The organism is Bacillus sp. FSL K6-2971, assembly GCF_038006405.1.
GTDB classification, from domain to species: domain Bacteria; phylum Bacillota; class Bacilli; order Bacillales; family Bacillaceae; genus Bacillus; species Bacillus pumilus.
Genome location: NZ_JBBOVD010000001.1, coordinates 3,845,891 through 3,903,561, shown reverse-complemented (window position 1 = coordinate 3,903,561; position 57,671 = coordinate 3,845,891). Strand labels below are relative to the sequence as shown.

Here is a 57,671-nt window from a genome sequence, read left to right as displayed (position 1 = left end):
AACTAGATGAAGTCTCCCAAGCTGTCGAAGCATTAACGATGAAAAAAGCAGCAGATAAAGCAGGTGAAAACAGCCTTGAATTTGTGACCAAGTGGACGACACGCGAAGCAGAGGTGAACGAAATGGTTTCAAGTTTTAAAGAAGCCTTAACTACAAATGTCCAAGACACACGCTCGAATGTGAATACCTTAAAAGAACAGGATGAAGCGATTGCCGCAAAATAATGGCAATCGTTTTCTTATGGATTTCACAGAAATATATATCTAAAGACTCATATATAATTCAGGATGTACGACCTTGTATTATTCCGTTTTTCTTCCAAACACGTCACTAAAAGGACACCTTTTCCCTATTTAAGACTGAGGCTTTTCACCTTATACTATACTTAATGAAAGCAAAACGATAGAAATGTCAGGTTTGGAGAAATCAAGTGAGTTGATCGTTTCCAAGGCTCTGATGCTGTGCTTTCGTATGAGGTCCGATAGAGGTGGATGACATGAGTTTATCCGAGATGCTACACCATCTGCATATGGGAATTGAAAACAGACGTGCAGAATTTGATGACATGATCTCTCGGTTAAAGACAGCCAAAAGCAATATTCGAACAGAACAAGATCTTGCGCAGTCAGACATAAAGGAAATCAAGAAACCTGCTCTAGATTCGTCATGGAAAGGTGAGAGAGGAACCGACTTTCATCGCCACCGAAAAGATGCCTATCATGTAATGCATGACATCGTGAACAATGAGTATGAAAAATATATCACAGAGATTGATCAAAAAATCTTGCACTTTGAATTAAAAAAAATGGAGCTGGCTGTTGCCAGTAACTTTGCCGGAAGAGCCCAGGACGTGATGGAAAAGGGTGAGGATTTTGCACTCGATGTTAAACATCTGATTGAACGGGGCTGGAAGGCTCTTTAAAATAATAAAAACAGCCGTCTCATCAGTGAGCGGCTGTTTTTTTATTTAGTCACATCCACCGCCACTATCCCCGGAATCTCCCCCGCAGGAGGCATCAGAAGCGTGATGAGTATAAGAATCAGTATATGTACTTGTTGTTGAACTGTGATGTGAAGAACGCTTAGCAGACGTACGCTTATCCTTTGATGTGAATAAATGGGCAATGATTGCTCCTAAAGAAGCCAATATGATCATAACAACAAACATAAAAGAACCCATGATGCATCCCTCCTCTTGTTTCCTATTCATACGAATGAGCCATATCGTGGTTCCCGATTTGAAAGAAAAACTGGGCAAAGAGTTCTATTTTCGTTTATGATGATAGGCAAAAGTAAATGCCAAGGGAGGAGAGCCTATGCTATCTCTACGTCAGGAGGAGCTGCTGAAACGACTGATGCAAGCGGAACAGGAACTGACTAGTGAAGAAATTGCCCGCATGATTGGCGTCACATCAAGAACCATCCGAACAGATATGAAAGCGCTTAAATATATTTTGGATGAACATGGAGCCGTACTACATATCAAACGCGGGGCAGGGTATACATTGACCGTAGAGGATTATGGGTCTTTTCGTACATTTTTGAAAAAGTCATTGGGAGAAAGAAACGAAAAAAAGGAGCAGACCATACCCAATCAGCCTGAGGACCGTGTAGCCTATCTATTGAAAAGGCTGCTTCTGTCAGAAGACTATATCAAGTTAGACGCGCTGGCAGAGGAATTATTTGTAAGTGAATCGACAGTGAAAAATGATTTGAAAGCGGTCAGACATTTGTTTTCATTACATGGACTTTCTGTGTCACATCGTCCTAAATATGGACTGCGGCTGACAGGGGATGAAATGAAATTAAGATATTGTATGGCTGAGCATGTGTTTCAGCAAGCGCATGCGAACCCTGCGCTGTTACCTGAAGAAACGTATCAATTGATTCAGGATATCGTGCGTTCACGTACAAAAGCTAGCGGACTTCATCTATCAGAAATCGGTTTAAGTAACTTAGTCACCCACATCGCCATTGCATGCAAACGAATCGAAGAGAAAAAACTGGTCATGATGCCAGAAACGGAATTAAAAGAGATTCAAGTGCAGCCTGTTTTCCAAGTAGCTCAACAAATGGCAGAGGATATTCGGCATGTTCTAGCGATTGATTTTCCATTATCTGAAATGGCGTATATTGCGATTCACTTGATGGGAGCGAAGATGATGGCATACGGAGATACCGGTCATATGCTATTTCATCTTCTAGACGAAGATCACTTTCGCTTCATCCACCAACTGCTTGCTTATGTAGAGGAGCACATGTCACTTGATATTCAATTTGATAAAGAGTTAATCGTTGGATTAAGTCTTCATTTACGTTCCGCTATTCATCGTTTTAGGTACGGTATGAACATTCGTAACCCTTATTTAACGGACATTAAAAGGCATTATCCCATTGCATTTGAAGCTGGCGTCTATATGGGTAGATGGCTGAGAGAAAAAGAGGGAATTGAGATTCATGAGGATGAGATTGGGTATTTGGCGCTTCATATCGGTGCTGCAATCGAGCGGACAAAATCACAGCATGTGAGAAAGAGATGTCTTATTGTATGTGCGACGGGTGTCGCCAGCAGTCAGCTCCTTCTTCATAAGCTGACAGCGGCTTTTAGCGAAAGGCTGGAGATCGCTGGCACTGCAAGTGTTGGGGAAATTCTTTCGTATGATTTGAGAAGCATTGATTTTATTATTAGTACCATTCCGCTTCAGAACACGTTGCCGGTGCCAGTGATTGATGTACATACCATTCTAAGTGACGATGATATTGTGCGGCTGAAACGGTTTGTGCAGGGCGCGCAGGATACAGGGGTTTTGCGGTATGTGAGTCCGGCGCTGACATTTTTTCAGCAAGACCTTCAATCAAGGGAAGAGGTACTGCAATTTTTCGTAAACGTGCTCAAGGAACAGGATCGCATCCCGGAAGAGTTTGAACAATTATTGCTTGAAAGAGAGCAAGTGTCACCGACATCGTTCGGTCATTTGGTTGCGATTCCCCATCCGATGAAGCCGGCAACAGATGACACGTTTTGTGCGATCTGTACGTTGAAAAAACCGGTGCTGTGGGGTGAAAATCGGGTACAAGTCGTTTGTTTGTTGAGTATCCAGAAGACGTATCAAAAAGAATTACAGTCACTTTATCAATTTCTTGTACGGCTGACAGAGCGCAAGGAAGTGGTGGAGCAACTCATCAAGGCCGCTTCATTTGAGGAACTGACGGCGGCGCTTCAAGTATTGGAGCATCAGAATGAAAAAACAGGACACCCATTTCCGCATCTGTGAGGAAAAAGATTAGATGTTAATGAAAGCGCTTTTAAAATAACATCAAAAAGGAGGATGATCACGAGTTTTTGTAAAGGGGAGACAGATCATGAGCTTCAAGGAGAAAGCGGCAGACGTCATGGGGAATGTGGCTTATCGCATCACGAATCAGAAGTATATTATGGCGATTAAACAGGCATTTGTCACACTGATGCCAATCATCATTACAGGGGCTTTTGCTGTATTGGTGGCAAATATGATCATGAGCCCGGAAACAGGGCTTGCTCATTTTGAGATGTTCAGATTTTTAGCGGCGCTTCAACCAATTATGAAGGCAATCAATTATGCGACGCTGAACTTTTTAACGATTGGGGCTGTGTTCCTCATCGGGATAGAGCTTGGGAAAATCAACGGGCACAAGTCCCTGTTCCCAGGGTTGATGGCATTGATTTCATTTATATCTGTTATTCCAACGACACTTCTTCTTGAAGTGGATGGATCGATGCGTGAAGTTGTAGATGTACTGGCAAGGCAATTTTCCGATCCAAAAAGTTTATTTTTAGGGATGATCATTGCGATCGTATCTGTGGAAATCTTTTGTAAGCTGACCGAGGTGAAATGGCTGCAAATCAAGATGCCAGATTCTGTTCCATCGAATGTGGCAACATCTTTTTCATCACTTTTTCCTTCGATCATTACGATTACGATCATTAGTTCATTCGGCTTTGCATTTCATCGTTTGACAGGCATTTATTTGCATGAAGCAGTGTATAACGTGGTGCAACGCCCGCTAGAAAGTGTTGTACAGGGTCTACCAGGGATTTTAACGTTGATGTTTGTGGCACAATTCTTCTGGGTGATCGGCATCCATGGCAACCAGATGATCAAACCGATCCGGGAGCCGCTCTTATTAGGATCGATTGCAGTGAATATGACAGCATTTCAAGAAGGAAAAGAGATTCCGAATATCATCACGATGCCATTTTGGGATGTGTATATGAGCATCGGTGGTTCAGGTGTGACCATTGGGCTTTTGATTGCGATTTTTATTGCTGGAAGAAGGGAAGAGATGCGAAGTATTGCCAAGCTCTCATCTGGTCCGGGTCTCTTCAACATCAATGAACCCGTTATTTTTGGCTTACCTGTCATGTTAAACCCTGTGATGGCAATTCCATTTATCGTCACACCACTTGTGACAGGAACGATTGGTTACATTGCGACGGCTACAGGGTTTGCTGGAAAAGCCGTCGTGATGGTGCCGTGGACGACACCACCGATTGTGAATGCATGGCTGTCCACCGCTGGCAGCATGGGGGCTGTCATCACACAGCTCATCTGTATTGTGGTCGCAGTCTTCATCTATTTGCCATTTGTTCTCTTGTCTAACCGTAAACCAGAAGTGGCACCAGATTCAGAATAAAAGGAGAGGCATGAATGAACATGCAATTCAGGTGGTACGGGGAGGATGATCCCATTTCACTTGACCGTAAATATACGAAAAAAAGGCAGAAAGTCTCAATATGGGGACAATTGTGAAGGCTTTGTATGAAGAGGGCTTTGCTGGCTACGTCCGGCCTGATCATGGGCGTATGATCTTTGGCGAGACAGGCAGGCCTGGCTACGGTTTATATGATCGGGCGCTTGGGGCTATGTATTTGCAAGGAATTTGGGAAGGACTTCACGTTCAAACGAGGAAAGGGAAGGTGGCGACATGAACAGAATCGAGATTCCAAGAGATTTTATCCTAGGTGCTGCGGCCTCTGCTTGGCAAACGGAGGGATGGAAGGGAAAGCAAGCGCATCAGGACTCGTACATCGATTTATGGTATAAGAATGGGTATCACGTTTGGCACCAAGGATATGGCCCGGCTGGTGCGACGAACTTTTACGAGCGCTATCCAGAAGATGTAGCCCTTATGAAAGAAATCGGTCTGACTCATTATAGGACATCGATCAATTGGTCGAGGTTTCTCATCGATTACGAGAAGGGGATTGTGGATGAGGCATATGCCCGTTACATTGATGATTTGATCAATGAATTAATCGCAGCAGGTGTAGAGCCGATGTTTTGCTTAGAACATTATGAGCTTCCAGCCGTGCTGCTTGAAAAGTACGGCGGATGGTCATCAAAGCATGTCGTCGAACTGTTTGTTCTCTATGCGGAAAAGGTGTTTGAGCGATATGGAGACAGGGTCAAACATTGGTTTAGCTTTAATGAACCGATTGTTGTCCAAACACGCGTTTATCTTGATGCTAACCGGTATCCCTTTGAGCAAAATACGAAGAAATGGATGCAGTGGAACTATCATAAAGCGCTGGCAACAGCAAAAGTGGTGAAGCTGTTTCGGGAGATGGGATTGAAGGAATCAACAGGTGCAAAGATCGGGGTGATTCTCAATCCAGAAGTGACGTATGCAAGATCCTCTGCTCCGCATGATCAAGAAGCGGCACGGATGTATGATTTGTTTTTCAATCGAGTGTTCTTAGATCCCTCCATCAAAGGGGAGTATCCAGAGGAATTGCTCGATGTGTTGAAAAAGCATGAGATTCATTTCGATGCGACAGAGGAAGAGCTTCAGGTCATCAAGAATCATACGGTTGATGTCATTGGGCTCAACTTATACTATCCGCATCGTGTCAAAGCACCGAGTAAGGCGTGGAATGAGATGACGCCATTTCATCCGTCTTATTATTACGATATGTTTGAGCTTCCAGGAAGAAAAATGAATCCATTCAGAGGCTGGGAAATCTACCCGGACATTGTCTATGATATGGGCATGAGAATAAAAGAAGAATACGGAAATGTTGAGTGGTTTGTGGCCGAAAACGGCATGGGCGTAGAAAAGGAAGAACGGTTTAAAAAAGAAGACGGTATCATTGATGACCAGTATCGCATTTCCTTTATCAGCCAGCATCTGAAACGGGCACTTCAAGCGAAAGCAGAAGGCTCAAATTGTACGGGCTATATGCTGTGGGCTTTTACGGATAATGTATCGCCGATGAATGCCTTTAAAAACCGCTACGGATTAGTCGAAATTCAGCTGGAAAATGAACGGAATCGCCAGTTGAAGGCATCAGCGTATTGGTACCAGACATTAATTAAAACAAGGGAACTGAAGGCCCAAACAGAAGTCAACTATCGATAGGAGTGTTGGGATATGAAACGAATCATTCTCGCTTGTGCCGCAGGAATGTCGACATCCATTGTAGTGTCCAAAATGAAGGCAGCCGCAGAAGCGAAGGGGCTGGATTATGATATATACGCCATACCTGAAGGGGCTATTGCGGATGAATTAGAAGAGCATGGAGAAGATGTGCAGGTGATTTTACTTGGACCGCAAGTAAGCTTTATGAAAAAGGCAGCAGAAAAAACAGCGGCACCTTACCAAATACCTGTTGATGTCATCAATGTGAGATTATACGGAACAGCGAACGGAGAAAAAATACTAGAGCATGCTCTGAAACTAGCAAATGAATCTTAAGTAATTGGAGGAGAAGCAGATGACGGTATTAGAGGAAATGCAGGGAGCAGCCTTTCAAATTATTGCTCATGCAGGCGAGGCAAGAAGTCATTATGTTGAAGCCATTCGTCTAGCAAGAGCTGATGATTTTGAAAAAGCACAGCAGTTGATTGAAAAAGGGGAAGAAGCGTTTCGAAGCATCCACAACCTGCACTTGTCGCTGATCCAAAAAGAGGCGGCAGGAGAGCAGCTTCCCTTTTCTTTACTGCTGATACACGCAGAAGATCAAATGCTCACAACAGAGACCATTCATCTGCTTGCCATTGAAATGATTGAAATGTGTAAAAAAATGAACACCCTGTCAAAATAGATATCAGCTAGTAACCAATTTCTGTTATAATCATTCGATAGATAGAGAGAAAGCAGGATTGGTGAATGAAAAAAACATGTATGTGGATGACGGTTGGTCTTTTGGCGCTGCTCATTTCGGGCTGTATGGGAACGAAGGAGCAAACGGAAGGAAACCAGCAAGTGGTCAAAGAGGAAAAGGGTCCATTACGATTAAAAGAAACAGAAGAGATTCAGCAGACAGAAGCGGAAGTGATTGATACACAAAGCTGGATTGAGCAAAAGGAGCCGGTAGAGCTTCCGATTTTGATGTATCACAGCATCTCCAGCGGTAACTCGCTTCGTGTACCAAAGAGCGAGTTTGCGGCTCATATGAAATGGCTGAAGGACAACGACTATGTCACGCTGTCGCCAGAAGAAGCGTACCGCGTCTTCACAACAAATACGAAGCCAAGTGAAAAGTGTGTCCTCATTACATTCGATGATGGATATACCGATAACTATACAAAGGCATTTCCGATTTTAAAGCAGTATGGAATGAAAGCAACGATTTTCATGATTGAGCAATCCATTGGGCGCCCGAACCACTTAACGGATGAACAAATGGATGAAATGATGGCAAATGGGCTATCGATTGAGAGTCATACCATTCATCATTTAGAGCTTAATCGTTTATCAAGAGAGCAGCAGAAAGAGGAATTAAAAGGGTCAAAGGCATTCTTTGATCAACGTTTTTCTCAGCGTACGAGAATGGTCAGCTATCCTGTCGGGCGCTATAACGAAGACACGCTAAAGCTAGCGAAGGAAGCCGGTTATCAAATGGCTGTCACCACTGAACCAGGACATGCGAAGAAGGAACAGGGCATGATGTCCTTGCACCGTGTTCGCATTTCACCGGGACTTTCACCCGAAAGCTTTGGCAGGCTGGTAGAAGGGAATGGACGATAAATGTTTCACATGAAACATTTTACGACAAGTTTCACCAAAATGAATCACTACACATGATATGTCTTGGTTTCAAATGTCATTACAAGAGACACTTAGATGGACAGAACTTTCATTACAATGGGAGTTCTGTTTTTGAAAAAAATTTTGCACTGTCATTTAGATGAAATCAATCAAACTCTACATCGTATGAAACACCTCACTGGAAGACTCCAAGTATCAAGCCCACCAATGAAGCAAAGAACAAAAATACCCAAGCAAATTTGCTCAGTATCACAAAAACTTAAGAAACACTTCATAGAAAAACCAATTGAGAAAAGAAAGGAAGAGAGGATTATGTCAAATTTTGTTGGAATCGATCATGTTCAATTAGCTGCTCCAAAAGGTAGTGAAGAGAAAGCACGTTTGTTTTTTGGCGGAATTTTAGGAATGGAGGAAATACCCAAGCCTAGTAATCTAGCTAAACGTGGAGGTGTCTGGTTTCAATGCGGTCACCATCAGCTTCACATTGGAATTCAGGATCATTTCCAAGCTGCAAAGAAAGCCCATCCAGCTTTTCTTGTAAAGAGTCTATCGGAATTAAAAAAGGCATTATTGAAGCACCACATTAGCATCAGAGAAGATGAGCCATTGGAAGGAGCCAGCCGGTTCTATGTAGAAGATCCCTTTGGGAATCGAATTGAATTTTTAGAGAGAACAGACTAAAAAAACTAGATTTTTAAAAACAAGGCGGCTGTTGAGGGGATCTAAACAGCCGCCTTATTTTTGTTATTGATAAACGGGGTAACCCGTTATTTTGATATCTTTCCCTAGTGTTTCTACTGAGAGTTGATCCAGTTCAATGGCATCACTCATGAGACGTATGCCTTCGCCTCCAAAAAAGGAAGGAGACAGCCTTCCGCCAATGAGTTTAGGTGCCATATAAATGACCAATTTATCTACAAGCTGCTGTTCTAAAAATGAAGCATTGATCTGGCCGCCGCCTTCAATCATGAGGGAGGAGACATTTCTTTCTCCCAGCATTTGAAGCACTTCTTGCAGGGGCACCCGCGTCTCGCTGTCTGTTACAAAGACGCTGACGCCGGCTGCTTCTAAAGCGGCTCGTTTTTCCTCATCGGCTTGCTTTGTTGTAAAGATCCATGTTGGTGCCATCTGATCAGTGACGATCTTTGCTGTCAGCGGTGTTGAGAGCTTAGAGTCTAAAACAATTCGAATCGGATGATGCCCATTTGGAATCCGTGCAGTTAGTGAAGGGTCGTCATGAATAACAGTTTGAGCACCGACCAAAATCGCATCATTGATACTGCGGATATGATGAGCATCATAACGGGATGTCTCAGATGTAATCCATTTGCTGTCAGACGTAGCAGACGCAATTTTTCCGTCTAAGGTAATACCTGCCTTGAGCGTCACGAAAGGTGTTTTTTTCGTAATAAAATGATTAAACACTTCATTCATGAGAATGGATTCCTGCTCAAGTACGCCTGTAATCACTTGGATGCCAGCATCTTGTAAAATGGCGATTCCGCGGCCAGCGACAAGCGGGTTCGGGTCAAGTGCTGCCACGACAACGGTTTCGACGCCTGCTTTCACAAGTGCCTCCGCACAAGGACCTGTACGGCCATGGTGAGAGCAAGGCTCGAGGGTCACATAAATGGTGGCTCCTTTTGCCTTGTCTCCAGCCATTTTAAGTGCATGAATTTCAGCATGTGGTTCACCGGCTTTCATGTGAGCACCGACTCCAACAATTTCATTATCGCGCACAATCACAGCCCCGACGAGCGGGTTCGGTGATGTCTGTCCTTTCATTGCACGTGCATTTTCTAGGGCTAGATTCATATATCGCTCATGATGTGGCAATCGTATGCACCTCTTGCTCCGCCTTCATATGACCTGAGCGGTTGATTTTTGTCTGCAAGTATTTTTCATTAAACTCTGAGACATCACCCCAAAGCGGAATACGTCCAGAAAGAGATAAACCTGCATGGCTGATGGCATCTGTCTTTTTCGGATTATTGGTAATGAGTCTGACTGGCTTTGTACGAAGTGTTTGAAGAACCGCGATGGCTTCTTCATATTGACGCGTGTCATCTTCAAAGCCGAGTGCTTCGTTCGCTTCTACTGTATCGTAGCCGTTTTCTTGGAGGATATAAGCCATGGCTTTCGTGAAAAGTCCAATACCGCGGCCTTCATGGTTGGCTAAATAAAACAGGGCACCTGCACCATTGTCCTCAATCATTCGCATGGACTGCTTCAATTGGAATCCGCAGTCGCAGCGCTTGCTTCCGAAAATATCACCAGTGTGACAAATGGAATGCATGCGGATAAGGGCTTCGTCAGCGTGCTCGAAATCTCCATACACTAGCACGCTTGACTGCTGATGATCGGCAAGCTGGCGGGACGAGAGGCTTTCGATTAAAGCTTCATCTGACAATGGCTCTAACCCGTCGTCTTTTAACCATGAATACCAGTTGAACATCACCGTTCTGCCGTCTAAATTCACTGGCAATTTAATGGGTCCAGTGATATATATATACCCGTCCTCCTGCTGTACTCGTTTGATTTTATCTTTTAAAATGGCTGTTTTAAGATCTGTGTGTTTGTCCATATTCTGCACCTTCTTTTTTGTCTGTTTCTTCAATCTGTAAACGAACGAGAACGCCAAATGGATCAACAAATTCGTTACTTTTTCCTATTGTTTTCACTTGAGTGCCTGCTTTTGTTAGGCGCTCAACGACGGACTGTCTGTCTGCTTCTTGTGGGAATACGAGTGTATAGCTTCTAATTCCTGAAAAACGTGGATCAATGGCTCCTTTTCGTCCGCGTCCCCATGCATTAAAGGCAAGGTGATGGTGGTACACACCAGCGGCGATAAATACGCTTGCTGGTGGAGCCATTCGGATATGAAAACCGAGCGTATTGACATAAAAGGAATCAGCTTCTTCTGGGTTCAGATGGAAATGTAAGTGTCCCATCACTGTGCCAGCCGGAAGTCCTTCCCACGTCGTATCAGCGGCTTCTTGCAGGAGACCATCTCCATCAAGAGGTGCATTTCCGCCACCTTTCAGTTCTCCATGCTCACCTACCCAAACGTCCTCAGGGCGATCAGCATATATTTCTACGCCAATGCCGTCAGGGTCACTTAAATAAATGGCTTCACTGAAAAAGTGATCGCTTGCTCCAATTAAAGGATAGCCTTTTTTCATCACATGTGCCAGCCATGTGCCCAGGTTTTTTCTGGTAGGTAATAAAACAGCAAAATGATAAAGTCCTGGCTCATGATCAGGCTTCTCCTTGAGTTGTGCATCTTCTTTTAACAAAAGAATGGGTTCCTTTGCATTGCTTCCAAGAGTTGTGGTGGATTCCGTCTGTTCTAATATGGTAAATCCTAAAATGTCTGTATAAAAAGGTAAAGAACGCTCAAATCTGGATACATGTAACTCTGTTACACCCAATCTTAGCTTCTCAATTGTCTTCAAGCTCGGTCATCTCCTTCATGATATATGCATCGGCATGTTCAAATGTTTTTGAAAATATATAAAAATGAATACCTTGTTACTTAAAGTAACTAAACTATATAATAGTTAGTTGCTTATTTCAAGTAATTAATTATGTTATAATGAAAAAAAGAGAGAAAAGCGGGAGGGAGTAAGATATGGCTCAAGTAGATGGCTGTCCAATCACAGATGCCATGGAGATTCTAGGCAAGAAGTGGGTCATTCTCATCATCAATCAGCTTCTGACAGGCCCTAAGCGTTTCTGTCAGCTTGAAAATGAAATGAACATCAGCGGACGATTATTATCAGAAAGGCTGAAGGATTTAGAAGCTGAAGGACTCGTTGAGAAAAACGTATACCCTGACATTCCAGTACGGATTGATTACGAATTAACAGCGCAAGGGAAGAAAATTGAGCCGATTATTCGTGAAATGTATGATTGGTCTTTAGAACGTAAAAACAGCAAAAAAGGGGAACATGTTCCTTCCTAATCGATTTCGATCAGTCTGTCTGATCGAAATTTTTTTGTGCGATTTTCCAGAAATCTAAGTCAATAGTATGAAAAATGATGTTGACAATAAATTCACTCATCATATAAGATCAAGAAGAAGAGGGTTCTTTTCCCTGTAATGGAATGGAGGTCATGCCATGGTATCATGAATGGGACAGATTGCCTAAAACACGTGTCAAATCATCATTTAGAAACAGACATCTTTGGCTTTTAGGAAGCAAAGATTTATTTTTTCAACTCAATTGATAATGATTATCATAATCATCTATAAGCGTGATCCAGCGCTTATGAAGGTTATTTTTTTTATTATCCATTGAGAATAATTATCAATATCATTTAGGAGGGTTCACATGAAAGCCATTCGTTCAACATCACACGTATTATTATTGTTTAGTTTTGTTCTATTATTTGCTCTAGCCCCGATTAGCTCAGCCTCAGCAGCAGGCTTAGCAGATGGTCAACATTCAGTACAATATGTGGTATGGAAGGCAGATAGCGATTCGACTTCAACAGCGAATACGTATTTTGAAAAACCAGCCAAGCTTGTCGTGAAGGAAGGAAAAATCAAAGCACAAGTCACGTTAACGAATAGCTCTTGGATCACAAGCTTTAAAACACTTGATCAAGGTGTCTACAAAGATGCGAAGGTGATTAATACAAACACAGCTGCGAATAAGAGAACAGTAGAATTCAACGTGAACAGCCTGACAGAAGTCGTACCAGCAAAAGTGAGCGTGACTGTACCGGTCATCGGATATACAGGCAATTATGACGTCCGTCTCAAGTTTGATGCAGCATCTGTTCAATAAAAAGGGAGGAAATTCGCTTGATGAAAAAAATGATGAGGCTATCAGTCTTCATGACCGCTTTATTATTGGCACTCATGCTGCCTTTTTCAAACGCACAGGCTGCCACGTTAAAGGATGGTACATACTCCGTCAACTATACTGTGCTGAAGGCTGAAGGAAATGCGGTCTCCATGGCAAATGATTACTGGCTGAAGCCAGCAAAAGTGATTGCAAAAAATGGGAAGCTGACAGTACAAATGACCATTAAAAATAGCAGCTGGGTGACGGAATTTAAAGTCCCCGAAAATGGCGGCTATGTCGATACAACGGTTCTCTCAACCAATAAAAAAGCCAACACAAGGATTGTTCAGTTCCAAGCTCAGAGCTTGTCTAAACCAATCAAGTCAAAAATTCATGTCACTGTAAAATCTGCTGATTATGATCATGATTATACCATTCAGCTGAAATTTGATGAGAGCAGTATCAAGTCACTTTCTTCTAACAGCTCAAACGAAACAGCGGGTGCAGCAGAAAATCATCAATCATCAAAGGAATCAACCAAAAAATCTGATTCATCCACTCATACGAAACAAGAAGAGAATCCTCAAACTGGTGATACAAACCAGACAGGGTGGCTCCTTGTGCTTGCTCTATGCTCAGGCGGATTTTTAGCAAGAAAGTGGATCATCAAGCATTAAGGAAGGAAGTGTCACCATTTGAAACGTCTTTTTCACCTAAAGGCAGCCATTCTGCTCGTTTTATTCAGTTTATTGACTGCATTTCAGATTCCTCAAGGAACGGCTCAAGCTGCATCATTTGTTGATGGTGAATACACGGTCGGATTCACTGTTTTAAAAAATGGCAGCACAGAAGCGTCCATGATGGATACGTATACAGAAAAGCCAGCTAAGCTGATTGTGGAAAATGGCAAGACGACTGCCTATGTCACACTGAAGCAAAGCAAAGAGATTACAGATTTCAAGGTCGAACAAAATGGCGCTCTTGTCACCACTGAAACCGTCAGTGAAGATGAAACTGCCAATACACGTGTGATCAAGTTTGATGTTGCCGACTTATCAGCCAAATTAAACGGCTGGGTGAAAATTTACTGGGATTTAGGCGGCCTTATTTATGACGAAGCTTATGACGTACAGCTTGCATTCGATCAAAGCAGCCTAACGCTCGTTACACCTGCAAAGCCAGACGATAACGAAACAAAACCAGATGACCAAACTGGCACAAAGCCAGACGATAACGAAACAAAACCAGATGACCAAACTGGCACAAAGCCAGACGATAACGAAACAAAGCCAGATGATCAAAACGGTACAAAGCCAGATGATAGCGAAACAAAACCAGATGATCAAAATGGTACAAAGCCAGATGATTCTGCGCAAAATCAATTAAAAGATGGTGTGTATCGTGTCAATTACAGTGTGCTAAAAGGGGATGAGGACGAGGCATCTCGGATGAACCAATACTTCTCACATCCTGCATCCTTAACCGTCAAAAACGGAAAGCAAACCATTTCCTTTACGGTGAAGGACAATACGTCGGTTGCTTCTTTGAAAACAGAGAAAAATGGCTCTTATCAAGAAGTGAAAACCGTCAGCACAGATCAAGCAAAGAACACAAGAATCGTCTCATTTGATGTAGCTGATTTGAAAAAAGCTGTCAAAGGAAAAGTACACATTGTGGTGGCAGCTGCTCACTATGACCAAACCTACGATATTCGTTTTCAATTTGATTCAAAGAGTATCTCTCCACTTAAGGACGGTCAGGTAGAGGAAGAAACACCAGCCACTCCAGAAACACCAAAACCAAATACACCAGCACCAGAAACAAATAACGGTGGAGCTGGTCAAGAGACAGCTCAGCTAAAAGATGGTGTATACAAGCTTCCTTTTTCAATGAAGAAAGCAGACAAGGATGAGCCTTCTCGAATGAACGATTACGTCGTGAGCCCTGCGACATTGGTGGTGAAAAATGGCCGCCATTTCGTTTCATATACAGTGAAGAACAGCTCAGCCATCACGTCCTTCCAAGTAGGGACAGGCGGGAAATATGAAGAGACTCTTGTCGCAAAAACAGATCAAAAAGCAGATACAAGAGTGATTCAATATGAAGCAAAAAGTTTAAGCAATGACCAGGCAGCACGCGTGAAAATTGACATTCCAGCTGCGAATTACCATGAGCAGTACGATGTCAAACTTGTTTATGACACAAAAGGCATCGCACTTGGTGAAGGAAGCGGAATTGCGACGGTTATTGGAGACGATGAGAGTATCGGCTTTGTCAAAAATCCAAATGATCGCGATTCTCAACCAAATCAACTTGAGAATTTAGCGCCAGAGGAAACAGGCGCAGAGCAGCTGACATTTACGCCATCAGATGACCAAACCACGTCTGAGACTGGACAGCTGAATCCAAAAACAGGAGATACCTCTCTTCTCTGGATGTATATTCTTTTATTCGGCGGGTCGTTATTCGTGCTCGTGAGAAAGTATCAAACTAAGGCAAAATAGATTGTTTATTTTAAGTGAGATGCGCCATTCAACTCGGCGCATCCACTCTCTTTTTTCGAAAGGAGGCTTCTGTTTTTGAAGCATCGAATGTTACGTTCCCTGATCGCTGCTTTAAGTGTGTGCGTGATCTTGTCAGGGTGCTCACAGTCGGCTGAAAGCTCAGCGAAAGGCAAGAAAAGCGCGGAATCAAGTGCGCGCATTGTGGCAACGACTGTAGCTGCTGTGGAGATCATGGATGCTTTAGAGGTGGATCTTGTCGGGGTGCCAACAAGTCAAAAATCCTTGCCAGCTCGTTACAAAGGACTGCCAGAAGTCGGCAACCCAATGAGCCCGGACATGGAAATCATCCAATCACTTCAACCGACAGATGTCCTGTCTGTCACGACCCTTCAATATGATTTAGAGACACCCTTTCAACAAGCAGGTGTCCCTGCCACATACTTAAATCTCGAGAGCATGGCTAACATGGAGAAGGCGATTAAGAAGCTCGGAGATCAGTATGACAGAAAGAAACAAGCCGAGCGCATTGTGTCTGACTTTGAGCAAAAAAAGAAAGACATACAAGAGAAGACGAAGGGAAAACGAAAGCCATCCGTTCTGATTTTGCTTGGTGTACCAGGCAGTTATTTGGTGGCGACAGAGCATTCATATATTGGTGATCTTGTGCGTATCGCAGGTGGAAAGAACATTGTCAAAGGTGAGAAAATGGAGTATTTGGCTTCCAATACGGAGTATTTACAAAAAGCCAATCCAGATATCATCCTCCGGGCCGCACATGGGATGCCAGATGAAGTCGTCCAGATGTTTGATCAAGAATTTAAAACAAATGACATTTGGAAGCATTTTCATGCAGTCAAGCAAGACCGGGTGTATGACCTCGAAGAAAGCTTATTCGGGACAACGGGCAATTTAAAGGCAGCAGAAGCATTAGATGAACTAACGCGTATGCTGTACCCGTCATAAGCGGCGAATCTGAATGATAAAAGGACGTTTAAGATGAAAAAAACAGGGATTTTATTTCTGACAGTCAGTGTCTTACTAGTGTGCGTGTTTATTTATTCCGCCATTACTGGGAGCATTCATGTCACCCCGATTGAATTATTGGAAGGGCTCATCACCGGTCAACATGCACAGGTAGAAATCATTAAAGATCTCAGAATTCCTCGCATGCTCATTGCCATGTTTACAGGGGCCGCCTTATCAGTCTCCGGTGTACTGCTGCAGTCGGTCATGAGGAATCCATTAGCTGATGCCGGCGTCATTGGGATTTCATCAGGAGCCAGCTTCTTTTCTTTAATGGCAATAACAGCACTTCCTCAATTTTATTTCTACTCTCCTTTATTTTCGGTGTTAGGTGGAGCCATTGCGTGTTTCCTCGTGTATGTTCTGTCTTGGAAGGGTGGATTAAGCCCCATCCGTATGATTTTGGTTGGGATCGCCATCAATGCCATGTTTACTGGAATGGCAGAAGCGTTCGTGACCATTTGCAGCTATTTCAATATCACGATCAATCAGTCAGGACAGTCGAATCTTACGATGAAAACGTGGGGAGATGTCCGTTTAATCGGAGTCTATGGCGTCGTCGGCCTTGTCGTAGCCCTTTTCTTCAGCAGATGGTGTAACCTCTTGGCTCTTCAGGACAAGACAGCGAAAAATTTAGGATTGCGTGTGACCAGAATGCGCCTTTTGATTTCCATCACAGCTGTATTGCTTGCGGCGGTGACAGCAGCGGTAGCAGGCGTGATCGCCTTTGTCGGTTTGCTTATCCCACACATTTCAAGAAGACTTGTCGGCTCGGATCACCGGGTACTCATTCCATTTTCTGCGTTAAGCGGGGCTTTGCTGATTCTGACGGCTGATACGCTCGGCAGGACGCTTGTCGCGCCAAATGAAATTCCTGCTTCTACGATCATGGCCGTGATTGGCGGGCCATTTCTGATCTTTTTACTAAGAAGGGGGGACCGTCTCCATGGACATTCGTGAGGTGTCATTCTCATATGACCAGCAGAAGGACATCGTTCAATCGGTCACAACACACATTGAAAAGGGAAAAATCACAACCATTATCGGTCCGAATGGCTCAGGGAAATCCACACTACTTTCATTGATGGCGCATAACCATGCTCCAAACAAAGGGCAAATTCACTTAGACGGCCAAGCACTGAATGCGTTTAAGCCAAAGGAGCTGGCAAAAAAGCTGGCTGTCGTCCATCAGCAAAATGAAGCGCCGCTTGATTTAACGATCGAGAGGATCGTGGCATTCGGCAGAACGCCGTACCAGACGATGCGCGGAGGAGACAAGGAAGAGGATGAGAGAGCGATAGAGTGGGCGCTTTCCAGTACAAAGCTAACGGAAAAACGAAAGGTGCCGCTCGCCTCACTGTCAGGCGGTGAGCGGCAGCGAGTATGGATTGCGATGGCACTTGCGCAAAAAACGCCGATCCTTTTCTTAGATGAACCGACAACCTATTTGGATATCTATTATCAATTTGACATTCTTGAGCTGATTCGAGAGCTTAATGTTGTGCATGGGTTAACGATTGTCATGGTGCTGCACGATATGAATCAGGCTGTTCGATACAGCGATGTCATCATTGCGATGAAGGATGGACAGATCATTAGTGAAGGACAGCCAAACGATGTGTTAACTGAAGAGATGGTGCGGCACATTTATCATGTGTCCGTCACGATTAGACAGGATGCAGAAACAGGGATGTACATCGTGCCTGTTGGTATATAAGCTGTGCAAAAAGCAGGTGAGACAGTGTGAAAAGAGGAAAACGGGTCTGGCAGCGGATGCTGACGATCGTCTGTTTAGGTGTATTCATTTATAGCGGGTCGGCCATTGGCTTAGAGCTGTTCGGCTATTATCAAAATCGTCAGGTGCTTGCAAAGGCTCAGACGATGTATGGTCATGAGAAAGGAATGAATGAAAACCGGGAGCCGGGAACCATTCGTACGTCATTTGATGAACTGCGGAAGGTAAACGACGACATTGTCGGCTGGATCAATATGAAGGACACGATGATCCAGTACCCAATCGTCCAATCTAGCGATAATGCGTTCTACTTAACCCGTAATTACTTAAAAAATGACACCCGAGCAGGCAGTATTTTTATGGATTATCGCAATGACGTCTTGCAAGAAAGTCCGAATACTGTGGTGTACGGGCATCGGATGAGAGATGGGTCCATGTTCGCTGGACTCACAAACTATTTAAAAAAGGATTTCTTCGATGAGCATCGGACATTTCAGTACGATACGCTGTATCAAAGCTATGAAGCGGAGATTTTTGCCGTGTATGAAACAACGGTGGACTTCGATTATATTCAAACCGATTTTCAAGATCTTGGCGAATATGCGCACTACTTGCAAGCTGTGCGAAAAAAATCAATCTACCAAACGAAGACAGACGTGTCCACTGATGACCTCATTCTCACTCTATCGACCTGTGATCATGTGCTTGCACCGAAAAACGGGCGTCTCGTGGTACAGGCAAAGCTAAAGAAAGTTTACTAGAAAAGGAGAGACAGGCGGTTGAAATTTTCACATGTGATCTTCGTGGGACTTGTCTTGATGCTTCTCCTCGGCGGATGCAGTCAGGCAGCACCTGTAGAGAAAGGGAGCGGACAAGGTGCATTGAAGATAAAGGATTTTAGCGGCAGAACGCTGTCGTTTGAAGACTCCCCTCAGCGTATTGTCTCATTATCGACTGGAGACATGAGCATCCTATATGCCTTAGGCGGTGAGGTGGTCGGTCGTCCGGCCGCCGAATTACCAGAGAGCTTACAACAGGCTACATCAGTCCAAACAATTGGTACCACACATCAATTTGATGTAGAGCTCATCACAAGCTTAAAGCCCGATGTCGTACTTGGGAATGAACAATTAAACAGCAAGGACATCTCTATAATAGAAGGAATTGGTTCACAGCTTCTTTTGACAAGTGCCAATTCAGTGAAGGACATCCAGCGCCAAATTACGTTATTCGGAGATTTGCTAGGGAAGCAGCAAAAGGCAAAAGCGCTTAACAAGCAAATCGATCAGCGGAAAAAGCAGGTCAAACAGCCTCAGAAAAAAGTGAAGACACTCGTTGTATACGGGGCACCTGGCACATATATGGCGGCACTTCCTCAATCCTTAAGCGGAGATTTACTGCACATCGCTGGAGGGACGAACATTGCCGAGAATGAACCGGCACTCGAGAAATTCCCTCAATACGCTCAAATCAATGCAGAAAAGGTCATTGAAGCTGATCCTGATCTTATCCTGCTTATGACCCACAGCAATCCTGAAGATGTGAAAGCGGGCTTTATGAGTGAAATGAAACAGAATGCCGCATGGCACGATGTGTCAGCCGTCAAACATGGACACGTCGAGATTCTGCCTAGTGATCTATTTGGGACGAATCCAGGCGCAGACGTGATGAGAGCGATTGATGAGCTAGAGAAAAGATTGAAGCGATTGTCATCATGAAAATGAAGGCAGAATTAGATTTTCAAAAAAGACAGTCGAGGCGAAGATGGCTGATACCCGGGCTATTCATCTCGTTAGTTGTAGGCGCATGCCTAGGGCTTGCATTAGGTTCTGTTCAATTATCACTGCAAGACTTACTCTCTGCTTTGACGGGATCAGGTCAGCCTGTTCATGAAAAAATTGTGATGGATTTACGCCTGCCGCGCGTTCTCATCGGTTTCATCGTTGGGGCCTGTCTCGCAGCATCAGGGGCGATTTTACAAGGAGTCGTCCGAAATCCACTCGCTGACCCTGGCATCATCGGTGTGACGGCTGGCGGCGGATTGGCTGCTGTGCTCAGCATGATTGTGTTTCCACAATTCACATATTTGCTGCCAGCCGCTGCTTTCCTTGGCGCTTTATTAGCGGCACTTGTGGTGTATATGCTCTCATTTGATCAAGGGGTTTCACCGCTGAAGCTGATTTTGGCGGGAGTGGCAGTCAATGCCCTGCTTGGGGCGGTGATGAATGGGTTTATGGTGCTTTATAGTGAGCGTGTGCAGGCTGTCCTGCCCTTTTTATCAGGAGGATTAAATGGACGGAGCTGGCATCATCTAACCTTCGTGTCGCCCTATGCGCTCGCTGGGTTGTGCCTTTGTTTTTTTGCCATCAAGCCGGCAAATCTTCTTTTGCTTGGCGATGAATCGGCTCAGCTGCTCGGTCTCAGAGTAGAGCGCACCCGGTTTTTCTTAATTGCACTGGCGGCACTTTTAGCTGGTGCAGCAGTAAGTGTGAGCGGCTTAATTGGATTTGTCGGACTGGTCGTTCCTCATTTTATCCGTCTTTTAATTGGCGATGACTACCGGTACCTGCTGCCGATCTCGATGCTGGGCGGAGGCGTGCTTGTGGTTTTTGCAGATACAGCGGCACGGGTATGGTTTACACCGGTTGAACTGCCTGTCGGTATCCTGCTTGCCTGCATCGGTGCACCTTTCTTCCTCTATTTATTAAAAAAGAAAGGGAGGGGTTAAGTTGGATGTGATAGCTATGGATGACGTGAGTCTCAGTCAAGGAGGCTTTCAGCTGTCATCTATATCAGCAGCTGTTCCTAAAGGAAGCGTGACAGGAATTATTGGACCGAATGGATCAGGGAAGTCGACTTTTATTAAAGCAGCCGCACGTCTTACGTCAATCGAAAGCGGCACGATATACATTCACGATATACCGCAAAAAGAGATGACCGCTCAGGAGATCGCAAAGGAAATCGCCGTTCTCATGCAGTCGAGAACAGCCATTCCATCTATGACCGTACGGGAGCTGGTCGCACTTGGACGCAGTCCGCATCGTTCGATCTGGAAAAAAAGCTCGAAGACAGATCAAGAAGCGATTGAGTGGGCGCTTAATGTGACCAATAGCCGTATCAATGAAAACAGAATGTTGCATACATTGTCTGGCGGAGAAAGGCAAAAAGCGTATATTGCGATGGCGCTCGCTCAGAAGACAGAGACGATTATTCTGGATGAGCCGACAACTTACTTAGATATTGCGCATCAGCTTGATTTACTAGAGCTGCTCAAACAGCTGAATAAGACGCATGGAATCACCATTTTAATGGTTCTTCACGACCTGCAGCAGGCAGCAAAATATTGTGACCGCCTTATTGCGATGAAGCGTGGTCAGATTGATCAAATAGGGACACCAAAAGAAGTATTAACAGAAAGCTTTTTCAAAGAGGTCTTTGGGATTCAGGCTGAAGTTCACTTAGATGGTGAGCATCCGCTTATTATTCCAATCGCTTCGATCCAACAACAAAAGGGAGATGAACAAAACATGATCATTGTCAACAACCAGGTAAGAGTAGAAAAAGGCAGTGCGGACCACCTCGTCAAACGTTTTAACAAGCAAGGACAAGTAGAATTCATGGAAGGATTTTTAGGCATGGAAGTATGGGTCACACAGCAGACAACCGATTACGATGAAGTGACCATTCATACACGCTGGAATCGAAAAGAAGACTTTGTGAATTGGACAAAATCTCAGGCATTTGGTGATGCGCACGCTCATGGGAAAGCGAAACCTGAAGGCCTATTAAAAAACAAAATTACGTACTATGAAGTGCAAGTCACTAGACCAGCTTTACAGAAAAAAGCCTAAAAAAGAAACACAGCGCTGCAGCTCACGTGCAGCGCTATTTTTTTTGCTTTTTACTTTCTGTCACATATCTTTGACAAAGTATTCAAATAACTGACACAATACCATCCAATTTTTAGGTAAAATTTACTTTATTTTTGAAGCGTATGGGTGTAAAGTACAGGTATAAATAACTAACCGAATGAAAAGCAAGAGTAAAATTTCACCGAGCAAACCATTTCAAACAGGCTATCATTTGTGAATCATTGAACAAATATTGAATATTTTGTGAAGTGGTGAGCATAGATGTTTCGAATCATTCGGCATGTGAAAGTAAGGGAGGATGTAAGGCTGTGAGTGAGCTGTTTTTAGCAAGATTTCAATTTGCTTCAACGACATTATTTCATTTTATTTTTGTTCCTATGTCAATAGGTTTAGTGTTTATCGTTGCTTTGATGCAGACCCTTTATGTCGTCAAGAAAAAAGAGATTTATAAAAAGATGGCGAAGTTTTGGGGTCATCTATTCTTACTCAATTTTGCAGTAGGTGTGGTGACAGGGATTCTCCAGGAATTCCAGTTTGGGATGAATTGGTCAGATTATTCAAGGTTTGTCGGTGATGTCTTTGGTGCACCACTTGCCATCGAGGCACTATTGGCCTTTTTCCTTGAATCTACATTTATTGGCCTTTGGATTTTCGGCTGGTATCGTTTGCCTAAGAAAATTCATTTATTGTGTATTTGGATTGTTTCCATTGGTACGATTTTCTCAGCATTTTGGATTTTAGTAGCCAACTCATTCATGCAGGAGCCAGTCGGATTTGTGATAAAAAATGGCCGTGCAGAAATGAATGATTTTGGGGCTCTTATCACGAATCCGCAGCTCTGGGTAGAGTTCCCACACGTTCTGTTTGGTGCACTTGCAACAGGTGCTTTCTTTATTGCAGGTGTTAGTGCCTATAAAATGATCAAAAAACAAGAAGTAGCTTTCTTTAAAAAATCTTTCCAAATTACTATGATACTTGCTTTAATTGCTGGCTTAGGTGTGGCGTTCTCTGGACATGACCAAGCAAAGCATTTAATGAAAGCACAGCCGATGAAGATGGCAGCAAGTGAAGCCCTTTGGAAGGATAGTGGAGATCCAGCGGCTTGGACACTATTTGCCAATATTGATACAGATAAAAAAGAAAACTCTGCGGAGATCAATATTCCGTTTGCTTTAAGTTACTTGGCTTATTCGAAGTTTAGTGGAGATGTGCCAGGCATGCTGACTCTTCAAAAAGAATATGAAGCAAAGTTTGGTCCTGGAGACTACATTCCGCCAGTAAAAACAACCTTCTGGAGCTTTAGAATCATGGTTGGTGCCGGCATGCTGATGATTTTTGCCAGTATGATTGGCTTGTACTTGAGCTTTAGAAAGAAACTCGAAACGAACAAATGGTTTTTACGCTTCATGGTAGGGATGATTGCATTCCCGTTTATTGCGAACTCAGCTGGCTGGATCATGACTGAAATTGGGCGTCAGCCGTGGACGGTCTTTGGGATGATGACGACGGCTCAATCGATTTCGCCAAACGTATCGTACGGCATGCTGTTATTCTCAGTCATTAGCTTTACGACGATGTATCTGATCCTTGCCATCTTGCTTGCCTACCTATTCATTCGAGAAATTAAAAAAGGTGCACATTCGGAAGAGGATAAAGATCAAAAGGATGAAACGGACCTGTCTACAGATCCATTTGATGGAGGCGCATATCATGGCATATCTTAACGAGATTTGGTTTATTCTTGTCGCAGTATTGTTTGTTGGATTTTTCTTCTTAGAAGGATTTGATTTTGGTGTTGGGATGTCCATGCAGTTGCTTGGAAAGGATGCGCACGAACGCCGCATATTAATTAACACGATTGGTCCTTTCTGGGATGCGAATGAGGTCTGGCTGATTACAGCTGGGGGCGCTATTTTCGCTGCTTTCCCTCACTGGTATGCCACGATGTTCAGTGGATACTATATACCGTTTGCGGTTCTCCTTTTAGCGCTCATCGGGCGCGGGGTCGCCTTTGAATTCCGAGGGAAGGTTGAGAAAGCCTCTTGGATCAAAGCATGGGATTGGGTCATCTTCTTTGGCAGTCTGCTGCCGCCGTTTCTACTCGGTGTGCTATTCACAAGTATTTTACGCGGGATGCCAATTGATCAAGACATGAACATGTACGCTGGCTTTACGGATTTTGTGAACCTTTATTCAGTGATTGGCGGGTTAGCTGTAACGGTTCTTTGCCTTTTGCACGGATTGATTTTCGTCACACTTCGTACAGAGGGTGATTTAAGAGATCGTGCGAGAAAGCTTGGCAAGCGTGTCCTGCTGATTGTGCTGCCAGTTCTTGTCCTATTTGTTGGTGTATCTATCATGGAAACTGACATTTATACGGTACGCCCAATCATCACCATTCCGTTAACTGTCCTCATTGTGGTTTGTTACGTAGCAGCTCTATTCTTTATGAAAAAAGAACGTGATGGCTGGACATTCCTATTCACAGGTGCGGGCATCATGGTGACAGTGACGATGCTTTTCACTGCATTGTTCCCGCGCGTCATGATTAGCTCAATCAACCATACGTTTGATCTGACCATTCAAAACGCTGCATCTGGATCTTATTCACTGACAGTCATGACGATTGTTGCCATTTCTTTGCTGCCCTTTGTGCTTGGGTATCAAATTTGGAGCTATTACGTCTTCCGTAAACGTGTAAGCGGTAAGGAGCCAATGACCTACTAATGGATAAACGTTTGCTTCAATTAAAAGGAATGAGAGGGCTTCTTGCCCTCTTAGGTATTGTGTCACTCATCCAAGGAGCAAGTATTATTTTCCAAGCACAGTGGCTGGCACATGCCATTACTACGCTGTTTGACGGGAAAAGCCTTTCGCAGGCAACGCCTTATGTCCTGCTGTTTCTTGCTGCCTTTCTGGTGCGGCACGGTCTCACCTTGATTCGGGAGAAGGTCATGTTTACCTACTCTTCCCGAATTGGAGCAGACGTCAGAAAACAGCTATTAGACCAACTCTTTCGTTTAGGTCCAGCTTTCACAAAGAAAAAGGGTACAGGAAAGCTTGTCACTTTAGCGATGGAGGGAATTGCTCAATATCGTCAGTATTTACAGCTATTTTTACCGAAAATGGTGAACATGGCTGTGATACCGGCAATGGTCCTCATCTATGTTTGGACATTAGACGAAACATCTGCCGTCATTTTAATCGTGACGCTGCCGATTTTAATGATCTTTATGATTTTGCTAGGTCTTGTCGCTCAGCGTAAAGCGGCCAAACAATGGAAATCGTATGAGAAATTATCCAATCATTTTACTGATTCTCTCCGCGGCCTTGAAACGCTTCGTTACTTAGGCATTAGCAAAAAACATTCCCGCAATATCGGGGAAGTGTCAAAGCGATATCGAAAGGCGACCATGAGCACGCTGAAGGTCGCATTTCTTTCATCATTTGCGCTTGATTTCTTTTCCATGCTTTCGATTGCAACCGTCGCTGTCTTTCTTGGCTTGCGATTAATTGAAGGGGAGCTTCTGTTATTGCCGGCTTTGACGGCGCTCATGCTAGCACCGGAATATTTCCTGCCAGTACGTGAAGTGGGAAATGATTATCATGCCACGCTAAATGGAAAAGAAGCGAATGAAGCGATGCAGGTCATTTTAGAAGAAAAGGGCTTTCGCACGCAGGAGACACAATCAGTGCAGTTGAACGAGTGGAATGAACAGTCTGCGCTCACCCTGCAAAATGTAAGTGTCCAGCATGACGAACATGCCCCTTATTCGATTCAGGATGTAGATCTCACTGTCAAAGGGAAGAAGAAAATCGGAATCATTGGTGCCAGTGGTTCAGGGAAATCGACGTTAACCGATGTGCTCGGCGGCTTTGTTGAACCGACCTCAGGTCAAATCACGCTAAACGGCCAGCCGCTTGTTCATTTACAGATGAAGGAATGGCAAAAGGAAGTCGTCTATATGCCGCAGCACCCTTATTTATTTCACATGACATTAAGAGAAAACATTCGTTTTTATGAACCACATGCAACAGATGAAGATGTGGAAAGAGCTGTCTGTGAAGCTGGCTTATCTCAGCTCGTGGCGCAGCTGCCAAATGGTATTGATGAGGTCATTGGAGAACAGGGAAGAGGGCTAAGCGGCGGACAGGCACAAAGAATTGCGCTTGCGCGAACGGTGCTGGGCAAGCGGTCCATTATGCTGTTAGATGAACCAACGGCGCATCTCGATATTGAGACAGAGTATGAATTGAAGAAAACAATGCTTCCACTGTTCGAAGATAAACTTGTGTTCTTAGCGACACATAGGCTTCATTGGATGCCAGACATGGATGAGATCATTGTCATGGATCAAGGAACGATTGCGGAAATGGGTACACATGAATCATTAATGCGAAGAAAAGGCGTGTATTATCAATTGGTACAGGAGCAAATGGGGGCGGTCACACATGGTAAGTAAAGGCTGGTTTATACCTTATATCAAGGAGAATCAAAAGCTGTTTGCGCTGGTTTTATTTCTAGGGGCAATTGCAGTATTCTCTGCTTCTATGCTGATGTATACGTCAGGATTTCTCATTTCAAAAGCTGCCACAAGACCTGAGAATATACTGATGGTCTACGTCCCAATTGTAGCTGTCCGTACCTTTGGTATTTCACGCTCAGCTGCCCGCTATGCAGAAAGATTGGCGAGCCACCAGCTCATTTTGACCATGATTGAAAAAATGCGTGTCCGCCTATATGACATGGCTGAACGAAGTGCGAAACAGACAAAGCTGGGTACAGGTGAAATGCTGGGGCTCTTGTCAGATGATGTTGAGAGACTGCAGGATGCCTATTTAAAAACCATCTTTCCATCTATCGGTGCGCTGCTTTTATATGCCGCATCCATTGGGGCACTTGGTCTATTCTCGTGGCCTTTTGCTGGCTTGATGCTGCTTTATATGGCACTTCTCGTATTTGTTTTTCCATACGTCACCGTGCTAGTGAACCGGGCGAGACAAATTCAAATGAAAAAAGGCAGAAATGAACTGTACAGCCATTTAACAGATGCCGTCATGGGCGTGAGTGACTGGTTGTTTAGCGGCAGGCAGAAAGATTTTGTTGATGAATATGAACAGAAAGAAGCGCAGCTGTTAGCGCTTGAAGCAGCTAAGCACCGGTTTATCCGTCTGCGCCAGTTTTTTGCACAGCTTATCATTGGAGGAGCGGTCGTGCTTGTCGTGTATTGGAGCGGTTCAGTTGTTCAGTCAGGATCGATGTCACACACCCTGATTGCAGCCTTCGTGCTTGTGCTTTTTCCGTTAACAGAAGCCTTTCTTCCACTCTCAGATGCAGCAGGTGATATTCCAGTCTATCAGCATGCTGTCAGCAGATTACATCATTATGAAAAACTTTCGTATGAAGGAGAATCTGAGCGCAAGACAGTTGACCAGCCGGTTGTTTCTCAAGGTGAAGCTGTTTCTTTTGATCAAGTGTCCTTTGGGTATGATTCGCATCAACACGTGCTAAAGCATCTGTCATTTTCATTGAAGCAAGGAGAATCGCTTGCTCTCTTAGGAAAAAGTGGTGCAGGAAAATCGACTATTTTGAAATTGTTAGAAGGAGCTGTCGTGCCAAATCAAGGAGCTGTCAGTATCCAGGGGCAACCGGTCGAAAGCATTCGAGAGAACGTATCCACCTATGTGTCAGTGCTCAATCAACAGCCGTATTTATTCGATACCACTGTTTTAAACAATATTCGCTTAGGCTCTCCAGATGCGACAGAAGAGCAAGTAAAAGAAGCAGCGAGACAAGTGCAGCTGCACGATACCATCGAATCTTTGCCAGAGGGTTATCACACCGGTGTTCAGGAGACAGGTATTCGTTTCTCAGGTGGAGAAAGACAACGGATGGCGTTAGCACGGATTTTGCTGCAAAACACTCCGGTTGTTGTATTAGATGAGCCCACCGTCGGACTTGATCCACGCACAGAGCGTGAGCTGCTTGAAACCATTTTCCGTGTGTTAAAAGGAAAAACGGTCATTTGGATTACCCATCATCTCACTGGCTGTGAGGCATGTGACCGCATTATGTTTATTGAAGATGGACAAATTGAGATGCAGGGGGAGCATCAGGATTTACTGAAAGAAAACCCACGCTATCAAAAATTGTATGAGATGGATCGTCCGTTTTCTACAATTTAAATAGATGAAATGACAAGAACGTTCGGACAGAGATTTCTGCCCGAACGTTTTGTGGTTTTAAGGGTTTACTTTTCCAACACCAGCATTTGATACCACTTCTGATTTGACATTGTTCACGTTAAGCAAGGAGTAGTTATAAGGAGGGTTGTACGTACCTGTAGAAGACGTTGGCAGACTGCCTGAGCTGTTAATATATGAGTTGTTGATGACATGCCATGTACCGACTTGACGGCTATCCCAGCTGCCGATCGCATTTTTTGTATTTTCAAATACGTTGTGCTCAATTCTCATTTTTGCGCCCATACGAGAATTGATCGCTGTCGTATGGATACCTTTATAGTAGTTGTTATACACATGACCTTCCCCATAGCGCATAGATGGTACACGGGAATTCAGGTTTTCAAAACGGTTGTTGTGGAATGTTATTTTTCTGTTGTAGTTGTCGTTATCAGAGTTGCCCATGAGCATCGTTTTCCAGCTGTCATGAACATAGTTCCATGAGAAGGTAATATAGTCGGAGTCATTTTTCACATCAAATAATCCATCATAATCATCTTTACCAGAGTTTAATGTATTGTACAGTTCATTATGGTCGACCCATACGTTTTTAGAAGCGCCTTCGATTCCGATGGCATCCTTGTCACCGATTTTGCTGTGATGGATTTTCAGGTTGCGGATGATGATGTTATTGGAACGCCATACTTTAATGCCGATTCCATTAAATTCACCTTTCGTGCCTTTGCCGACGATCGAGACATTGTTTGTATCTTTCACATCGATTTTATTGGCAGATGTATTAGAAGGAGTAATCGTCCCGTCGACAACAATTTTTAATTTTTCGTTTGTTCCTTTACTTTTGAGGGCAGCCAATAGTTCATTTCCAGTTTTGACTGTGACGGTTTTACCGCCTTCACCGCCTGTTGTACCACCATTTAATGTGGAGAATCCTTGTTGATTAAAATTGGCCATAATAGAAGGGCTTTCCGGATACTTTGCTGCCGCTTTTGCCTCCCCATTAGGTGCAAATAATGAAGTCACGAGACCAACCGCTAACACACCAGCTAACATTGGAACTTTTTTCTTCAAAGTCAACATCTCCATTCAATTTTGTTTTAATGTAAACGTTTCCAAAAATAAGCTGCAATTCAACTGCTCCTCCTTTCTTCGCCAGTATTGCCTTTTTCGGAATGTAGGAAGAGCATAGCACGCAAAAAGGTATCATCGGCTAAGAATTGGCGTTGTGTATTCCATGATTTTCTAGAAAACTAAGGCCATGATTATTTTATTTTCGTCTAAATGAGACAAGGATCATTGACGATAGGTATTGGGATAACCTAGTGATTATGGGGGAGAGCATCTCCGCTTGATAGAAAATCAGAACACATCATTTTATTAGAGACGAAAGAATGTCATAATCATTACATAAGAAAAAACTGGGTATTTAACGCTTCAAATACTGGATCAACAGGGAGAAAAGCAGACAAGCTAAAAAAATAAAACTTATTTTGAACGATATCGTTATACGTGTCGTCTCATGAATAAGAGAAGAAAGAGGAAGGAGGGGTGTGTTTGGAGCAGACAGAAGAGACATTATTGATTCAGCGGGCAAAACAGGGGGATGATGCTGCATTTACAGCCCTATATCGTCATCATTATTCCTTTCTTTACCGTTATATAATGAAGCTCACCCTTCAACAAGAGCTTGCAGAAGAAATCATGCAAGAAACGATGCTGAAAGCGCACATGAAACTCTCTTCATTTAGAGGAGATTCCTTATTTTCAACATGGCTCATATCCATTGCATCTAGACAATTTTTGGATCACCAGAAGAAAAGAAAACGTGAACAATTGAGGGGAGAAAAGGCGAATCAAGAGACGATACGCCGTTTTAAATGGGAGATTCAGCAAAAGGGACATACATGGCATGAGATGTGGGATGCTCTTAACGAATTGAAGGCTCAGGAGAGAGCGCCGATTATTTTGCACTATTATTATGGCTTTACTTATCCAGAGATTGCTTCAATGCTCGGGATGAGAGAAGGTACTGTGAAGTCGAGGGTTCATCATGGATTAAAGAAAATTCGAAAGGAGTGGTCTCAATGAAGGAAGATCAGTTCACCGAACGTTTAAAGGAAGAGTTGCAGCAGCTAGATGAACAAATTGAAGTAAAAGAGCCAAGTGAACAGGCTGTCATGATGATGCTGAAGCAGGCGAAGGAACGAGAGAAAAGGCGTTTTAAACAAGAAGTACTGGCGTACGTTCTCATCAGTCTGACCATTCTGGCACTATTTGTCGCCGCCATCTCCCATTTGCCTATCATCTTCATTCTTCTTCAAGTAGTGAGTGTGCCGCTCTGCGTCGTTGTCGGCATCAAGGAATATCAACACATTAAAGGAGGGTCTTCCTTATGAGTCAGTCGGAGATGATCATCTTATTGTGCGCATTGCCGTTACTATTTGCGCAGGGCCTTCTTTTATTTATGGATGCAAAGAAAAGAGGGCGTTATAAGTGGTTTTGGGGCATTGTCGGTTTAATTAACTTCCCATCGTCTTCTATTTTATATTGGCTTTGTGTCGTGTACCCTGATCGAAAAAAAGAGGAGAAGATCCGAAAAGATTGAGCAGACGGCCTATAAAACTTTAGGCCTTTTTTTCTTGTTGAAGATCAACTAGAAATCATTCATGGTTCATCTAATTGTCAAAGAGTGCGGGATATATAACGTCTAAATCATGATTTCTAGCTCAATAGTCATTCTGTAAGAGATACTTTCTAAAAACGATTGCGGCGGCTGCTTGATCCATCTCAAATCGGCATCATTTTCATCTGTTATCAGTATTGATCCGTTTTTACAAATGGTGTTAAATTAATCTCAATATGCGTTAGAAAATCTAACAGGATAAAAGATTTACAAAGGAGGCAGATGAGACATGTTGACCTTAGATCGAGCAGCACAAACAGCACAAAGCTACATCGACCGTGTGTTAGAAGAGGTGGAAAAACGAAATCCTGGTGAGGAGGAATTTCAGCAAGCCGTAAGAGAAATTCTAGAATCACTCGTTCCCGTTTTTGCAAAGCATCCAGAGTATGAAAAACAAGGCATTTTAGAACGACTCATCGAGCCTGAGCGGCTTGTGGTATTTCGCGTACCATGGGTAGACGATGAGGGGAAAGTACAAGTCAATCGGGGATTCAGGGTTCAATTCAATAGTGCCATCGGACCTTATAAAGGAGGCATTCGTTTCCACCCATCTGTCAATGCAAGCATTATTAAGTTTTTAGGATTTGAACAAATCTTTAAAAACGCACTGACTGGTATGCCGATCGGTGGAGGAAAAGGTGGATCAGATTTTGATCCTAAAGGGAAATCGGATGGCGAAATCATGCGTTTCGTTCAAAGCTTTATGAGTGAGCTCAGTCGATATATTGGACCTGATCAAGATGTGCCAGCAGGTGATATTGGCGTAGGGGCACGCGAAATTGGCTATATGTTCGGACAGTACAAGAAAATGCGTGGTGCTTATGAAGCAGGTGTGCTCACAGGGAAAAGCCCTGGATTTGGAGGCAGCTTAGCGAGAAAAGAAGCGACAGGCTATGGATTGGTGTACTTTATGGAAGAAATGTTAAAAGCACATGGACTTCAATTTGAAGGACGTTCAGTTGTCGTGTCCGGCTCAGGGAATGTGTCTATTTATGCGATGGAGAAGGTCATAGAGCTAGGTGGTAAGGTCGTTGCGTGCAGTGATTCAAGCGGAGCGATTTATGATCCACAAGGCATTTCATTAGAAACAGTGAAACAGCTGAAGGAAGGAAGCAATCAACGGATTGGGGCATACATAGACATTCACCCGCATGCTGAATTGATTGAAGATTGCGAACAAATTTGGTCTGTTCCTTGTGACATTGCGCTCCCATGTGCAACGCAAAATGAAATATCTGAGATGCAGGCACAGCAGCTCGTGGAAAATGGTGTCATTGCGGTAGGAGAAGGAGCGAATATGCCTTCTACTCTAAAGGCAGTCAAAGTTTTTGAACAGAATGATATTCTATTCGCGCCGGCAAAAGCGGCGAATGCAGGCGGAGTAGGTGTCTCAGCGCTGGAAATGGCGCAAAATAGTGCAAGAATGTCTTGGACATTTGAGGAAGTAGATGATCAGCTGAAACAAATGATGCAGACGATTTATCGTCAGTGTACAGAGACAGCTGATGAATATGGACACTCTGGAAACTTAATAGTAGGAGCAAATATTGCAGGATTTCGCAAAGTGGCAGATGCGATGATCGCACAAGGCGTGATTTAACTCCTGCTCTCCCGCACCTGTTTATTTCATGCCAAGATGGGGAATCTTCCTTGTAAGAATGACAATAAGGAGGCGCGGGAGAAATGAAAAAATGGCTGAAACAAATTTTTAAATGGGCACCTGTGATTTATCCAGTGGTGAGAAAAATATATAAAGAGCGGAAAGCATCTAAACGTCGTAACGTATCAGCCGGATAATCCGGCTTTTTTTTATGCAAGCATGACCGATTGTGCGCTAAACAAAAAAAGATGATAGATTTGAATGATCCATTTCATGCTTCTTTCCGTTAAGTACATAACAAACGGAAAGAGGAGGAAAAACAGATGAACATGAAAAAAGCGATTTTAACCATTCCGCTTAGCGCAGCATTACTATTTCCGGCAGCTCATAGCGCAAGTGCACACGAAGGACATATGCATGGAGAGGCAAAGAAGACATCTTCGTCACAAGAGGTGTCAAACAAAGCAACCGATCTTCGCGCAGCACTAGACCAGCTATTTTCGGAGCATGCCTACTTAGCAGTCATCACAATGCAAAAGGGAATTGACGGGAGCAAAGATTTTAAACAAGCAGCGGCAGCGCTAAATGACAACACAAATGACTTATCGGAAGCCATCGCTTCTGTGTACGGAAAAAAAGCAGGGAAACAATTCAAAGACATTTGGTCAAGCCATATTGGCTACTTTGTTGATTATGTACAAGCAACCGCAAAGAAAGATGAGGCAGGTAAAAAGAAAGCAGTCAAGCAGCTTGACCAATATCGTATGAAACAAGCCGACATGCTCGATCAAGCAACAGGCGGCAGATTGAAAGCAAGTGAGCTTGAAGAAGGCTTGAAGATGCATGTGAATGAACTGCTAAAAGCGTTTGACAGCTACACAGAAAAGGATTTTGATACGACCTATGAAACCGTTAGAAAATCCATTCATCATATGTTTGAAGTCGGTAAAGGCGTATCGTGGGCGATCACAGATCAATTTCCTGGGAAATTTAATCATAAATCTGTCGATACACCAGCCGCAGATCTTCGTGAAGATTTAAACTACTTGTTCTCAGAGCATTTGGCACTTGCGGTCGTTGCCATGCAAAAAGGAAATGATGGCAGCAAGGACTTTGATCAAGCAGCCGCAGCTTTGAACGAGAATACAAATGATTTATCTGATGCGATTGCATCTGTTTATGGTAAGGATGCAGGAAAACAATTCAAAGCCATTTGGTCAAGCCATATTGGTTACTTAGTTGATTATGTCAAAGCAGATGCATCAGGAGACAAAGAAGCGAAAGAAAAAGCTGTGAAAAACTTGGATGCATATCGGATGAAGCAAGCGAAATTTCTAGAGCAAGCGACAGATGGCCGTTTAAAGGCGGCGGATTTAGAAGCTGGTTTAAAAATGCATATTGATGAGCTGATCAAAACATATACGTCTTACCATAATGGTGAATATGATCAGCTTTATCCAACAGTGAGAGAGGCGTACGGTCATATGTTCATGGTCGGTCAAGATGTCGCAGCAGCGATTGTTGATCAGCATCCTGAACTGTTCAAATCTAACATGCCTAACGAAATGCCGAAAACAGGTATGGGAGGCACAGCCGGTCCTTTAGGTATGTCATATGAAGCATTTGCGGGATTAATCGCAAGCTTGATCCTAGCTGGCGGTGCAATGGGTGCGTTCTTCCTAATTCGTCGTAAGACATCAAATTAAGCTCATATCAAAACAAAAGGGGGGGAACGGCACGTGCACAATCGTGCCGTTCCTTTCTTTCAAAGGAGGCAGACTGACTTGAAAAGGTGGCTGTTGGGTCTTCTGATGCTTCTTGTCATCACGGGCTGTGCATCAAAATCGATGGATGATTCGTCATCCGCTAAAACAACCTCATCTCCTGAAAAAATGACAACAAACCAAGCCACAAAACAGTCTCATTCAAAAGCCATGTTAAAAGACGAACCGTCCGGTATTATCCCGGCTGAAATTGCGATTCCGGCGATTGATGTCAAAGCAAAAGTAGAGAAAACCACTTTATCAAAGGATGGCAGTATGGGCGTTCCAAAAAATACGGACAACACAGCTTGGTTTAAAGATGGACCAAAGCCAGGAGATAAAGGAAATGCCGTCATGAATGGCCATGTTGATAATAAATGGGGACCTTCTGTTTTTTATCGATTAAAGGAGCTGAAAAAGGGAAACAAGGTAATCGTGACATCCTCATCAGGAAAAAAGCGAACCTTTGAAGTGATCAAAGTACAAAGCTATCCGCGTGAAGAAAAGCCACATGTGTTTTTCGGGTATGCTTTTACACGAAATCTCAATTTAATCACATGTACAGGGACGTTTGATCATGCAGCTGGGACTCATGAAAAAAGATTGGTTGTCTTTACCCAGCTAATCTCTTCATAAAAAAGGCGATGACACGAAGGTGTATCGCCTTTTTTTCATGGTTTCCAAACGCTCCTACAAAAAAATGCATAGGTCATTGGATATGGTTTGTTGTATAAATAGGGGCGTTTGTCATATAAATGAGATGGCCATTTTTATTTCTTTTCAGTAGAATATGAGTAATGAAGAGAACTGCAAGCGTATACACCTTGTCCAGACAAGGCATATTCTCCACCCTTACATAAGGAGGCTGATCTGATGCTGAGTAAAAGACTGGCGCAAATCTTAAGTCAGCTCATGGCAGCGGAGACCCCGCTCACAAGCGCTGCGCTTTCTGTCAGTTTACAAGTAACAAGCCGCACCGTTCGTACAGACATCAAGGAATTGAACGACCGTCTTACTCCTTATCAAGCGGCTGTAACAGCTGTTCGAGGAGCTGGTTATGAGCTGTTGATCAACGATGAGAATGCCTTTCGCCGTTTTATGAAAGAGGAGGTCGAACAGGAAGAGCCGCTGGCTGTTCTGCCAGAGGAGCGCGTTCGGTTTATTTTAAAAAAACTGCTTCTCGCAGAGTCTTATGTGAAACTGGAAGACTTACAGGAGCAGCTGTTTATTAGTAAATCGACGATGAGTAACGATATGAAATGGGTCAAACGCAAGCTTGGGCCCTTTGATCTGAAGCTGGAAGCGAAGCCGAATAAAGGCTGCCGGATCAAAGGATCGGAGATGAAAATTCGTTATTGTATATCAGAATATTTATTCAGTGAACGCCGATCCTGCCAAACGATGCTGAACACGGCAGTCACCATTTTGCCAAAACATGAACTGGAATTGATTCAGAAAACAATCATTGATTATATCAATGAAGAACGAATGAATCTATCAGACATTTGCATGAATAATTTAATCGTTCATGTCGCGATTGCCTGCAAACGAATTAGACACGGAAACTATGTATCTGTTTTGCCAGAGGAAATCAATGAGATTCCACGGGCAAAGGAATACGAGATGGCTAAAAAAATGGTGGAATGCCTTGAAGGACTGCTGGACGTCTCTTTTCCACAAGAAGAGATCGTCTATATCGCCATTCATTTATTAGGAACAGCCAAAATGGTGCAGTCCTTTTCATCGAGCGCTCAAAAACAAATTGTGGATGATGACACGAGCCGTCTTGTCCAGCTGATGCTCCAAGCCGTTGATCAAAAGCTGCAGCTTGATTTAGCCGGTGATGCGGAATTAATGATTGGACTGAGTCTGCACTTAAAGCCAGCCATGACCCGGTGTAAATATGGGATGAACTTAAGAAATCCGATGCTTGATGAAATAAAGGCAGGGTATCCACTTGCCTTTGAAGCAGGAATTATCGCCAGCAGGGTCCTTGAAGAAGAGGAGGGGCTGAGTATTCATGAGAATGAAATCGGATATATGGCGCTTCATTTTGGTGCGGCTTTAGAGCGGAGGAAAATGGAGATTCCGCCGAAGCGATGTCTCATTGTCTGTGCATCTGGTGCAGGGAGTGCAAGGCTGCTTCAGGATCGTTTGCGGTCACAATTTGGGACTAAGCTGACCATTTTAGGAACAGCAGAGCTTTATTCGCTTCCGCATGTCTCTTTACATGCCATGGATTTGATTATTACAACGGTCCCGATTCAGATGGATTTACCGATTCCAGTCATACAAGTGAACACCATTTTGGGAGGCGGCGACTTTTTAAAAATTGAAGAAGCCCTGACGAGTGAAACAAGGGTGACATTGGCCTCTCAATATATGAAAAAGGAATTGGTTTTTACAAAACGCGCCTTTCAAACAAAGGAAGAGGTCATCACTTTTCTCACGAAACAAGTCATCGATATGGGATTAGCACCAGCAGAGCTTACACCTTCTGTGATGGAAAGAGAAGAGGCTGCTCCTACATCCTTCGGGCATTATACAGCCATTCCGCACCCGATGACGCCGCTGACAGAAGAGACATTTTGGGCGATCTGTTCATTAGAAAAATCGATCATATGGGGAGAGAAAAAAGTTCAATTTGTTTGCTTGCTTTGTGTCGAAAAAGAGAATGCCAAAGATTTAAAAGGGATGTACCGTCTGCTGGGCGAGCTTGTGCACAATGTGAAATTCATTCAGCATCTCATCGCCTGTGATACATTTGAAGACATGCTCGATATCATGTATAAAAAGGCCCCTTCGTACAAGAACTAACAATGTGATCTTAACTTTTTCCGCTTCCTAAAGGAAAAAGTATAGGTATTTATGAAAGCGGTTTCATAATATGATGAATGTGTAAAGAAAAGCTACACACTTTCAAAAGGAGGCGTTTACACATGAACATCTTATTGGTATGTGCAGCAGGCATGTCAACAAGCTTACTAGTCACAAAAATGGAGAAAAGCGCACAAGAACAAGGAAAAGACTATCGTATTTGGGCAGTATCTGGAGATTCAGCAAAAAGTCATATTGATCAAGCCGATGTGCTTTTATTAGGACCACAGGTTCGATATTTATTACCACAAATGAAAAAGCTCGGAGAAGAAAAAGGGATTCCAGTCGACGTCATCAATACCGTGCATTACGGCGTATGTAATGGGGCTGAGGTTTTAAAATCTGCTGAAAAGTTAATGAACGGATAAAGGGGGCGGAAGGGATGAATGGATTCAACCGATTTCTAGAAGAGAAGGTCATGCCGTTTGCAGGAAAGATTGCCGCTCAAAGACATTTACAAGCATTGCGTGACGGAATTGTTTTAACCATGCCTCTCATTATTGTCGGTTCACTGTTTCTCATTTTAGCCAACCTTCCGATCCCAGGATACAGCGATTTTATGGCAAGTATCTTCGGAGCAGAATGGGCCACGAAACTATCCTATCCTGTTAATGCAACCTTTGACATTATGGCACTTGTTGCAACCTTCGGGATTGCCTACAGGCTTGCTGAAAAGTATGCAGTGGATGCTCTATCATCTGGTGCGATTGCTGTTGCAGCTTTCCTTTTGGCAACACCATATCAAGTTCCTTTCACACCTGAAGGCTCAACAGAAGCCATCTTAGTAGGTGGGGGAATTCCAGTTACATTGATGGGCAGTAAAGGGTTATTCGTTGCCATGATTATTGCCATGCTTTCAACTGAAATTTACCGATTCATTGTCCAGCGGAATATCGTCATTAGGATGCCTGATGGTGTACCGCCAGCAGTGAGTAAATCGTTTATCGCACTTATTCCAGGTTTTGTGGTCATCACGCTGATCTGGGTCGCAAGACTTGTGATTGAGATGACACCATTTGAGAGTATTCATAATATCATCACGGTCTTAATTGGCACACCGCTTTCCATTCTTGGTGGAAGCTTAGGCGGAAGTATTGTCGCCATTGGTGTGCAAATGCTCCTCTGGGCATGTGGTATTCACGGAGCAACCATTGTCGGCGGCGTCATGGGCCCAATTTGGCTCGGTGCAATGGATGAGAACCGTCTCGCATTCCAAGCAGGAGAAGTGCTGCCAAATATCTTCACAGCGCAGTTCTTTGAAATCTTCATCAATGTCGGCGGAAGCGGTGCAACGCTTGCCTTGGTGCTGACGATGATCTTACGTGCCAGAAGTAAACAAATGAAACAGCTTGGTCGACTTGCCATTGGGCCAGCCATCTTTAACATCAACGAACCGATCATCTTTGGAATGCCGATTGTCATGAACCCAATGCTTCTGATTCCGTTTATCCTTACGCCAATCATGATGATCATTACCACATATATCGGAATGAGCACAGGGCTTGTCGCAAAACCGGCGGGAATTGCGGTCCCATGGACGATGCCGCCTATCATTTCAGGCTATCTCGCCACAGGAGGCAAAATCTCAGGTGCTGTCATGCAGCTGATTAACCTAGCGTTGTCATTCGCTTTATACTACCCATTCTTTAGAATGTGGGATAAGCAGAAATTAAAAGAAGAAAGTGAACTAGAAACAAAAGCAACAACTGATGAAAATGTCGTCAGCATGTAATAGAGGAAGCAAGGGGGATGCGGCCGATGGAAATGGAACAAATTGTGTTTCAACTCATCTTACACGGCGGGAATGGCAGAAGCTCTGCGATGGAGGCCATTACATGTGCAAAGCAAGGAAACTTTGATGAGGCGAAGCAAAAATTGCAGGAAGCACAAGACGCGTTAAATGAGGCGCATCACGCACAGACAGAGCTGATCCAAGGAGAAATTAGAGGAGAAAAGACCGATATTAGCCTCTTAATGATTCATGCACAGGATCATCTCATGAACGCAATGACCGTCAAGGAGCTTGCGGCGGAAATCATCGAGCTCCATGAAAAAATGAAGCAACTCGGAGGTGTCAATTCATGAAAGATGGAATCAAAATTGTCACAATAGGCGGAGGATCGAGCTATACGCCTGAGCTTGTCGAAGGATTTATCAAACGATATCATGAATTGCCTGTAAAGGAATTATGGCTCGTGGATATTGAAGCGGGTCAGGAAAAGTTAAACATCGTGGGTGCTCTCGCGAAACGCATGGTTGAAAAAGCCGGTCTGCCGATTGAGGTACACCTGACGCTTGACCGCCGGGAAGCCCTGAAGGACGCAGATTTCGTGACAACACAATTTCGTGTAGGACTGCTGGAAGCACGGGCTAAGGATGAGAGAATCCCACTTAAATATGGCGTCATCGGTCAGGAAACGAACGGACCAGGCGGCTTATTTAAAGGCCTTCGAACCATCCCAGTCATTCTAGACATCGTGAAGGATATGGAAGAGCTTTGTCCAAATGCATGGCTTGTGAACTTTACAAATCCGGCGGGCATGGTCACAGAAGCTGTGCTGCGCTACACAAATCTAAAAAAGGTAGTCGGTCTATGCAATGTCCCAATTGGGATGAAAATGGGGATTGCCAAGGCGCTTGATGTGGATGTTGAACGGGTCGAGGTACAGTTTGCCGGCCTCAATCACATGGTCTATGGATTAGACGTGTATTTAGACGGGGTCAGCATTATGGATCAAGTACTCGATGAATTAGGAAATCCGAATAGTCAGTGGTCTATGAAGAATATTGAAGCGAAAAACTGGGAACCTTCTTTTGTAAAAGGCTTAGGAGTGATCCCATGTCCGTATCATCGCTATTACTATAAAACAAAAGATATGCTGGAAGAAGAGCAAAAAGCGGCCCAAGAAAAAGGAACAAGAGCAGAGGTTGTCCAGCAGGTCGAGCACGAATTATTTGAGCTCTATAAAGATCCTGATTTATCGATTAAACCACCGCAGCTCGAAAAAAGAGGCGGGGCGTACTACAGTGATGCGGCATGTAACTTAATCAGCTCCATCTATAATGATAAACATGACATCCAACCAGTCAATACAGTGAACAGAGGGGCAATTGCCAGTATTCCGGCTGATTCAGCGGTTGAAGTGAACTGTATCATTACGAAGGACGGACCAAAACCAATCGCGACGGGTGATCTGCCTGTAGCTGTGAGAGGGCTCGTTCAACAAATCAAATCATTCGAGCGTGTGGCAGCAGAAGCGGCAGTCACAGGAGATTACGAGACGGCTCTTGTAGCGATGACGATCAATCCGCTTGTCCCATCTGACGAAATTGCAAAGCAAATTTTAGATGAAATGCTCGAAGCGCATCGTGAATATTTACCGCAATTCTTCAAATCAGTCAAAGCGTAAAACAAAATGGCCCCTTTATGGGGTCGTTTTTTTATCATTGCCCCATATGGAAATTCAAGAAAGAAGTGTATGATAGTAAAAAACAACATGTATGGCTTCAAAGAAAGGACGGTTTGAGTATGGTTGCAATTGGTTTAATGCTTTACGGATTTATCGTTCAACCTCTGTTGAGTTATGGCACAGTGGTCTTGTTTTTGTATGGAATCATCGCTTCATTTATTGGTCTTATTCGTCATAGACAGTATGTGTGGATTTATGTTCTTCGCCTGCTCGTTTGTTTTACCATTCCAGTAACCAACCTGTTGATGTATTTCGCAACGATTGGTGGAGATGAAAGAGACTTTGATTTCCAGCCGATGCCGTTTGTTTATTATCTTGTCTTTATCCTAGAAATCATCATCGTTTTTTTACCAGAGATCTTTTTACTGATCCAAAGAAAGCGGAGCATCAAAGGGAAACAGTGGATATACGCAGGGGCGATTGTGGGTGTATCGATCTTGTTTTGGTGCACGATTTGATGGAAGGCTGACTGGACAACTAAGTCTATTTCGCCTTTTTGTTGCGTAACCTTTTTCGTCTAACCTTTACAAAAGTAATAGAAAGAACAAGGATAGAAATTCCGAGAAACTTAAATAGAAACCGGGTGTGGAACGGTGAATCGTCGAAACCTGTAGCGATGATGATCGATCCGATGCAAAGACCAAAGAACGCTAGTAGATAAGTAAAAAACATACCATCACTCCTTATTATACGTGTGATTACCATTATAAGGTATATCAGAGGGGGAAATAAACAAAAAAAGAACCCTTCATGATTGAAAGGTTCTTTTACATGCTTAAGCTTGTTTGACGACCGAATCGACTTCTACTGTCCAGCCGAAGATATCTGGTTGTGTTCCTTTTTGAATACCCGTAATGGCTTCATACAATTTCTTCGATACTTCACCTGTTTGACCATCTTGAATCACATATGGCTGATCGTGATAAATTAATTCCCCGACAGGAGAGATGACGGCCGCTGTTCCAGTTCCAAAGATTTCTTCAAGCTCACCTGATTGATGTGCTTCAATTAACTCATCAATCGAAATTTTACGCTCTGTCACTGGAATTCCCCAGTGTTTTAATAGCTCAAGTACAGAGTTACGTGTGATGCCTTCTAAAATGCTGCCGTTCAATACAGGCGTCACGATTTCTCCATTGATTTTAAAGAAAATATTCATACTCCCGACTTCTTCAATGTACTTTTTCTCAACTCCATCAAGCCAAAGAACTTGTGAAAAACCTTTCGTTTCAGCAACTTGCTGTGCCTTGAGGCTTGAGGCGTAGTTTCCAGCTGTTTTGGCATTTCCTGTTCCGCCTTTAACGGCACGGACAAATTCGTTTTCAACGGCAATTTTGACCGGATGGATGCCTTCTTTATAGTAAGACCCCACTGGAGATAGGATAATAAGCAGCTTATATGTGCTTGACGGCGCAACGCCTAAATACGGCTCAGTGGAAATAATGAATGGACGAATATACAAGGAAGTGCCCTCTGCATCAGGTACCCAATCCTTATCAATGCGAATGAGTTCATTTAAGCCCTCTAAAACCTTTTCTGTATCAATTTGAGGGATGCACAGGCGGTCATTGGATCTGTTTAAGCGTTCCATGTTCTTTTCCGGACGGAACAAGAGAATTTTCTGATCCTCAGAAACATAAGCCTTCAAGCCTTCAAAAACAGATTGCCCATAATGGTAGACCATCGAAGCTGGGTCCATTGGAATGGCCTGATAAGGGATAATTCTTGGATCATACCAGCCTTGATCAATGGAATAATCCATCACAAACATGTGATCTGTGAAGATTTTTCCGAATTCAAGTTGATCAGATTGAGGTTTTGGTTTTTTTGTTGAACTAAGTTCAACGCGGATGGGTTGTTTTGGCATCGTAAATCTCCTTGCTGTTTGATTATTTGAAAATTCTAATAATATGAAATAATTATGATTCTATTCTATACCTTCACAAAATATTAGCAATAGGTTTTCTGGAATTCAGACAAGAAAAATCTGTTAAAGCGCTTTCCTTCTCTCTGCCGTCAGTCTGCCTCATGTCACCCCTTTTTAATAAAGAAATAAAATCCAAATACATTATTAACTGATTAATCTGACAATTTAAAAGCGGATAAATTTCCTGTAAGATATTCTTTCAACCATACACCTTTTGACCGGTACATTGCAAGGGGCATTGTCATATTTTAATCCTCTTTTTTTTAACCGATAAAGAAAGAAGAGAAGTGAAAGGAGCAAACAACAAGATGAAACGAGCGATACCAGGCATTTTACTTATTTTATTCATGACCGTGATCAGCTTCGGTTGTCAAGCGATGACGGAGGAGGCTGGCGCCAAGCAGGGAACTGCCTATTACGTGGCGACAAACGGAAACGACAAAAACCAAGGAACGAAGCAAAAACCTTTTCGCACGCTGAAAAAAGCGGCAAGTATGGCGAAAGCCGGGGCAACCATTTATGTTAGAGGCGGCACATACAAAGAGAAATTGATTGTCCGCCATTCAGGGACAAAGAAAGCACCTGTTATCTTTCAAGCTTACGGAAAAGAAAAACCTGTCATTAGCGGGGCTTCACTAAAAGGAAATCAAGCAGATGGCGGTCTTGTCACGATCGATCAAAAAAATTACATTACCCTCAAAGGTCTGACGGTGGGACATCTCAAGACGAATAAGGAAGATCTGACCCCAGTCGGTATTTTCATCAAAGGAAGCGGGAAAGGCGTCAAACTTCTCAACAACCGAGTGTATGACATTCAGACGACACACAAAAATGGGAATGCGCACGGTATTGCGGTCTATGGAACAAAAGCTCCTGCGGCCATTGAAGACATTGAAATCAAGGGGAATACTGTTGAAAAATTAAAGCTGGGCTTCAGTGAAGCGCTTGTGCTCAATGGGAACGTCAAAAAGTTCCGTGTGACACATAACACCGTCCGCCACACTGATAATATAGGCATTGATTTAATTGGTTTTGAGAACGTAGCACCTTCTAAAAAGTACGATCAAGTCAGAAATGGTGTTGTATCTAGAAACAAAGTGTATGAGATTACGAGTGTAGGAAATCCAGCCTATGGCAAAGACATCTCCGCTGGTGGAATTTATGTGGATGGCGGGAAGGACATTGTGATTGATCATAACATCACACATCATAATGACCTAGGGATTGAAGTCACAAGTGAACATAAAGGAAAAATGGCAGATCGTATTCGCATTGAACACAATCAAGTGTATTTGAACCGTTATACAGGCATTTCAATTGGCGGTTATGATAAAAAGCGAGGCGGAACAACAAATACGACGATCTCACATAATATTTTATACAAAAATGACACAGCCGGCTTAGAAGGCGGTCAATTGTTGATGCAATATCAAGCCGTGAACAATCGAATCACGAACAATATCATGACAGCGAGTACCTCGCATTACTTAGTCGTGAATCTTTATGGAGTAAATCAAAAGAATACCTTCCAGAAGAACGTGTATGACGACCGCAAAGGTGCGAAAGCATCACAGTGGGTATGGCGCGGGAAATGGATAGAAGGTTACAAAACGTATCTCTCTAAAAGCGGCCAAGATAAAGGATCAGCACACCTCAATCCACAATTTGTGAGTGAGAAAAAATATGATTTTCGCCTGAAGAAATCATCACCTGCTAAGAAAATCATCGGAAGTTAAGTATGTCTGAGCCACAAACTCATTGTTTTAAATTTTCAAAAAAATCATTGACGTTGATGTGACATCACATTAAAGTAAAGAAGACATTTCAACGAAAATAAAATTTCATAACGGATCTCTTATCAAGAGAGGCAGAGGGACTGGCCCTATGACGCCCGGCAACCGTTTCTACTATAGAAATTGGTGCTAATTCCTGCAAAGCTGTGACAGCTTTGACAGATAAGAGAGGAAGAATTCCCGATACATGTTTCATGCAACGGTGATCAAGCCTCTCTTTCCAAGAGAGGCTTTTTTTCGTCTCTTTTTCAAATGGGAGAACAGTTTACTGGCGTTTCTCCACATTTTTACCTAGTTTTCCGATGTGAAAAATAAAAACAACTTGAGGAGGAACAGCAATGAAGCGTAAGTATTTTACATCTTGTCTTATATTATTAACAGTATTGACCGTCCTATTAACAGGCTGCGGCACTGGATCAAGTGCAGGCTCAAAGGCAAATACGAACGAAAAGGTCTCCTTTGACAATGTACCGAAGCGATTTGCAAAGGGACAGGGAGCCAAAATTAAAGTCATCCGTAAAATCGGAGGAGATGATCATACAGCACAGTTTTTAGCTGGGACGAAGGCAGAAGGTGAAGCGCTTGGCTTTACGGTAGATGTCTACACCGCAAATGGAGATACAGCGAAGTTCCATGACGCGATCTCTCAGGCGCTGGAAGAAAATTATGATGGTTTTATCATCTCTCATGGGGATGACGAGACGACCGTCGCTGACGTGAAAAAGATTACGGCGAAGGGCATTCCGGTCGTAGCGTTCGATTCAAATCCTAAGCTGAAGGACATCAAAGGAGTCACAGTGACGTCTCAAGATGACGAACAATTAGCGAAAAAATCACTAGACGCACTCGTGTCTGATTTTAAAGGAAAAGCAAATATTGCGTACCTCTGGGTAGATGGATTCCCGCCAATGGTGAGACGGAATAAGGTCTATCAAGAAACGCTCAAACAACATTCAGGGATCAAGGAACTTGACCGCTTTGGTATTGCCTCCTCTGATACGTCTGTTCAAACACAAAATGCTGTGGCAGCGATGCTGAATAAATATCCAAAGGGTAAACTTGATGCTATTTTTGCCACGTGGGATGCCTTTGCCATTGGCGCAGCAAGAGCGCTAAAGGAAGCAGGAAGAACAGAAGTGAAGATTTATGGGATTGATGTGTCAAATGCTGATCTTCAAGAAATGACAGCAAAAGACAGTCCATGGAAGTACACAGCAGCGGTTGATCCGAAGCTCATTGGCGCAGTTGACGTGAGAATTCTTGCGAAGAAAATAGCGGGTGAGAAAACCCCGTCTTCCTATGACCTTGAGGCCTCTCTCATCTCACAAAAACAGCTTCAACAATCAGGAAAGGCCATCAATATGGTCAATCTTGCAGACGAAGTGAAGGGGTTCGGTTCATCGACTGCCTTTGAAGAAGATTGGATGAAGACCTTGAAGAAGCATTATTCAAAATAAACGCCGTGCACTCTCTTCTATAGAGGGTGTTTCGTTTTTCAGATGATGATCATGAGAAGGAGGACATCTATGACTTCGCCGCTAGTTTGTATGAAACATATTTCGATTGAATTCCCAGGAGTAAAAGCGTTAGATCAAGTGAATTTCACATTAAAAAAAGGGACAGTTCATGCACTGATTGGAGCGAATGGTGCTGGGAAGTCCACGTTAATGAAAGTTCTTTCTGGCGCTCATTCGCACTATGAAGGAAGCATCCAAATCAATGGTCAGGCGGCATCGATTCAAACCCCAAAGGATGCGGCCTCATATGGTGTGCAGACGGTTCATCAAGAAGTGGACACAGCTCTCGTTCCCTACTTAAGTGTTGGTGAGAATATGATGATACATCAGATTGAGAAAAAAACATTTGTCGACTGGAAAGAGCTGCACCGTAAGGCAGCTCAACGATTAAAAGAACTGGACATCGACATCTCCACAAAACGCCTTGTGAGTGATCTAACCCTTGCGGAAAAACAGATGGTGCTCATCGCCAAGGCCGTTTCAATTAAATGTAGCATTTTAATTTTAGATGAACCAACGGCCCCGCTAAGTCATACAGAAACAAACAAGTTATTTTCAATGATTGACCGGCTGAAACAGAATGGAACGGGCATTGTGTTTATCTCTCATCGTATGCCTGAAATTTTCACCATTTGTGATGAACTGACAGTGATGCGAAATGGAACCGATGTCGCAGCTCATCTTGTTCAAAATACAGATCCGCAGCAGATCATTGAAGAAATGCTGGGTGCGCCATTAGAGGAGCAATTCCCGCCTCGTACACCGTTGAAGGATGCACCTATTGCCCTTGAAGTGAAGCAGCTAAACGACCAGCATAAATTACGCAATATTCATCTTCATGTGAAAAAGGGTGAAATTCTCGGAATTGCAGGCCTTGTCGGTGCTGGAAAAACGGAATTGTGTAAAGCCCTTTTCGGCGCCTCAGAAAAAACGACGGGGACTGTACAGCTTCATGGTCAAACTGTTCATATCGCATCGCCTCATCAAGCCGTGAGAGCTGGAATGGCCCTTGTGCCAGAAGAACGGAGAAAGGAAGGGATTCTGACGGAAGAGAGCGTGGGGTGGAACTTAACGGCCGCAAGTCTTCGTTCATTCTCAAGCGTGTTCAGCTTCTTACATCGTTCGAAGGAAAAGCGGGAAGCAGACGAAATCGTCAAACGACTTGGCGTCAAAACCCCATCTCTTGAAGCAAAGGTGAAGCATCTATCCGGTGGAAATCAACAGAAGATTGCCATTGGAAAATGGCTGCTGGCTGAAGCGGATGTCTATCTCTTTGATGAACCGACTAAAGGTGTTGATGTTGGAGCGAAAAAAGATATTTTCACGCTGATTACAGAGCTTGCCGCCCGCGGGAAATCTGTGATTTATGCGTCAAGTGAGCTGTCGGAGATTGCAGGGATCGCAGACCGAGTCTATGTGCTGTATGATGGCAGCATTGCCCGGGAAATGACTGCCCCAACGACTGAGGAAGAGCTTTTATATCATTCAACAGGAGGACAATCATGAGTGAACAACAAATTCCAGCCCCTGTGCAGCAAACGAAAAAACAGCGGCCATCCTTTCATCTATTTGATTTCTTTTATCGATATGGCACGATCTTAACCATTGTTGTATTGATTGTGGTATTTGCGGCAGCGAATCCAGCGTTTTTGCAATCAGGGAATATCATCAATATTTTACGGTCTATCTCCATTGTGACCATTATTGCGGTGGGCCTTACCATCTCCTTGGCAGTCAACGGCTTTGATCTATCAGTCGGATCAGTCGCAACGTTATCGAATGCAATCGTGATTTCTATGTTTGTGTGGTTTTCGCAAAACCCGCTGATTGCGATCCTCTCTGCGCTAGCGGCTGCCCTTATTGTTGGTTTACTTAATGCCTTGATGATTGTCAAAATGAAAATTCCAGATATGCTCATGACATTAGCCATGATGTTTATCATTCAAGGGCTGGCTCAGACGTATACGAAAGGGGCGACCATTTCTGAAAACATGGTGCTGCCTGACGGTACATTCTCAACGGGTACAATTCCTGCCTTTTTCAGCAAAATCGGAAAGGTGCCATATATCATTCTCTTAATGGCAGTGATTGTGCTATTTGCACATGTTTTCATGACCTACACAAAGCACGGACGATTTATGTACATCATTGGAGGGAATAAGGAAGCGGCTCGATTGTCCGGTATTCATGTGAATAAATATAAAATCGCGGCATATCTGCTTTCGGCTTTATTTGCGGCAATCGGCGGTATTGTGCTGGCATCAAGGGTAATGACAGCGGAAATAAATGCGGGCACACCATATTTAATGGATGGCGTAGCGGCAGCTTTTATCGGTTTTTCCGTCATGGGAGCAGGAAAACCAAATGCATTTGGTACGTTTATTGGGGCTGTGCTCATCGGAATTTTGCAAAATGGGCTTGTGATGATGTCTGTCCCTTATTATGCGATGGATATTGTGAAAGGCTCTGTACTCGCCCTTGCGCTGGCGTTGACATATTATAAACAGCGAGGCTGACGACGTATTTTTTAAAACCTTTCGAGTCCTGTCTCCGTCTAGTAAACGGAAAGCGGTGCAGCCGCCGTTTCCCAAAAGGAGATGACAAATAGAAATGAATATGTCAGCAACTCATGTAGAAGATTTGAAGAACGTCATGGAAGACTGGAAAAATGAATTATTAGTATATAAATTTGCATTAGATGAAATGGATACGAAGTTTTCAATCATCAGCCAGGAATATAATTTAATCCATGGCCACAATCCAATAGAGCATACAAAATCAAGGATCAAATCCTTTGAAAGCATTGTAAATAAATTAGCAAGAAAAGGGTGCGACATCACAACACAATGTGCCAAGGAGTATATCCATGATATCGCAGGTGTCCGTATCATCTGCTCCTTTATTCAAGATATCTATAATATTATCGATGTATTGAGGCAAAGAGAGGATCTGAAAATCCTTGAAGTGAAGGATTACATTCAACATCCAAAACCAAATGGTTACAGAAGTCTTCATTTAATTGTGGAGATCCCTGTGTACTTAACGAATCGGGTGGAGCATGTGAAGGTTGAGATTCAGGTGCGGACCATAGCGATGGATTTTTGGGCGAGCCTTGAACATAAAATCTATTATAAACTGCAAAACGATGTCCCTCATCAGCTAACCGATGAACTGAAGGAAGCGGCAGATATCGCCCATTACTTAGATGAAAAAATGCAAAATATTAAACGAGAAATTGATTAACCCATAAAAAAGAGCAGCTGCGATATTCACAGCTGCTCTTTTCATGTTTAAGGATTGGTGCCGCGGTCTCTCTTTTGAATGATATCTTGAGATTGTGCAGATTGGCTGTTTTTTTGGATAGAAGCGCCAATGGAGACACCTGTTATCAAGAGTGTCAAAATCGCAGTTGTGATAAGCCATTTTTTCATCATACATCACTCCATATTCTTAACAAGTTTTTAAGGACAACGCCTTGTTCCAGAAATAAGTGGATTCTTCATGAAGTCCCAGATCCGTTAAGTAAGCAGCTGCATCCTGACAGATGGCTTCAAGATCGACAAGAAAATTCATAGATTCTAATTGATCACAATAAGACTTGATTTGCTCTATCATGTTGTCTGGCTGAAGCATAAGTGTTTCTAAAATAGATAATTTAAGTGAAATATTTCGTTGCTTTAAAGTTTCTGCTTTTTGAAGTGAAAGCTGTACATAATAGTGGAACAAACCAGGCTTTTTCAGCTTGAATAGTGCTTTTGTGTAGGCATACATGGCTAGTAAGAAGCCGCCTGGAGAAGACGTTTCAAATGTCTCGATCAATAAAGCTTTTTCTAGGAGCGGCACAGCTGCACTGTATTCATTTCTAAGACTTTTAATAAAAGCTGCATTGCAATACGCATGACCAAGTAAATCTGGGTCTTCCATTTGTTCTAGTGAATGAATCACTTCTTCAAATAATGACTCTGCCTCATCATATTTTGATTGATCAGCATAATTCAAAGCGAGCATCATTTGACAGCTGATTGATTTTTTCACATAACATGGATCTGCGTCATAAATAGATGAAGCCATTTTCAAGTGGTGTATGGAGAGGAGCGTGGATCTTATATTATAGTAAAGACACCCTGTTTTATAATGAAATTCTGCTTTTTCAATGTCATCGTGAACGAGATCTAATTTATCCTCTGCCAATTTTAAAAGGTGAAATGCCGTATCCTGATTGCCTCTGCGCATTTCATACATCCCTTTAAAGAAATAGAAATAGTAGCTGAGCATGTCATCTGTACGGATTGCATTTTCATCAACAAAAAGACTATGATCCAACGAAACTGTATCTTCAATGAGATCTTTAAAACGGTACTCTAGCAATTGATAGTAAAGTAAGACGTCTTGATTCTCTTCCATGCGATCAAACGCTTGAAGAATCTCTTCTTTTAGCTGGATCGCACCTTGTATTTCTCTTTTTTTCATCATGACATACCAGTCATTTAACATATTCGCTACATCAACGGACGACAAAACACCTGTTTCTGCCAATTTATATCCTCCTTTCTTCATCTCTCCATCTCGTTCGATTTCCGTTCATCTGAATTCACTTTCCATATTCAGTATCTTCTTATATTTTAAGCGCTCTCTCGCAATTTGTAAAACATGTTTTTTGATGTAAATTCAACCAATTGTGAAAGAAATAGGGATCAGGTGCTTTTTTGTATACGCTTACATATTTTTAGGTAAAAAGAGGGTTTTAGAAAAAATATATTACGATATCAATAGAGAGAAGAAGGTCATTCAAGCATCTGTTTTCGTATGTTAGAAAAAACGGTGGTTTTCAAGGTGATCTCTCGTTTTTTGTAAGGTTATCTCACATTATGATTGTGAATCGCTCTTCTTTTAGAATAAAATGAGTTATTCGCAAAAAAGTAAAATTTAAAGAGACTATTGATCTAGTATTGTATGGATCTTTGGTATTGATAAAAAGTATCACACACTATAGCTTTAGCGTGGTATAGTATTATTGGTATTGCGAATATTTAGACAAAACTGACAATAGGGGGTCGTGTTTTATGAAAAAATCGATGTTACTGATCATGGGACTCATTGTTGTGCTCGTCATGGCAGCCTGTGGATCAAAATCGGACAGCGGTTCGGGAGAAGGCAAAGGCACATATAAAATAGGGATAGATACAACATATCCGCCGTTTGAATTTGAAAAGGGCGGTAATTATGAAGGGATAGACGTAGATCTAATTAACGCCATCGCGAAAGACCAAGACTTCAAAGTGAAACTTGAAGCTATGGACTTCTCAGGCATTATTCCAGCAATGCAGGCAGGCCAGCTTGATGTAGGGATGGGCGGGATGAGTATTACAGATGAGCGTAAGAAGAAGGTGGATTTCTCAGATCCGTATTTCGACGCTGGATTGACAGTTGTTGTGAAGAAGGACAGCAGTATCAAATCAATTGATGATTTAAAGGGGAAAAAGCTAGCTGTTAAAAATGGGACGACGGGTGCAAAATTTGCATCAGATAACGCAGATAAATATGGGTATGAAGTGGTTCAATTTAATGACAGCCCATCGATGTTCCAAGAAGTTTCAAACGGAAATGCAGATGCCTTAATAGAGGATTATCCTGTCATTACGTATGCAATTGCACAACAAGATTTAAAATTGAAAACAGTTGGAGACCGATTGAATGGAGACCAGTATGGTATCTCTGTGATGAAGGGGAAAAACCAAGACCTATTGAAAAAGATCAATAAAGGTCTAGAGAACCTAAAGAAAAACGGTGAATATGACAAAATTATCGATAAATATTTGAAGTCATAACACAAGCGAGGCGCGCTTCGAGCGCGCTTTCTTTATGATGCGCCGTATGTGAATTAGGGAGGGAGAAACATGGAGACGATTATTAATGCATTTCCGTATTTAATGGATGGTTTGCAAACCACTTTATATATCTTTGTTGTTGCTATCATTTTAGGATTTATCATCGGTTTAATAGTGGCATTATTCCGTCTGTCACCTTTTAAAATCTTAAATTTCATCGCACTCGTCTTTGTCAATGCCATCCGAGGCACACCATTTATCGTACAGCTATTCTTCATTTACTTTGGTTTGAATACACTTGAATTCATATCGCTTGATCGAGTGCCGGCAGGGATTATTACAGTAGCGATTAATGCAGGGGCTTATTTCTCAGAAATTATTCGTGCTGGGATTCAGTCTATTGATAAAGGACAAACAGAAGCTGCACGTTCCTTAGGTTTTACAGGGGGACAAAACATGCGCTTTATCGTCCTTCCGCAGGCATTTCGCCGCATGCTTCCAGCCATTACAAACCAAGCCATCATCAGCTTGAAGGACACGTCTCTCTTATCAATTATCGGAATTGCCGATATTATGCAGCGGGGACAAGTACAGGCATCGGCAACATTTGATCCTTTGAATGTCTGGCTCATTGTCGGTATCATTTATTTCGTGATCATTTATTTACTTTCTCTACTGGCTAGCTACGCAGAAAGGAGATTTGATATCAAATGAGTATGATTACGGTGAAAAATTTAAAGAAATCCTTTGGCGATCACGAAGTGTTAAAGGATATTAATGCAGTCATCGAAGAAAAGGAAGTAGTGTGTGTGATTGGTCCTTCTGGATCAGGTAAAAGCACGTTTCTAAGATGTCTCAATAAATTAGAAGATATTACAGCTGGTGAAGTCGTTGTCCACGGACATACGATTACAGATCCAAAGGTGAATATCAATAAAGTACGTCAAGAAGTGGGGATGGTGTTTCAGCACTTTAATTTATTTCCTCATAAAACCGTCTTAGAAAACATCACGATCGCACCGATGAAGGTAAAAGGTGCCGACAAAAAGGCGGCAGTCGATAAAGCGATGGACCTGCTTGAAAAGGTTGGCTTAAAAGACAAAGCCAAAAGCTACCCTAACCAATTATCTGGTGGACAAAAACAGCGTGTCGCCATCGCAAGAGCCTTGGCAATGGACCCGAAAGTGTTATTATTCGATGAACCGACATCTGCTCTTGACCCTGAAGTTGTCGGGGATGTATTAGCAGTTATGAAACAATTAGCCGTCGAAGGCATGACAATGATTGTGGTCACACATGAAATGGGCTTTGCGAGAGAGGTAGGAGACCGCGTGATCTTTATGGATGGCGGATATATTGTCGAGGAAGACAAACCGGAGGCTCTCTTTGGAAACCCGCAGCATGAGCGTACAAAATCATTTCTTAGTAAGGTGTTATAAAAAAAAGAGTAAGGGCATATGGATGCTCTTACTCTTTTTCTTTTATGGGGCATAGCCGGTCCCATTTCCTAGGAAATATTAGCGCTGGAAGAATTCGATCCATTCTTGGTCTGGCCCTCTGAAAAAGAAGTAGCAGTATCCATTTGGTAACGTCGTAATTTCTTCATCAATTAATTCGATTTGCAGCTTTTTAATACGATTGAATTCAGCATGAATATTGTCAGTTGTAAAGGCAAGATGGTGAACCTTTCCTTCAGATGGCAGATCGCTGCTGTACCCTTGGATGAGCTCAATTTCCGTTTCTGCCTCATCTTTAAAGCCGAGAAATGCAAGCTCAATGATTCCGTTTGTATGAGTGATGCGATCCTTTAATTTCATGCCCACGACTTTTTCATAAAAATCAATGGACGTATCAATATTTGAAACCATAATACCTGTATGATCTAATCGTAATGTCGTCAAAAAAAGAGCCTCCTCTATGGTGTGTTGATATTTTTCTCCTCATCTTATCATAATAGAAGTAACGTATACATTCATTATGATAGGATAGAGAGAGTCAATTTAGGATAAGGATGACACGAATGAAAAAAATCTCATTAAAACAAACATTTGCAGAACAAGTGAAAAAGGGATATCCGCTCATTTCTAAAGATGCTGTATCACATGTAAACGGTGTGAAAGAAGGCGAGCTGATTGAATGGGTGGATGAGCGAGGCGCCTTTTTGGGAAAAGGATATTATGGTGTGCAAAATAAAGGGATCGGCTGGGTACTTACTTTTGATGCTAACGAAAAAATAGACCACGCCTTTTTTGTCTCCAAGCTTGAGCAGGCAGAGAAAAGCAGAACGCATTTATTTCGTGATGCACAGACGACTGCTTTCCGTGTGTTCAACGGAGAGGGAGATGGCATTGGCGGGTTCACGATTGATCATTATGACGGTTTCTATCTCATCCAGTGGTATAGCGAAGGAGTGTATACATTCAAGGCGGAAGTATTGGCTGCACTTGAGCATGTATATCCAGACTATAAAGGCATTTATGAAAAGAAACGATTTGATACGTCTGGACAGTATATAGAAGATGATGATTTTGTAAAGGGAGAGAAAGGTGAATTCCCTCTCATCGTGAAAGAAAATGGCATGAACATAGCGGTTTACTTAAATGATGGTGCGATGACAGGCATTTTTCTTGATCAACGTCATGTGAGAAAAGCAATTCGAGATCGTTATGCAAAAGGAAAGACCGTGCTCAATACATTTTCTTACACAGGCGCTTTCTCCGTAGCAGCAGCACTTGGCGGAGCGAGCCGGACGACAAGTGTAGATGTCGCAAACCGCAGTTTGAAAAAAACATCTGAACAGTTTGAAGTCAACGATATAGATGTGGACGGGCAGGATATGAAAGTCATGGACGTCTTTAAGTACTTTCCGTTTGCTGCGAAAAAAGGATGGACCTATGATCTTGTCATCTTAGACCCGCCTTCCTTTGCACGCACGAAAAAGCACACATTTAGTGCGGCGAAGGATTATAAGAAGCTATTAAAAGAAGCCATCCAAATCACAGCTGAGAACGGCGTCATTGTGGCATCAACGAATAGCAGTGCATTTGGTATGAAGAAATTCAAAGGATTTATTGCGCAGGCCTTTAAAGAATCAGGGCAAACCTACCGTATCCTTGAAGAATATACACTTCCTGAGGATTTCCGTACGACGAAGAATTATCCTGAAGGAAATTATTTAAAGGTTGTCTTCATACAAGCATAAAAAAAAGCCATTTTCCGATAAAGGGAAATGGCTTTTTTTATAAGGCAAACGACATGAGGATAGGCGCTGCACATAAAGTAATGATGGCTGAAAGAATCATCGACACACTTGAGATCGTCCCTGAGACGGAGCTCATTTCAAATGCCTTCGATGTTCCTGCCCCGTGTGCACCTGTACCAAGCAGTACGCCCATGGCAATGTCATTATCAATACGGAAATAACGAATGATCATTGGACCGATGATTGACCCAAACAGTGCGGTTAAAATGACGAATACTGCCGTAACGGACGGCATCCCGCCAATCATTTCTGACACACTCATCGCCACTGGTGTTGTGACCGACCTTGGGACAAGACTTTCAATAAGGCCTGTATCCAAATGAAACAACTTCGCGATAAATGCCGTAGATAGAATCGCAATGACAGAACCGCAAGCCACATTCAAAATAATTTCCACTGCATGCTTCTTCAGAATGTGAAAATACTTATAGAGGGGAATGGCGAAAGCAACAGTCGCAGGCTGAAGCATATTCGTGAGCCATTTCCCGCCTTGATTGTATGCGTCGTAAGGAATATTGACGATTAACAGAAAGACGACAAGGACAAGCGGTGTCACAAGTAATGGGGAGACATAGACCTTCGGGTGTCGTTTATACACCGCTTTTGATCCGAGATATAAAAGAACTGTTAAGATCAGAAATAGTGCGCCAACTAACATAGCTTTTTTCGCTCCTTTCTTTTCGCAATCATTTGCGTCATGATACCAGTCGAGAGCATGACGACGAAGGTACTCAGTAAGACGACAAGGACAATGCTTGTACCAGATTGAGAAAGCAATGTTCCATAATCAATGACACCAACGGCCGATGGGATAAAGAATAGCAGCAGTTCGCCGAGCAGCCATACGGCACCAAGTTCAATCCATTTTAATTGAATAATTTTAAAATGAAGTAATAAGAAAATGACCAGAATGCCTAAAATCGTGCCCGGAATTCTTAAATGCAAAAAGGCCGCGAGCACATTCATCAATTTCGCAAAAACAAACAAAGCCATAATCTGAAGGACAGCAATCAGCGGCGTTTTGAGCAATTTCACTTTCTGTTCACTCCTTTTTCTATATAATTTGTTCACTGTTTCACAAAAACATGACAACGTTCCAATTGATTAGCTTACTTTAAAGTGTACAGCACGTTCAGTTATAGGTAAAATACATATATCGAATAATTAGTATTCCTTTTGTCTATAGGAAGGGTGAGTCATGTGGACATTAGACATTTAACATATTTCTTAGAAGTGGCGAGGTTAAAAAGCTTCACAAAAGCATCACAATCTCTTTATGTGTCGCAGCCTACCATTTCCAAGATGGTCAAAAATCTCGAGGATGAGCTGGGGGTGCAGTTGTTTTATCGAAATGGCAGACAGGTTGAAATGACAGATGCTGGACAAACGATGTATACCCAGGCGAGTGAAATCACACAATCATTTCAAAATTTAACGAGCGAGCTAAATGATTTAATGAATGTCAAAAAGGGACATATTCGCATCGGGCTGCCGCCGATGATTGGATCGAGTTTTTTCCCGAATGTCATGGGAGAATTCCGCCAGCAGTATCCAGATGTCACATTTCAACTAGTGGAGCACGGCTCTATTAAAGTAGAGGAAGGGGTCGAGGATGGTTCGTTAGATATTGGTGTCATTGTTCTGCCTGCAAATGATAAAATCTTTCATACGTACACCATTATTAAAGAGGACATGAAGCTCGTGACGCATCCATCACATCCGATGGCAGGTCGAGATAAGGTTGATTTAGCTGATTTAAAGGAAGAGTCCTTTATTTTCTTTCGAGAAGACTTTGTTCTGCATAGCCGGATATTGAATGAATGTATGAATGCGGGCTTCCGGCCCAATGTCATTTATGAAACGTCTCAATGGGATTTCATTAGTGAGATGGTAGCCGAGAACTTGGGGATTGGCCTTCTGCCTGAGCGGATCTGCCGTGATCTTGATCCTGAAAAGGTGAAAGTCATTTCCTTAAACACGTCGATCCCGTGGCATTTAGGAGTCATTTGGCGAAAGGATCGCTATTTGTCGTTTGCGGCAAGAGAATGGTTAAAGCATACGAAATCCTATGTGTGGGGAGCAGAGTAAAAGGAAGGATGATATGGATGAAAACAAGTGACGCATCTCATTTATTGGAAAAGGTTCGAGCGGAAAATCCACTCGTCCATAATATCACGAACCAAGTCGTGACGAACTTTACAGCGAATGGTCTTCTTGCTTTAGGCGCTTCGCCAGTCATGGCAAATGCCAAAGAAGAAGTGGCTGAAATGGCGCAATTAGCCGATGCGCTTGTGCTGAATATTGGCACACTGACCAAGGAGACGGTGGAGGCCATGATTCTGGCTGGACAATCTGCCAATAAAAAAGGGATACCTGTTCTATTAGATCCTGTCGGCGTTGGTGCGACAGCGTTTCGAATGAAAGCGGCAAAACAGCTGTTAGAGCAAGTGAACATGACAGTTGTCAGAGGGAACGCTGCAGAAATTGCTCATTTACTTGAAGTGGATGGCTGGGAGTCAAAAGGCGTGGATGCGAAAGCAACGAACGGAGATGTATCGGCACTAGTCAAACAAGCGGCGAGGACACTTCAGACCGTTGTGGTGATCACTGGGAAAGTCGATGTAGTGTCAGATGGAGAGGACGTGTTGTCTATTCATAATGGACATGAATGGCTCACCAAGGTGACGGGGACCGGCTGTTTACTGACGTCTGTCATCGGGGCATTTTGTGCAGCAGGTGAAAGGCCGCTTCACGCGTCGGCAGCTGCTCTATTGTTTTATGGTGTCGCAGCT

Annotated in this window: 59 protein-coding genes, 1 pseudogene and 1 riboswitch (2 of these 61 running past the window's edge); of the genes and pseudogenes, 49 read left to right on the top strand and 11 right to left on the bottom strand. The window is 43.1% G+C overall.

Translation table 11 applies throughout. The annotated features are described in order from the left end of the window. Together MHI33_RS20775 and MHI33_RS20770 are read left to right on the top strand one after the other, a co-directional pair. A protein-coding gene (locus MHI33_RS20775; RefSeq protein WP_106066953.1) for a YwqI/YxiC family protein crosses the window boundary here: on the top strand, positions 1-224 show its 3' portion. It extends 40 nt beyond the left edge of the window; 224 of the gene's 264 nt are visible here — the last part of the coding sequence; its start codon lies beyond the left edge, outside the window; its stop codon occupies positions 222-224. A 272-nt stretch (positions 225-496) separates the two neighbouring features. Further along, on the top strand, positions 497-922 hold the full coding sequence (locus MHI33_RS20770) for a DUF5082 family protein (protein ID WP_065099247.1): 426 nt from the start codon (positions 497-499) through the stop codon (positions 920-922). A 45-nt stretch (positions 923-967) separates the two neighbouring features. Here MHI33_RS20770 and MHI33_RS20765 read toward each other — a convergent pair whose 3' ends face one another. Further along, entirely contained in the window at positions 968-1,180 is a 213-nt protein-coding gene (locus tag MHI33_RS20765) for a hypothetical protein (RefSeq protein ID WP_223250412.1), read from the bottom strand. Positions 1,181-1,316: 136 nt separating this feature from the next. Here MHI33_RS20765 and MHI33_RS20760 point away from each other — a divergent pair, with 136 nt between their 5' ends. From MHI33_RS20760 to MHI33_RS20725, 8 genes and pseudogenes are all read left to right on the top strand, one after another. After that, the gene (locus tag MHI33_RS20760; protein WP_126740990.1) at positions 1,317-3,275 is read left to right on the top strand and encodes a BglG family transcription antiterminator; all 1,959 of its coding nucleotides are present in this window, start codon (positions 1,317-1,319) and stop codon (positions 3,273-3,275) included. Positions 3,276-3,363: 88 nt separating this feature from the next. After that, positions 3,364-4,674: a PTS sugar transporter subunit IIC gene (locus MHI33_RS20755; RefSeq protein ID WP_044140310.1), complete on the top strand. Its 1,311-nt coding sequence runs from the start codon at positions 3,364-3,366 to the stop codon at positions 4,672-4,674. A 91-nt stretch (positions 4,675-4,765) separates the two neighbouring features. Then, a pseudogene (locus MHI33_RS20750) lies at positions 4,766-4,969 on the top strand (mannonate dehydratase); the annotation flags it as partial. After that, positions 4,966-6,399 (top strand): glycoside hydrolase family 1 protein, encoded by a 1,434-nt coding sequence (locus MHI33_RS20745; RefSeq protein WP_340913517.1) that lies wholly within the window; start codon positions 4,966-4,968, stop codon positions 6,397-6,399. The pseudogene MHI33_RS20750 and the gene MHI33_RS20745, both read left to right, overlap by 4 nt. A gap of 12 nt (positions 6,400-6,411) precedes the next feature. After that, on the top strand, positions 6,412-6,735 hold the full coding sequence (locus MHI33_RS20740; protein ID WP_044140307.1) for a PTS sugar transporter subunit IIB: 324 nt from the start codon (positions 6,412-6,414) through the stop codon (positions 6,733-6,735). A gap of 19 nt (positions 6,736-6,754) precedes the next feature. Next, a complete protein-coding gene (locus MHI33_RS20735) occupies positions 6,755-7,084 on the top strand; it encodes a PTS lactose/cellobiose transporter subunit IIA (RefSeq protein WP_024423898.1) in 330 nt (109 codons plus the stop codon). A 65-nt stretch (positions 7,085-7,149) separates the two neighbouring features. Further along, complete coding sequence (locus MHI33_RS20730) at positions 7,150-8,010, top strand: polysaccharide deacetylase family protein (protein ID WP_340913513.1); 861 nt, start codon at positions 7,150-7,152, stop codon at positions 8,008-8,010. A 333-nt stretch (positions 8,011-8,343) separates the two neighbouring features. Further along, on the top strand, positions 8,344-8,712 hold the full coding sequence (locus MHI33_RS20725) for a VOC family protein (RefSeq protein ID WP_106066370.1): 369 nt from the start codon (positions 8,344-8,346) through the stop codon (positions 8,710-8,712). Between the two features lie 63 nt (positions 8,713-8,775). Here MHI33_RS20725 and ribD read toward each other — a convergent pair whose 3' ends face one another. From ribD to MHI33_RS20710, 3 genes are read right to left on the bottom strand one after another with little or no spacing between them, the layout of a single operon-like run. Then, on the bottom strand, positions 8,776-9,867 hold the full coding sequence (ribD, locus tag MHI33_RS20720; protein ID WP_044140304.1) for a bifunctional diaminohydroxyphosphoribosylaminopyrimidine deaminase/5-amino-6-(5-phosphoribosylamino)uracil reductase RibD: 1,092 nt from the start codon (positions 9,865-9,867) through the stop codon (positions 8,776-8,778). After that, positions 9,854-10,615, bottom strand: coding sequence for a GTP cyclohydrolase II (locus tag MHI33_RS20715; RefSeq protein ID WP_044140303.1), 762 nt, complete (start codon positions 10,613-10,615; stop codon positions 9,854-9,856). The genes ribD and MHI33_RS20715 overlap by 14 nt, the downstream gene beginning before the upstream one ends. After that, a complete protein-coding gene (locus MHI33_RS20710; protein WP_065099250.1) occupies positions 10,593-11,486 on the bottom strand; it encodes a VOC family protein in 894 nt (297 codons plus the stop codon). The genes MHI33_RS20715 and MHI33_RS20710 overlap by 23 nt, the downstream gene beginning before the upstream one ends. 176 nt (positions 11,487-11,662) lie before the next feature. Here MHI33_RS20710 and MHI33_RS20705 point away from each other — a divergent pair, with 176 nt between their 5' ends. The 15 genes from MHI33_RS20705 to cydC all read left to right on the top strand — a co-directional run bounded on the left by MHI33_RS20705 (position 11,663) and on the right by cydC (position 28,144). Next, positions 11,663-11,995, top strand: a complete 333-nt coding sequence (locus tag MHI33_RS20705; RefSeq protein WP_044140301.1) for a winged helix-turn-helix transcriptional regulator — start codon at positions 11,663-11,665, stop codon at positions 11,993-11,995. Positions 11,996-12,365: 370 nt separating this feature from the next. Next, a complete protein-coding gene (locus MHI33_RS20700; RefSeq protein ID WP_044140300.1) occupies positions 12,366-12,824 on the top strand; it encodes an NEAT domain-containing protein in 459 nt (152 codons plus the stop codon). A gap of 20 nt (positions 12,825-12,844) precedes the next feature. Next, positions 12,845-13,501, top strand: coding sequence for a heme uptake protein IsdC (isdC, locus tag MHI33_RS20695; RefSeq protein ID WP_044140380.1), 657 nt, complete (start codon positions 12,845-12,847; stop codon positions 13,499-13,501). Between the two features lie 18 nt (positions 13,502-13,519). After that, positions 13,520-15,328, top strand: coding sequence for an NEAT domain-containing protein (locus MHI33_RS20690; RefSeq protein WP_216927452.1), 1,809 nt, complete (start codon positions 13,520-13,522; stop codon positions 15,326-15,328). Positions 15,329-15,403: 75 nt separating this feature from the next. Continuing rightward, entirely contained in the window at positions 15,404-16,291 is an 888-nt protein-coding gene (gene isdE / locus MHI33_RS20685) for a heme ABC transporter substrate-binding protein IsdE (protein ID WP_106066956.1), read from the top strand. Between the two features lie 33 nt (positions 16,292-16,324). After that, positions 16,325-17,311, top strand: a complete 987-nt coding sequence (locus MHI33_RS20680; RefSeq protein WP_044140297.1) for a FecCD family ABC transporter permease — start codon at positions 16,325-16,327, stop codon at positions 17,309-17,311. Beyond that, positions 17,298-18,068 carry an ABC transporter ATP-binding protein gene (locus tag MHI33_RS20675; protein WP_044140296.1) on the top strand — a complete coding sequence of 257 codons (771 nt, stop codon included), beginning with the start codon at positions 17,298-17,300 and terminating at the stop codon, positions 18,066-18,068. Before MHI33_RS20680 ends, MHI33_RS20675 begins: the two co-directional genes overlap by 14 nt. Positions 18,069-18,094: 26 nt before the next feature. Beyond that, the gene (gene srtB / locus MHI33_RS20670) at positions 18,095-18,847 is read left to right on the top strand and encodes a class B sortase (RefSeq protein ID WP_065099254.1); all 753 of its coding nucleotides are present in this window, start codon (positions 18,095-18,097) and stop codon (positions 18,845-18,847) included. Between the two features lie 18 nt (positions 18,848-18,865). Next, the gene (locus tag MHI33_RS20665; RefSeq protein ID WP_065099255.1) at positions 18,866-19,804 is read left to right on the top strand and encodes an ABC transporter substrate-binding protein; all 939 of its coding nucleotides are present in this window, start codon (positions 18,866-18,868) and stop codon (positions 19,802-19,804) included. After that, the gene (locus tag MHI33_RS20660) at positions 19,801-20,814 is read left to right on the top strand and encodes a FecCD family ABC transporter permease (protein WP_065099256.1); all 1,014 of its coding nucleotides are present in this window, start codon (positions 19,801-19,803) and stop codon (positions 20,812-20,814) included. Before MHI33_RS20665 ends, MHI33_RS20660 begins: the two co-directional genes overlap by 4 nt. Before the next feature lies 1 nt (position 20,815). After that, positions 20,816-21,937: a heme oxygenase gene (gene isdG / locus MHI33_RS20655; RefSeq protein WP_065099257.1), complete on the top strand. Its 1,122-nt coding sequence runs from the start codon at positions 20,816-20,818 to the stop codon at positions 21,935-21,937. 329 nt (positions 21,938-22,266) lie between these two features. Continuing rightward, on the top strand, positions 22,267-23,682 hold the full coding sequence (locus MHI33_RS20650; RefSeq protein WP_340913498.1) for a cytochrome ubiquinol oxidase subunit I: 1,416 nt from the start codon (positions 22,267-22,269) through the stop codon (positions 23,680-23,682). Beyond that, positions 23,669-24,685: a cytochrome d ubiquinol oxidase subunit II gene (gene cydB / locus MHI33_RS20645; protein ID WP_065099259.1), complete on the top strand. Its 1,017-nt coding sequence runs from the start codon at positions 23,669-23,671 to the stop codon at positions 24,683-24,685. Before MHI33_RS20650 ends, cydB begins: the two co-directional genes overlap by 14 nt. Continuing rightward, on the top strand, positions 24,685-26,421 hold the full coding sequence (gene cydD, locus MHI33_RS20640; protein WP_065099260.1) for a thiol reductant ABC exporter subunit CydD: 1,737 nt from the start codon (positions 24,685-24,687) through the stop codon (positions 26,419-26,421). The genes cydB and cydD overlap by 1 nt, the downstream gene beginning before the upstream one ends. Next, complete coding sequence (gene cydC / locus MHI33_RS20635) at positions 26,411-28,144, top strand: thiol reductant ABC exporter subunit CydC (RefSeq protein WP_065099261.1); 1,734 nt, start codon at positions 26,411-26,413, stop codon at positions 28,142-28,144. The genes cydD and cydC overlap by 11 nt, the downstream gene beginning before the upstream one ends. A gap of 57 nt (positions 28,145-28,201) precedes the next feature. Here the strand turns inward: cydC and MHI33_RS20630 are convergent, their stop codons facing one another. Beyond that, positions 28,202-29,239: a pectate lyase family protein gene (locus MHI33_RS20630; protein ID WP_044140379.1), complete on the bottom strand. Its 1,038-nt coding sequence runs from the start codon at positions 29,237-29,239 to the stop codon at positions 28,202-28,204. A gap of 474 nt (positions 29,240-29,713) precedes the next feature. Here MHI33_RS20630 and sigY point away from each other — a divergent pair, with 474 nt between their 5' ends. From sigY to MHI33_RS20565, 13 genes are all read left to right on the top strand, one after another. Next, complete coding sequence (sigY, locus tag MHI33_RS20625) at positions 29,714-30,247, top strand: RNA polymerase sigma factor SigY (RefSeq protein ID WP_340913490.1); 534 nt, start codon at positions 29,714-29,716, stop codon at positions 30,245-30,247. Beyond that, positions 30,244-30,555: a YxlC family protein gene (locus MHI33_RS20620; protein ID WP_044140286.1), complete on the top strand. Its 312-nt coding sequence runs from the start codon at positions 30,244-30,246 to the stop codon at positions 30,553-30,555. The genes sigY and MHI33_RS20620 overlap by 4 nt, the downstream gene beginning before the upstream one ends. After that, positions 30,552-30,764 carry a hypothetical protein gene (locus MHI33_RS20615; RefSeq protein WP_044140285.1) on the top strand — a complete coding sequence of 71 codons (213 nt, stop codon included), beginning with the start codon at positions 30,552-30,554 and terminating at the stop codon, positions 30,762-30,764. The genes MHI33_RS20620 and MHI33_RS20615 overlap by 4 nt, the downstream gene beginning before the upstream one ends. Before the next feature lie 307 nt (positions 30,765-31,071). Beyond that, entirely contained in the window at positions 31,072-32,442 is a 1,371-nt protein-coding gene (gdhA, locus tag MHI33_RS20610; protein WP_044140284.1) for an NADP-specific glutamate dehydrogenase, read from the top strand. Positions 32,443-32,525: 83 nt separating this feature from the next. Next, on the top strand, positions 32,526-32,639 hold the full coding sequence (locus MHI33_RS20605) for a hypothetical protein (RefSeq protein WP_003214702.1): 114 nt from the start codon (positions 32,526-32,528) through the stop codon (positions 32,637-32,639). 126 nt (positions 32,640-32,765) lie between these two features. Continuing rightward, positions 32,766-34,148, top strand: coding sequence for a copper amine oxidase (locus MHI33_RS20600; RefSeq protein WP_340913486.1), 1,383 nt, complete (start codon positions 32,766-32,768; stop codon positions 34,146-34,148). A 78-nt stretch (positions 34,149-34,226) separates the two neighbouring features. After that, positions 34,227-34,841 carry a class F sortase gene (locus MHI33_RS20595; RefSeq protein WP_113767878.1) on the top strand — a complete coding sequence of 205 codons (615 nt, stop codon included), beginning with the start codon at positions 34,227-34,229 and terminating at the stop codon, positions 34,839-34,841. A gap of 237 nt (positions 34,842-35,078) precedes the next feature. After that, complete coding sequence (locus MHI33_RS20590; protein WP_340913482.1) at positions 35,079-37,022, top strand: BglG family transcription antiterminator; 1,944 nt, start codon at positions 35,079-35,081, stop codon at positions 37,020-37,022. Between the two features lie 122 nt (positions 37,023-37,144). After that, the gene (locus MHI33_RS20585) at positions 37,145-37,450 is read left to right on the top strand and encodes a PTS sugar transporter subunit IIB (RefSeq protein ID WP_340913479.1); all 306 of its coding nucleotides are present in this window, start codon (positions 37,145-37,147) and stop codon (positions 37,448-37,450) included. 14 nt (positions 37,451-37,464) lie between these two features. Next, positions 37,465-38,814, top strand: coding sequence for a PTS cellobiose transporter subunit IIC (gene celB, locus MHI33_RS20580; RefSeq protein ID WP_065097761.1), 1,350 nt, complete (start codon positions 37,465-37,467; stop codon positions 38,812-38,814). A 26-nt stretch (positions 38,815-38,840) separates the two neighbouring features. Continuing rightward, the gene (locus MHI33_RS20575) at positions 38,841-39,167 is read left to right on the top strand and encodes a PTS lactose/cellobiose transporter subunit IIA (protein WP_003215078.1); all 327 of its coding nucleotides are present in this window, start codon (positions 38,841-38,843) and stop codon (positions 39,165-39,167) included. Further along, a complete protein-coding gene (locus MHI33_RS20570; protein WP_106066965.1) occupies positions 39,164-40,492 on the top strand; it encodes a 6-phospho-beta-glucosidase in 1,329 nt (442 codons plus the stop codon). Before MHI33_RS20575 ends, MHI33_RS20570 begins: the two co-directional genes overlap by 4 nt. 119 nt (positions 40,493-40,611) lie before the next feature. Beyond that, a complete protein-coding gene (locus MHI33_RS20565) occupies positions 40,612-41,010 on the top strand; it encodes a hypothetical protein (protein ID WP_065097763.1) in 399 nt (132 codons plus the stop codon). 317 nt (positions 41,011-41,327) lie between these two features. On the opposite strand, the gene MHI33_RS20560 is transcribed toward MHI33_RS20565, so the two are convergent. After that, entirely contained in the window at positions 41,328-42,419 is a 1,092-nt protein-coding gene (locus MHI33_RS20560; RefSeq protein WP_340913475.1) for a branched-chain amino acid aminotransferase, read from the bottom strand. A 368-nt stretch (positions 42,420-42,787) separates the two neighbouring features. Here MHI33_RS20560 and MHI33_RS20555 point away from each other — a divergent pair, with 368 nt between their 5' ends. The 5 genes from MHI33_RS20555 (at position 42,788) to MHI33_RS20535 (ending at position 49,032) form a co-directional block, all read left to right on the top strand. Then, the gene (locus MHI33_RS20555) at positions 42,788-44,215 is read left to right on the top strand and encodes a right-handed parallel beta-helix repeat-containing protein (RefSeq protein WP_185108058.1); all 1,428 of its coding nucleotides are present in this window, start codon (positions 42,788-42,790) and stop codon (positions 44,213-44,215) included. A gap of 116 nt (positions 44,216-44,331) precedes the next feature. Next, a riboswitch (SAM riboswitch) is annotated at positions 44,332-44,441 on the top strand. 169 nt (positions 44,442-44,610) lie between these two features. Beyond that, a complete protein-coding gene (locus MHI33_RS20550) occupies positions 44,611-45,729 on the top strand; it encodes a sugar ABC transporter substrate-binding protein (protein ID WP_340913472.1) in 1,119 nt (372 codons plus the stop codon). Positions 45,730-45,798: 69 nt separating this feature from the next. Further along, positions 45,799-47,295 carry a sugar ABC transporter ATP-binding protein gene (locus MHI33_RS20545; RefSeq protein ID WP_106066966.1) on the top strand — a complete coding sequence of 499 codons (1,497 nt, stop codon included), beginning with the start codon at positions 45,799-45,801 and terminating at the stop codon, positions 47,293-47,295. Further along, a complete protein-coding gene (locus MHI33_RS20540) occupies positions 47,292-48,305 on the top strand; it encodes an ABC transporter permease (protein ID WP_340913469.1) in 1,014 nt (337 codons plus the stop codon). The genes MHI33_RS20545 and MHI33_RS20540 overlap by 4 nt, the downstream gene beginning before the upstream one ends. Before the next feature lie 94 nt (positions 48,306-48,399). Then, entirely contained in the window at positions 48,400-49,032 is a 633-nt protein-coding gene (locus tag MHI33_RS20535) for a GTP pyrophosphokinase (protein ID WP_065097768.1), read from the top strand. 47 nt (positions 49,033-49,079) lie between these two features. On the opposite strand, the gene MHI33_RS20530 is transcribed toward MHI33_RS20535, so the two are convergent. Continuing rightward, on the bottom strand, positions 49,080-49,220 hold the full coding sequence (locus tag MHI33_RS20530) for a hypothetical protein (RefSeq protein ID WP_165840211.1): 141 nt from the start codon (positions 49,218-49,220) through the stop codon (positions 49,080-49,082). 19 nt (positions 49,221-49,239) lie between these two features. Beyond that, positions 49,240-50,325 (bottom strand): Rap family tetratricopeptide repeat protein, encoded by a 1,086-nt coding sequence (locus MHI33_RS20525; protein ID WP_319610105.1) that lies wholly within the window; start codon positions 50,323-50,325, stop codon positions 49,240-49,242. Positions 50,326-50,852: 527 nt separating this feature from the next. On the opposite strand from MHI33_RS20525, the gene MHI33_RS20520 reads away from it, so the two are divergent. From MHI33_RS20520 to MHI33_RS20510, 3 genes are all read left to right on the top strand, one after another. Continuing rightward, complete coding sequence (locus MHI33_RS20520) at positions 50,853-51,617, top strand: transporter substrate-binding domain-containing protein (RefSeq protein ID WP_113767868.1); 765 nt, start codon at positions 50,853-50,855, stop codon at positions 51,615-51,617. Positions 51,618-51,686: 69 nt separating this feature from the next. Beyond that, on the top strand, positions 51,687-52,331 hold the full coding sequence (locus MHI33_RS20515; RefSeq protein ID WP_265208714.1) for an amino acid ABC transporter permease: 645 nt from the start codon (positions 51,687-51,689) through the stop codon (positions 52,329-52,331). Further along, positions 52,328-53,056 (top strand): amino acid ABC transporter ATP-binding protein, encoded by a 729-nt coding sequence (locus MHI33_RS20510; protein WP_106066967.1) that lies wholly within the window; start codon positions 52,328-52,330, stop codon positions 53,054-53,056. Before MHI33_RS20515 ends, MHI33_RS20510 begins: the two co-directional genes overlap by 4 nt. Positions 53,057-53,134: 78 nt before the next feature. Here MHI33_RS20510 and MHI33_RS20505 read toward each other — a convergent pair whose 3' ends face one another. Next, complete coding sequence (locus tag MHI33_RS20505) at positions 53,135-53,518, bottom strand: VOC family protein (RefSeq protein WP_283924033.1); 384 nt, start codon at positions 53,516-53,518, stop codon at positions 53,135-53,137. Between the two features lie 119 nt (positions 53,519-53,637). Between MHI33_RS20505 and MHI33_RS20500 the strand changes: the two genes are divergently transcribed. Further along, a complete protein-coding gene (locus MHI33_RS20500) occupies positions 53,638-54,819 on the top strand; it encodes a class I SAM-dependent rRNA methyltransferase (protein WP_044140269.1) in 1,182 nt (393 codons plus the stop codon). Between the two features lie 37 nt (positions 54,820-54,856). Here the strand turns inward: MHI33_RS20500 and MHI33_RS20495 are convergent, their stop codons facing one another. Both MHI33_RS20495 and MHI33_RS20490 read right to left on the bottom strand, forming a co-directional pair. Further along, positions 54,857-55,537 (bottom strand): CidB/LrgB family autolysis modulator, encoded by a 681-nt coding sequence (locus MHI33_RS20495; RefSeq protein WP_044140267.1) that lies wholly within the window; start codon positions 55,535-55,537, stop codon positions 54,857-54,859. Beyond that, positions 55,531-55,914: a CidA/LrgA family holin-like protein gene (locus tag MHI33_RS20490; protein ID WP_012011691.1), complete on the bottom strand. Its 384-nt coding sequence runs from the start codon at positions 55,912-55,914 to the stop codon at positions 55,531-55,533. The genes MHI33_RS20495 and MHI33_RS20490 overlap by 7 nt, the downstream gene beginning before the upstream one ends. A gap of 165 nt (positions 55,915-56,079) precedes the next feature. Between MHI33_RS20490 and cidR the strand changes: the two genes are divergently transcribed. Together cidR and thiM are read left to right on the top strand one after the other, a co-directional pair. Beyond that, positions 56,080-56,967, top strand: a complete 888-nt coding sequence (cidR, locus tag MHI33_RS20485; protein WP_003214744.1) for a cidABC operon transcriptional activator CidR — start codon at positions 56,080-56,082, stop codon at positions 56,965-56,967. 17 nt (positions 56,968-56,984) lie between these two features. After that, positions 56,985-57,671 carry the 5' portion of a hydroxyethylthiazole kinase gene (thiM, locus tag MHI33_RS20480; RefSeq protein WP_217012703.1) on the top strand. It continues 138 nt past the right edge of the window, so 687 of the gene's 825 nt are visible here — the first part of the coding sequence; the start codon lies at positions 56,985-56,987; its stop codon lies beyond the right edge, outside the window.

Bases quoted from the DNA above. Each gene is read 5' to 3' on its own strand.
- MHI33_RS20770 (WP_065099247.1), top strand. From the start codon at position 497: ATGAGTTTATCCGAGATGCTACACCATCTGCATATGGGAATTGAAAAC.
- MHI33_RS20765 (WP_223250412.1), bottom strand. From the start codon at position 1,180: ATGGGTTCTTTTATGTTTGTTGTTATGATCATATTGGCTTCTTTAGGA.
- MHI33_RS20760 (WP_126740990.1), top strand. From the start codon at position 1,317: ATGCTATCTCTACGTCAGGAGGAGCTGCTGAAACGACTGATGCAAGCG.
- MHI33_RS20755 (WP_044140310.1), top strand. From the start codon at position 3,364: ATGAGCTTCAAGGAGAAAGCGGCAGACGTCATGGGGAATGTGGCTTAT.
- MHI33_RS20745 (WP_340913517.1), top strand. From the start codon at position 4,966: ATGAACAGAATCGAGATTCCAAGAGATTTTATCCTAGGTGCTGCGGCC.
- MHI33_RS20740 (WP_044140307.1), top strand. From the start codon at position 6,412: ATGAAACGAATCATTCTCGCTTGTGCCGCAGGAATGTCGACATCCATT.
- MHI33_RS20735 (WP_024423898.1), top strand. From the start codon at position 6,755: ATGACGGTATTAGAGGAAATGCAGGGAGCAGCCTTTCAAATTATTGCT.
- MHI33_RS20730 (WP_340913513.1), top strand. From the start codon at position 7,150: ATGAAAAAAACATGTATGTGGATGACGGTTGGTCTTTTGGCGCTGCTC.
- MHI33_RS20725 (WP_106066370.1), top strand. From the start codon at position 8,344: ATGTCAAATTTTGTTGGAATCGATCATGTTCAATTAGCTGCTCCAAAA.
- MHI33_RS20715 (WP_044140303.1), bottom strand. From the start codon at position 10,615: ATGGACAAACACACAGATCTTAAAACAGCCATTTTAAAAGATAAAATC.
- MHI33_RS20705 (WP_044140301.1), top strand. From the start codon at position 11,663: ATGGCTCAAGTAGATGGCTGTCCAATCACAGATGCCATGGAGATTCTA.
- MHI33_RS20700 (WP_044140300.1), top strand. From the start codon at position 12,366: ATGAAAGCCATTCGTTCAACATCACACGTATTATTATTGTTTAGTTTT.
- isdC (WP_044140380.1), top strand. From the start codon at position 12,845: ATGAAAAAAATGATGAGGCTATCAGTCTTCATGACCGCTTTATTATTG.
- MHI33_RS20680 (WP_044140297.1), top strand. From the start codon at position 16,325: ATGAAAAAAACAGGGATTTTATTTCTGACAGTCAGTGTCTTACTAGTG.
- MHI33_RS20675 (WP_044140296.1), top strand. From the start codon at position 17,298: ATGGACATTCGTGAGGTGTCATTCTCATATGACCAGCAGAAGGACATC.
- MHI33_RS20660 (WP_065099256.1), top strand. From the start codon at position 19,801: ATGAAAATGAAGGCAGAATTAGATTTTCAAAAAAGACAGTCGAGGCGA.
- cydB (WP_065099259.1), top strand. From the start codon at position 23,669: ATGGCATATCTTAACGAGATTTGGTTTATTCTTGTCGCAGTATTGTTT.
- cydD (WP_065099260.1), top strand. From the start codon at position 24,685: ATGGATAAACGTTTGCTTCAATTAAAAGGAATGAGAGGGCTTCTTGCC.
- cydC (WP_065099261.1), top strand. From the start codon at position 26,411: ATGGTAAGTAAAGGCTGGTTTATACCTTATATCAAGGAGAATCAAAAG.
- MHI33_RS20630 (WP_044140379.1), bottom strand. From the start codon at position 29,239: ATGTTGACTTTGAAGAAAAAAGTTCCAATGTTAGCTGGTGTGTTAGCG.
- MHI33_RS20620 (WP_044140286.1), top strand. From the start codon at position 30,244: ATGAAGGAAGATCAGTTCACCGAACGTTTAAAGGAAGAGTTGCAGCAG.
- MHI33_RS20615 (WP_044140285.1), top strand. From the start codon at position 30,552: ATGAGTCAGTCGGAGATGATCATCTTATTGTGCGCATTGCCGTTACTA.
- gdhA (WP_044140284.1), top strand. From the start codon at position 31,072: ATGTTGACCTTAGATCGAGCAGCACAAACAGCACAAAGCTACATCGAC.
- MHI33_RS20605 (WP_003214702.1), top strand. From the start codon at position 32,526: ATGAAAAAATGGCTGAAACAAATTTTTAAATGGGCACCTGTGATTTAT.
- MHI33_RS20600 (WP_340913486.1), top strand. From the start codon at position 32,766: ATGAACATGAAAAAAGCGATTTTAACCATTCCGCTTAGCGCAGCATTA.
- MHI33_RS20590 (WP_340913482.1), top strand. From the start codon at position 35,079: ATGCTGAGTAAAAGACTGGCGCAAATCTTAAGTCAGCTCATGGCAGCG.
- MHI33_RS20585 (WP_340913479.1), top strand. From the start codon at position 37,145: ATGAACATCTTATTGGTATGTGCAGCAGGCATGTCAACAAGCTTACTA.
- celB (WP_065097761.1), top strand. From the start codon at position 37,465: ATGAATGGATTCAACCGATTTCTAGAAGAGAAGGTCATGCCGTTTGCA.
- MHI33_RS20575 (WP_003215078.1), top strand. From the start codon at position 38,841: ATGGAAATGGAACAAATTGTGTTTCAACTCATCTTACACGGCGGGAAT.
- MHI33_RS20570 (WP_106066965.1), top strand. From the start codon at position 39,164: ATGAAAGATGGAATCAAAATTGTCACAATAGGCGGAGGATCGAGCTAT.
- MHI33_RS20565 (WP_065097763.1), top strand. From the start codon at position 40,612: ATGGTTGCAATTGGTTTAATGCTTTACGGATTTATCGTTCAACCTCTG.
- MHI33_RS20560 (WP_340913475.1), bottom strand. From the start codon at position 42,419: ATGCCAAAACAACCCATCCGCGTTGAACTTAGTTCAACAAAAAAACCA.
- MHI33_RS20555 (WP_185108058.1), top strand. From the start codon at position 42,788: ATGAAACGAGCGATACCAGGCATTTTACTTATTTTATTCATGACCGTG.
- MHI33_RS20550 (WP_340913472.1), top strand. From the start codon at position 44,611: ATGAAGCGTAAGTATTTTACATCTTGTCTTATATTATTAACAGTATTG.
- MHI33_RS20545 (WP_106066966.1), top strand. From the start codon at position 45,799: ATGACTTCGCCGCTAGTTTGTATGAAACATATTTCGATTGAATTCCCA.
- MHI33_RS20540 (WP_340913469.1), top strand. From the start codon at position 47,292: ATGAGTGAACAACAAATTCCAGCCCCTGTGCAGCAAACGAAAAAACAG.
- MHI33_RS20535 (WP_065097768.1), top strand. From the start codon at position 48,400: ATGAATATGTCAGCAACTCATGTAGAAGATTTGAAGAACGTCATGGAA.
- MHI33_RS20530 (WP_165840211.1), bottom strand. From the start codon at position 49,220: ATGAAAAAATGGCTTATCACAACTGCGATTTTGACACTCTTGATAACA.
- MHI33_RS20520 (WP_113767868.1), top strand. From the start codon at position 50,853: ATGAAAAAATCGATGTTACTGATCATGGGACTCATTGTTGTGCTCGTC.
- MHI33_RS20515 (WP_265208714.1), top strand. From the start codon at position 51,687: ATGGAGACGATTATTAATGCATTTCCGTATTTAATGGATGGTTTGCAA.
- MHI33_RS20510 (WP_106066967.1), top strand. From the start codon at position 52,328: ATGAGTATGATTACGGTGAAAAATTTAAAGAAATCCTTTGGCGATCAC.
- MHI33_RS20500 (WP_044140269.1), top strand. From the start codon at position 53,638: ATGAAAAAAATCTCATTAAAACAAACATTTGCAGAACAAGTGAAAAAG.
- MHI33_RS20495 (WP_044140267.1), bottom strand. From the start codon at position 55,537: ATGTTAGTTGGCGCACTATTTCTGATCTTAACAGTTCTTTTATATCTC.